We start from the raw sequence: 56896 nt of genomic DNA on the forward strand, positions 1-56896 counted from the left end.
GTAGACCGGTGGGGTGCGGGTAATATCGTCGGGCGGCGTGCCGTGGTCCTGCTCCGCTTTTGCCAGCCGCTGCTGCGCCAGCAGGTGGAAGACGTGCGGCGTCGGCTCTGCTTCGCCATCGGCTTGCTGCACAGACGGCGCTTCGCCGTTGGCCAGCAGGGTAAAATCGAGCAGGCGATGGGTGTAGTCGTAGGTGGGGCCCAGCAGCTGGCCGCCGGGAATGTCTTTGTACACTGCGGAGATGCGGCGTTCGAGGCGCATCTCCGCAGTGTTAATCGGTTCGCTGACCGCCAGCCGCGGCAGGGTGGTGCGGTAGGCGCGCAGCAGGAAGATCGCTTCGACGTTATCACCGCTGGCCTGCTTGAGCGCCAGTGCCGCCAGTTCGCGGTCGGCGATGCCGCCCTCGGTCATCACCCGGTCCACCGCCAGGTTGAGCTGGCCGCCTATCTGATCAACGCTCAGTTCGGGAAGCCGTCCATCGCCCCGCCGTTTCTGTTCCTGTAAGGCGTGAGCGGCGAGGATCGCCTTCTCGCCGCCCTTGACGGCTACATACATTTAGCAAACCTCCACGTGGGTGGTGCGCGGGATCGCCAGCAGGCGCTCGCCGCAGGTGAGGATCAGATCGATGCCCAGCGGGAACGGGTGCGGGCGTTCGGTTAATTCGTCGATGATGCAGTCCGGCAGCTGCGGCGCAATCATTCGCTCTTCGGCAATGCCTGCCCCGGTCAGGCGCAGCATGCGTCCGCCGCTGAGGCTGGCGAGCTGAACAATCAGCGTGACGCCGGTTTCCGGAGCAGTGACGGTGCCAGCGGAAAGGACGTTGAGCTGCTCGGCGCTGATGCCGTCATTGGCGACGGCAAAAACCGCCTGCTGCGGCTGGTCCACCAGCGGCGCGCCGGTATGAAAGCGCAGATTCTGTCCCACCAGATCGTTATGCAGAGCGCTGGCGAGCCAGACCGGCGTTTCATGATCGGCAAGGGTCAACAGCAGGCTGGTGGAGGCCACGTTCAATGGCTGCCAGCCGTGCTGAAGCTGCTGCAGGGAGACAATCACCCCCGGCTCGCTCATCGCTTTCAGCAGGCGACGAAAACTGTGTTGGGCATCCTGCACAGCCAGGGTAAAAGCGGGTTGTAAGGTCATGCGTTATCTCCGCGAACCAGGGTAAAGAAGTCGACCCGGCTGGCGTTGACTTCGGCGCGTCGGGCTTCAATACGCGCGCTGCGTAGCGCTTCCAGCGGGGTTATCAGGGTTTCCATTAAATTGTGAAAATGGCGAGGCGACTGCAGCAGGGCGTCGATGGCCGCGCAGCGTTCGGCGTGCGGGCGGTCACGGCCTAAGATCCAGCTGTAACCGAGCGTCCCGTCGGCCAGACGTACCGCCGCGCGGGTAAGCGTGGCGTCGCCGGCAAAGAAACGGTCGCCGATACCACCCATGCGGGCCTGGAGCTGTACCAGCCCGGTTTCCGGGGTGCGAATCAATTCATACGCCGGCGCCAGCTGCAGGGACTGCATGCGCGCCAGAAGATCTTGCGGTTCACTGTGGGCCAGGATGGACATCCAGCGCTGGCGGGTGGCGGTATCGAAGTGCATTCAGTGCTCCATGGTAAATTCAATCATGTCGGCGCGGGTCAGGCTGACGGAGTATTCGATGGGGGTCTGCTCGCCCTGGCGGCTGTTAAGGGTGCGCACGCAGAGCAGCGGCGCCATGTTGGGGATCTCCAGCAGCTTGCTCTCTTTTGCCTGCGCGCGGCGGGCGCTGATTTTGGTGCGCGCCCGGGTCAGTTCGACGGCGAGCCGATCGCGCAACAGGTCGTGCAGCGAGCCGTGGCTGAAGGTTTGCAATACCGGCCAGAAGCGCAGGTCGGCGAAGTAGTGGTCGATCAGGCACAGGGCGACGCCATTGACCCGGCGCAGGGTGCGCAGGTGGATGACGTTATCGCCCTCATTGATGCCAAAGGCCTCGGCAACATGCGCGCTGGCGGGTCGCAGCACCGACAGCAGCTTTTCGCTGGTGGGATCGCTGCCCTGTTCCAGCAGGTTCTGACTGAAACGCGCCTGGGCATTGAGCGGGTAATCGATGGGTCGCATCAGCACCAGCACGCCCACGCCCTGACGGCGCTGGACCCAGCCACGTTCAACCAACTGGTCAATGGCCCGGCGCAGAGTATGGCGATTGACATCAAAGCGCGTCGCCAGCTGCTGCTCGGCGGGCAGATAGTCGCCGCAGCGATAGTGGTGGCGCAGCTCCTGCTCAAGTCGGGCGGCAATTTCCTGATAGCGAGTGGGGTAACTGGTCGGATGTCTGGACAGGTGCATAGTCATCAAGCCTCACACAGCATAGGCGAGGAGGTCCCTCGCGTTGTGGGCCGATCCTGACCGGTTTATGTTGCATTTCGGTTAAGTGATGATGACCAAAGGATGAAGAGTTGGTGCCAGACGGATGACAGGGCGGCCGAGCCGCCCTGGCGGGGTCAGCCTTGTTTGACCACGTTGATCATCCAGGGGACGCCAAAGCGGTCGACGACTTTGCCGAAGCCGTGGGCCCAGAACGTTTCCTGCCAGGCCATCTCAATGCGCCCGCCGACGGCCAGCGCGTCGAACCAGCGCTGGCCTTCAGCGACATCGCTGGGATCGAGGACGAGGGTGAAGCCGGCGTAATGCACATCGGGCCCGAAGGCGCTGTCGCTCAGCATCAGCTCGCCGTTGTTGATGCGCAGGCTGGCGTGGGCGATGGCATCATCTGCCATCTTCTGGCCAGACGGGCAGCCGTCTGACGCTTCTTGCGCCGGGGGCGGCATTTCGCCAAAGGTCATTTTAAACGTTAACTCTGCACCCAGCGTCTGCTGATAGAAGGCGATTGCCTCGGCGCAGTTGCCCGCAAAGGCAAGGTAGGGACTTAAGGACATGGTGAATACCTCAGTGGCCGTAACCCGTAAAGCGTAGTCGCCGGGGACGCTGTTGAGCCAGACGGCAGCGCGAAAATGTGTAGCGGCATAGCGGCGAAATGGTCAGTGAAAATAGCGGGGACTGAGGCGGAAAATAACAGGTTGCACAGGGAGCGGGTGGGTCACGATGATATCGGGAGCGGCGACGGTGGTGCAGGAAAATAATGACGCCGCCCTCCCGGAAATAAATCAGTTCTTTTTGACGAATTCCGACTTGAGCTTCATCGGACCAAAACCGTCAATTTTGCAGTCAATATTGTGATCGCCTTCGACCAGACGGATATTCTTCACTTTGGTGCCGATTTTCAGCATCGAAGAGCTGCCTTTTACCTTCAGATCTTTCACTACGGTAACGCTATCGCCATCGGCCAGTAAATTGCCATTGGCATCTTTAACGATCAGAACGTCGCTCTCTTCTGTCGCCTCGGCAGGGTTCCACTCATGGGCACATTCCGGGCAGATGTACATGCCGTTATCTTCATAAGTGTAAGTCGAATCGCATTTTGGGCAGTGTGGCAGTTGCATGACGTTCCTCGTGATGTCGTCGGAAAACAGGACGTTGGTCCTCTAAACAGCGGCTGATAGCCGAAAGTGTGGCTGATTATAGCGCAATCACCCACTTTTGTCGGGTGTTTTTTTAGTAAAAATTACCCATCACACTATTCGGGTGAAAGCAGAATAACCGCCAAAATTATCCGCCAGAGGATAAGGGGGAGTGAGGAAATAATTTTTGCGAGCAGCCAGTAAAATGAACTTATTTATTTTCGGACACTCTGTAATAGGGCGGTAAATTTATGTGAAGTTGATCGCAGATATAAACGCTGTTAGGGTAAAAAAGGGGAGCAGGTCAATTTCATCAGGTATCACGATCGGCCGCTCTATTTATTCACCAGTAGCCAGAGCAGGCGTCAACAGGTTCGGTTGTACATTCTGTCAGCAGACAGTGCAGGCAAACCTGCTACGCTTGAAATGAGGAGCACAGCAATTCACCGCTCCTGACGCACGATGCGAATGGCATTGCCATTCGGCGATGATGCGTGTACTCAAGGCGGAGTAGCAGAGGAAAAATATGCTTAAAAGGAAAAAAATAAAGCCCATCACCCTTAAGGATGTGACCATCATCGATGATGGTAAACTGAAAAAGGCGATCACCGCGGCCTCCCTGGGTAACGCGATGGAGTGGTTCGATTTCGGCGTCTATGGCTTTGTGGCCTACGCCTTAGGTAAAGTCTTCTTCCCCGATGCCAACCCAAGCGTGCAGATGATTGCCGCACTCGGTACCTTCTCCGTTCCATTTTTAATTCGTCCGTTAGGCGGCCTGTTTTTCGGGATGCTGGGCGATAAATATGGTCGGCAGAAAATCCTCGCAATAACCATCGTGATCATGTCGATAAGTACTTTCTGTATCGGCCTGATTCCGTCGTATGCCACGATAGGCATCTGGGCGCCGATCCTGCTGCTGCTGTGTAAAATGGCGCAAGGCTTCTCGGTCGGCGGTGAATATACCGGGGCATCGATCTTCGTCGCGGAATATTCTCCTGACCGTAAACGCGGCTTTATGGGCAGCTGGCTGGACTTTGGCTCCATCGCCGGGTTTGTGATGGGGGCCGGCGTGGTGGTTCTCATCTCCAGCGTGGTGGGGGAACAGAACTTTCTCGACTGGGGTTGGCGTATCCCGTTCTTCCTGGCGCTGCCGTTAGGCATCATCGGTCTCTATCTGCGCCATGCGCTGGAAGAGACCCCGGCGTTCCAGCAGCATGTGGACACCATGGAGCAGGGCGACCGTGAAGGACTGCAGGACGGGCCGAAGGTCTCTTTTAAAGAGATTGCCACCAAGCACTGGCGTAGCCTGCTGACCTGTATTGGTCTGGTGATTTCCACCAACGTGACCTATTACATGCTGCTGACCTATATGCCGAGCTACCTGTCGCATAACCTGCACTACTCGGAAGATCATGGGGTGCTGATCATCATCGCCATCATGGTCGGGATGCTGTTTGTGCAGCCGGTTATCGGTATGCTCAGCGACCGCTTTGGCCGTCGTCCGTTCATCCTGATTGGTAGCGTGGCGCTGTTTGCCCTGGCGATCCCGGCCTTCATTATGATTAACAGCAACGTGATTGGCCTGATTTTCGCTGGTCTGCTGCTGCTGGCGGTCGTGCTGAACTGCTTTATCGGGGTGATGGCCTCCTCGTTGCCGGCGATGTTCCCGACGCACATCCGCTTCAGCGCCCTGGCCAGCGCCTTTAACATCTCGGTGCTGGTTGCTGGTCTGACGCCAACCCTGGCGGCGTGGCTGGTGGAAACCACTCAGAACCTGATGATGCCGGCGTACTACCTGATGGTCATCGCGGTGGTGGGGATGGCGACGGGTCTGTCGATGAAAGAGACGGCTAACCGCCCGCTGAAAGGGGCGACCCCGGCAGCGTCGGATATCCAGGAAGCGAAAGAAATCCTTGGCGAGCACTACGATAACATCGAACAAAAAATCGAAGATATCGATCAGGAGATCGCCGATCTGCAGGCAAAACGGTCGCGTCTGGTGCAGCAGCATCCGCGTATCAACGACTAACCGTTTTCACTGTTAATCATGCCGCCTGGGGAGACCCCGGCGGCATTTTTTATACCTCCGGCAAGGCCAGCCCGTGACGTCGCTGCTGGCTAAGTTTACGGTACTGCTGCGGCGGCATGCCCACGTAGCGGGTAAAGGTGCTGTAGAAGCGGCTGCTGGAACGGAAACCGGCGGTGAGGGCAATATCCAGGATGGTCTTGTCGGTATCGCTCAGCAGCGCCCGCACGTGATTGATACGCATAGCGGTAATGTACTGCTTCATGGTCTGCTGCATCACCCGCTGAAAGACCCCCATCGCGTAGTTCGGGTTGAGCTTAACGTGCTCGGCGACGGCGTCGACGGTCAGCGCCTGGTCGTAGTGGGCGGCGATAAACTCCAGCATCTGGCTGACATAAAACTGGGCGTGGCGCGAGACGCTGTTCTTGTGGGTGCGCGAGGTTTTGTTGACCAGAATCGGCTGCCAGCCGGAGAGGCTCAGCCGCTTGAGCATCAGGGCGATTTCATCGATCGCCAGCTGGCGAATCTGTTCATTGTCGTGGTTCAGCTCCTGCTGCCAGCGGCGCACTTCAAAGGCGCTTAACTGCTGCGCGGCGAGGGACTTAATCACCATCCCATGGGTGACGTGGTTGATCAGTTCGCGGTCCAGCGGCCATGAGAGAAACAGATGCATCGGCAGGTTGAATATCGCCATCTGCTGGCAATCGCCAGGGCGGGTCAGCTGATGCGGCGTACAGGCCCAAAACAGGGTGATATAGCCTTTTTCAATACGCACCACTTCGTTATTAATCAAATACTCTACATCGCCGTCGAATGGCACGTTGACCTCCACCTGGCCGTGCCAGTGGCTGGTGGGCATGGCGTGCGGCGGGCGCAGTTCGATATCCATACGCTGATACTCGGAGTAGAGCGCCAGCGGACTGCGGCTCTGCTTTTCGTCGCTGCTGCACATGAAGGGATCGGGGGGCAGGGAAGTAAAGCGGTGTTCCATCATTAACGTGTTCCTGGATTGTCAGAGTGGCTGCATTTTTCACCAAAACTGACGACAGCTTAGCCGAATAACTGGCCCGTTTTCTCTCCTTTTAAGTCGATCTATTCCCAAAAGCTCAGATTTTGTGGCGCTTAATGGCCGATCTGAGTTTCCGGGAATGCTCCGGCGCGAACAGGGCAGCGCAGCGGGGAGCGGCGTGCCACTCTGAAAGCGTTCAATGATCTGATGGAGAGAGTGCAATGTCTGCCCCAAAAATTACTTTTATCGGCGCCGGTTCGACGGTGTTCGTCAAAAATATTCTCGGTGATGTTTTCCAGCGCCCGGCGCTGAAGTCGGCGCATATCGCGCTGATGGATATCGATGAAACCCGGCTGGAAGAGTCGCATATCGTGGTGCGCAAGCTGATGGATTCGGTGGGCGCGAACGGCGAAATCAGCTGCCATCGCGATCGTAAAACCGCCCTGCAAGGCGCCGATTTTGTCGTCGTCGCTTTCCAGATTGGCGGCTATGAGCCCTGTACCGTCACCGATTTTGAAGTCTGCAAGCGCCACGGCCTGGAGCAAACCATCGCCGATACGCTGGGGCCGGGGGGCATTATGCGCGCGCTGCGGACCATTCCCCACCTGTGGGCTATCTGCGACGATATGACAGAGGTCTGCCCGGACGCCACCCTGCTTAACTACGTCAACCCGATGGCGATGAACACCTGGGCCATGTACGCCCGCTACCCGCATATCAAGCAGGTTGGCCTGTGCCATTCGGTACAGGGGACAGCGGAAGAGCTGGCGCGCGATCTCGATCTCGATCCGGCGGATTTACGCTACCGCTGCGCGGGAATTAACCATATGGCGTTCTATCTGTCGCTGGAGAAAAAGCTCGCTGACGGCAGCTACGTCAGTCTCTATCCCGACCTGCTGCAGGCCTACGCCGAGGGCCGGGCGCCGAAGCCGAACCTGCACGGCAACCCGCGCTGCGAAAACATCGTCCGCTATGAGATGTTCAAAAAGCTGGGCTACTTTGTCACCGAATCGTCGGAGCATTTCGCGGAATATACGCCATGGTTTATCAAGCCGGGCCGCGATGATCTTATCGCCCGCTATAAAGTGCCGCTGGATGAATACCCTAAACGTTGCGTCGAGCAACTGGCCAACTGGCATAAAGAGCTGGAGAGCTATAAGCGCGGTGAGCGCATCGACGTTAAACCATCGCGCGAGTATGCCAGCACCATCATGAACGCCATCTGGACCGGCGAGCCAAGCGTGGTGTACGGCAATGTGCGCAACGATAATCTCATCGACAACCTGCCGCAGGGCTGCTGTGTGGAAGTGGCTTGCCTGGTGGACGCCAACGGTATTCAACCGACGAAAGTGGGCGCGCTGCCGGCGCATCTGGCGGCGCTGATGCAGACCAACATCAACGTGCAGACGCTGCTAACGGAGGCCATTCTGACGGAAAATCGCGACTATGTTTATTACGCCACGATGATGGATCCGCACACCGCCGCGGTGCTGGGGATCGAAGAGATCTACGCGCTGGTGGACGATCTGATCGCCAGCCACGGCGACTGGCTGCCGGCCTGGCTGCACCGTTAATCCTCTCATGCCGCCGGGGGATCTGGCCCGGCGGCGCCTGCCATGCTCTATCAAACACTGAAGGAGGCGCTGGCGACAGCGACCTGTACCCTATGAGTATTTCAATGACAACAAAGCTCAGCTACGGATTTGGTGCCTTTGGTAAAGATTTCGCTATCGGTATCGTCTACATGTACCTGATGTATTACTACACCGATATTGTCGGGTTATCGGTTGGGGTGGTCGGCACCTTATTCCTGGTGGCGCGGATCCTCGATGCGATAGCCGATCCAGTCATGGGATGGATCGTCAACTGCACGCGATCGCGATGGGGGAAGTTCAAACCGTGGATCCTGATCGGCACGATAACCAACTCGGCGGTGCTGTATATGCTGTTCAGCGCCCATCACTTCAGCGGCGGGGCGCTACTGGCGTGGGTATGGCTGACCTATCTACTGTGGGGCTTCACCTACACCATCATGGATGTGCCGTTCTGGTCGCTGGTGCCGACCATTACCCTCGATAAACGCGAACGCGAACAACTGGTGCCTTACCCGCGCTTTTTCGCCAGTCTTGCCGGGTTTGTTACGGCCGGCGTCACGCTGCCGTTTGTCAGCGCTGTCGGCGGCGCCGACCGCGGTTTTGGTTTCCAGATGTTCACTCTGGTGCTGATCGCCTTCTTTGTGGTTTCCACCCTCGTCACCCTGCGCAACGTCCATGAGGTTTACTCCTCCGACAGCGGCGTGAGCGAGGATTCCAGCCATCTTTCACTGCGCCAGATGGTGGCGCTTATCTATAAAAACGATCAGCTGGCCTGTCTGTTAGGCATGGCGCTGGCCTATAACACGGCGGCGAATATTATCGCTGGCTTTGCGATTTACTACTTTACCTACGTCATTGGCAGCGCGGAGATGTTTCCGTATTACATGTCCTACGCGGGGGCGGCGAATTTGCTGACGCTGATCCTGTTCCCACGGCTGGTAAAAGGGCTGTCGCGGCGCATTCTGTGGGCGGGGGCATCGATCATGCCGGTGCTGGGCTGCGGCGTGCTGTTGCTGATGGCGCTGAGCGGCGTTTACAACATCGCGCTGATTTCGCTGGCCGGGGTGCTGTTGAATATCGGCACCGCGCTGTTCTGGGTGCTGCAGGTCATTATGGTGGCCGATACCGTCGACTACGGCGAATATACGATGAATATCCGCTGCGAAAGCATCGCCTACTCGGTACAGACGCTGGTGGTGAAAGCGGGCTCGGCGTTTGCGGCCTGGTTTATTGCTGTGGTGCTGAGTATCATCGGCTACGTGCCGAATGTTGTTCAATCTGCACAGACGAAACTGGGGATGCAGGCGATTATGATTGCGCTGCCGACGCTCTTTTTTGCTCTGACGCTGTTTCTCTATTTTCGTTATTACAAACTGAATGGCGATATGCTGCGTCGTATTCAGATTCACCTGCTGGATAAATATCGCCGGGTACCGGAAAATGTCGTCGAGCCGGAACGGCCGATTGTAGTACCCAACCAGGTGTAAAAAGCGTGCGAAAACCGCTGGCGAAAGAGGGGAGGGATGCTCTCTTTTTGTACAAAAAACAGCGTCTGAAACAGACAGAGAGAGGAAATTATAGTTCTCTATTTTGTCTCAATAATTTCTCTTTCTGGGTTCATGGAATTGTCTTTTTCTCCCGATGTTCTCAAATAAAACTCGGAATTGTCTCTTTTTCGTGCTCTTGCGCTGCTTTTTAACTCTTGCTACTCTTTTTGGGTCTTACATTTTTCTCTTATTTGTCTCAGTGATGGAGCAATGCGATGCGCATTTTTATCGATGATGGTTCAACCAATATCAAAATGCTGTGGGAGCAAGATGGCGAAACTTTCACCCATATCAGCCCCAACAGTTTCAAGCGAGGCTGGTCTGCCACCTTCGGTTCCGGGAAGCCATTTAACTACACCGTGGATGATGAAAAGTACTCTTTCGACCTGATCACCCCCGATGCGCTGCCGACCAATAACATTGACTGGCAATATAGCCCGTTGAATTCCATCGCCGTCCATCACGCGCTGCTGACCAGTGGTCTGGAGCCGCAGGATGTTGAAATTGTGGTCACCCTACCGCTGACCGAATTTTATGACGAAGATGCGCAATATCGCCTCGACAACATTGAGCGTAAGAAAAAGAGCCTGCTGCGCGACGTTAAACTGAATAAAGGCGTGGTGTTCAATATCACCAAAGTCACCGTGCGTCCGGAATCCATTCCGGCGGGGATCAGCCTGTGCGATGAACTGAAACCGTCGCATTCGGTGCTGATTATCGACCTCGGCGGCACCACGCTGGATATTTCAATGGTCGCCGGGCAGATGACCTCGGTTTCGCGCATTTACGGCGATCCGAAGCTGGGTGTATCGCTGGTGACCGATGCCGTTAAGCTGGCGCTGGCCCGGGCGAATACCGACACTTCTAGCTATAACGTCGACCAGATAATTATCAACCGCCACGACGAAGAATACCTGACCGACAACATCAACGATCCGGATGCGGTTTCTGAGGTGAAAAAGGTCATCGCGAACAGTATTGAGCGCCTGACCACCCGCGTCCTGACAGCCATCGATAGCTTTAAAGGCTATTCGCACGCCATCGTGATTGGCGGCGGCGCGCCGCTGGTGGCCGATGCGATTCGTGAACGTATGGGCCTGCGCGAAGATCGTTTCGTGGTGGCTGAAGAGCCGCAGTTCGCCCTGGTGCGTGGTCTGAAAATTATTGGCTAAGGAGCGTCTATGACTCTGGATCGCAGAAAGGTTCTGATATACCTGCGCCCGGATATCAGCGCCAGCGAGCGCTTTGCGGACGCGAAAATTGAGGCCCATCACCGCGGCGACCGCGGCGATATGTCGCGTACGGCGCTGCTGGCGGGGCTGGCGTTAGGGGAAGTCGATAGCCGCCTGCCGTCGATGCTGGCGGCGCTGCTGGCGGAAGATACTAAACCGGAAACGCTGCGTAAGATGCTGGCTTCGTTCCTTGAAATCCAGCCGGCCTCTTCCGCCCCGGCGTCCGCGCCAGCGGCCGCGCCGGTTAAAGCGCCGGAGCCGCCAGCCCCGGTGAGCGAGAGCGTCTCCGCGCGTAATCTCGCCGGTTCGTTACCGGATTAAGCGCTGTTCCCGGTTTGCGCTATCCGGGAAATTCCCCGGCTTGCGCTGCGCTTAGCCGGGCTACTGTTTGCACCGTCCGGTAGCCCGGGTAAGGCGTAGCCGCCACCCGGCATACAGGCGGCTCCCTGGCTGTGGCCATGCCCGGCGGCGCTACGCTTGCGCGAGCCTACGGATCCAGTGCAATGGTGGGCCCAGTGCAGTTTGTAGGCCGGGTAAGGCGTAGCCGCCACCCGGCATACAGGCGGCTCCTTGGCTGTGGCCATGCCCGGCGGCGCTACGCTTGCGCGAGCCTACGGATCCAGTGCAATGGTGGGCCCAGTGCCGTTTGTAGGCCGGATAAGGCGTAGCTGCCACCCGGCACGAAGACGGAACGCTGCCACCCGGGATGTCGCCCCTATCCGTGGGCGAGGAAGCGGGCCAGGCGCTGCTGCAGCAGGCGATTTTCGCGGGTCAGCCGCGCGTTCTCATCCAGCAGCGTCAGCGCCACTGCAATCCCCGGCCAGTCCAGCTCCAGCTCATTACGCAGGCGCACCGCGCGATGGACAATCGTCACCGCGCTGTCGTCGAACAGCCAGGTTTCCGCCTGCGGCTGGTGCGGTTCAATCATCCCTAAGCCGACGATCTCCGCCAGCTCCTCTTCCGATACCCCGGTACGCAGGCACAATTCGGTAATGGTAAACGTCACTGTTACTGTAGCCATCAGGCTTTCCCCCATGTCTTACGCGGATCGAAGCTGGCTTCGGCGGCGGCCAATTGTTGCCAGAGCTCACGCGCTTTTTCATCTGGTTTTGGCGGCATGACAATTTTGATGACGGCGAACAAATCGCCAGTGTGGGTTTTGCTCACCAGCCCTTTACCCTTGATGCGCAGGCGCTGTCCTGCCTGACTGCCCGGCGGCACCGTTAGCAGGATGCTCTCTTTCAGGGTGGGCACCGTCACTTTCGCGCCCAGCGCGGCCTCCCATGGCGACAGCGGCAGGACGATCTCCAGGTTATGGCCCACGATGTCGAACAGCGGATGCGGGGCGATGTGGATAACCAGCCACAGATCGCCGTTCGGGCCGCCGTTTTCGCCCGGCGTCCCCTGGCCTTTCAGGCGGATACGCTGACCATCGACTACCCCGGCGGGGATCTTCACATTCAGCGTTTTCGGCGTTTCACTTTCGATCATGCCAAACACGTTGTACACCGGCAGGTTATAGCTGATGGTGCGGGTCTGCTCGGCCAGCGTCTCTTCAAGGAACACCGCCACTTCGATCTCCAGATCGTGGCCGCGTGCGGCATGCTGACGGCGACGCTGATGCGCCTGCTGGCCAAACATGGAGGAGAAGATGTCGTCGAAATCTTGCTGGCTGTAGCTCTGCTCGTGTGTCTGCTGCTGGCGACCGAAGCCGGGATCGTTGCGATGCTGCCAGAGCTGATCGTATTCGGCGCGTCGCTGCTCATCTTTCAAGACTTCCCAGGCTTCGGCGAGATCCTTGAATTTGGCTTCGGCATCGCTTTCTTTACTGACGTCGGGGTGGTATTTGCGTGCCAGGCGGCGGTAGGCGGTCTTGATGGTTTTCAGATCGTCGGTTGGTTGCACCCCGAGAATGGCATAATAATCCTTCAATTCCATGATTTTATCTCATCTATGCTCAGTGCGGTGGTTACATATTCCCTGGAACAGGCGTCAGTATAAAGCGTAGGGCAAATGCGCCCTGAAGGGGAAGAAAAGTGGCGGAAACTTGACGCCGTCGGGGTCAACGGCGTCATGGGCGAGGCTAGTCTTTCGCCTGCGGGCGTGGGCGACGGCGCCATCCTTCAAACAGCACCAGCAGCGCGCCGACGGCGCCGGCCACGCGTGCGGTGCCGTCTCCGACGTCGGGAAACAGCTGCTGAATGGTGGGATCGCTGACCAGCATCGACCCGGCAATCCAGCCGATGAGCATTCCGCCCAACAGCACCACGGCGGGAAAGCGGGTGAGCAGGACCAGGACCAGTTTGCTGCCAGCGACGATAATCGGAATGCTGATCGCCACGCCGAGGGCGACCAGCGCAATGTGCCCTTTCCCCGCCGCAGCGACCGCCAGCACGTTATCCAGCGACATGATCACATCGGCGACGGTGATGGTGATCGCGGTGCGCCACAGGCTCGCGGAGCTGCCGACCTCGCTCTCTTCCTCCTCATTACTCACCAGCTTCATGCCAATCCACAGCAGGAGCAACGCGCCGACTATTTTCAGCCACGGTAGCGACAGAAGATACAGGGCGATCGCCAGCAATAGCACGCGCGCCAGGATCGCCCCCACGGTACCGATGATGATCGCTTTGGTACGTTTTTGTGGCGGCAGTTTGCGGCAGGCCATGGCTATCACCACGGCGTTATCGCCGCCCAGCAGTAAATCGATGGCGACAATCTGCAGCATAATCACCGCCATGTCCCATTGTTGGAGTAATGCATTCATTTCGAGAGAAACCACCTGAAAAAGAGCAAGAAAAACCGCTGCGCAGGGTACTCCGCCTGGGGCGCATTGACCACTGACGCAGACCCGCGCCGTCGCGCGGGAAAAGCGAGCCTGAAAAATAAAGTTACGAATCAACGCGCCGTTGGGCAAGGCTTCGGCGAAAAAGGGTGATATTTTGTCACCCAGACTCACCTGCCGTTCACTTATCGCAAGGATCCCCACTATGTCTGGCCACAAGAAATACCTCTCTGTCGCCCTGCTGAGCGCTGTCTTACTGCCGGCGATGGCCTCTGCCGCTGACGCGCCGGCGACCTTCACCCCGGAACAGGAGGCGAAAATCGGCAAAATCGCCGCCGACTACCTGGTCGCCCACCCGGAAGTCCTCCTGCAGGCGAGCCAGAAATTGCAGCAAATACAGGCTGAACAGCAGGCCAGCGCGGCCACCCAGGCGGTGCTGAAAAACGCGGCTGTATTGACCCAGGATAAAAATACCCCGACCTACGGCCCGGCCAATGGCAAAGTCACGGTGATCGAATTCTTCGACTACCAGTGCGTCTACTGCAGCCGTCTGGCGCCGGTGATGGAGCAGGTGATTAAAGCGCACCCGCAGACCCGCTTCGCCTTTAAAGAGTGGCCGATTTTCGGCGGCCGCTGGGAAAGCTCGCTGGAGGCGGCAAAAACCGGCCTGCAGATCTATCAGCAGAAAGGGGCGGATGCCTATCTGGCCTACCATAACGGGATTTACGCTACCGGCCATAACGAAGGTAAGCTGACGACGGCGGATATCCAGCAGCAGGCGAAGAAAGCCGGCTTTGATGCGAAGAAGGCCACCGACGTCGAACCGGTGCTGCAGAGCATTAACGACCTGGCGCAGGAGATTGGTCTGAGTGGCACGCCGGGCGTGATCGTGATGCCGACCACCGGCGCCACGGAAGCCAGCATCACCGTCTTCCCGGGGCTGGCGGATCAGGCCTCGCTGGAAGCCGCCATCAAAAAAGCCGGCGGCTGATCCCCGACGTCGTTACCTATCCAGGCCGCCGACGGCGGCCTTGCTCTCATGCGCGCTCGCTCTCTTCCTGCGGCGGCGGTAACGCGTGGCTTTTTAAATCAATAATCTGCCCGATTTGATCGTGGTAAACGGTGAGCAAATTATAGCGGCTCATCTCCGAGATAATTTGCGGCGCAACGTTAAAGCTGCTCGCCAGCTCATCATGTCGCAGGGTGAGCACCGCGGTATGATGCCGGGTGCGGGCGCGGCGCCGGTTGTAGTGGTACCAGAGGATCAACAGCCAGCCGTTCAGCGCGGCAATCAGCAGATACACCAGCGCCGTATTCAGTGAAGCCATCAGCGACTCCCAGCGCGGAGAGGGCGGCGCGATGAACTGCATCAGCAAATTGGCGTACAGAAAGAACAGAAAACCAAGCCAGGCCAGCAGCGTTAAACCGGCGTCGACCAGCCGGGGCAGCACACGGTGTTCGGTTAAGATGAGCGTATTTTCATTCATCACAGGCTTCCTTTTCCCCGGTCCGGACTCACCCAGCGCGCGCGGGAACGTTGACGTTTCACCATCACTTTTGGAAAAGCGACCAGCGTGGTCAGCAGGCCGATCATCCAGTAAACCATCGGGAACCAGATCACCCAGAACAGCGATTTGGCGACCTTTTTCTCGTAGCGTCGCTCGATATACAGACTGGCGACGAACTGCAGCAGGCACATCACGCCAAGCAGCATGCCGGTGAACTCCGGCGGAAACAGGCTGTGCACCGCCAGATTGTCAGGCAGCGGCATCAGGCGGCTGAGGATAAACAGCAGAATGGTAACCGCGTAGGCAAAGGCCCACAGCGTGGAGCAGGCATACTCCAGAAACAGCGGCCACATCCGATGATGCTCCCAGTGAAACAGACGACGGAGGTTAACCAGGAAAACCTCCGCGCCTCCCTGCGCCCAGCGCAGACGCTGCTTCCATAACCCTTTAAGGGTCTCCGGCATCAGGATCCAGCACAGCGCCCGCGGCTCGAAAAAGATGTCCCAGTGGCGGAGCTGAAGCTTCCAGCTGATATCAATATCTTCGGTGATCATATCCGGGCTCCAGTAGCCGACGTCCGCCAGCGCCTGGCGCCGGAAGGCGGCAATCACACCGGAGACGGTAAAGACCCGGCCATAGATCCGCTGCGTCCGCTTGATAAGCCCAATGATCGACGAGAATTCTCCCACCTGAATGCGACCGATCAGCGTGGATCGGGTGCGGATCCGCGGGTTGCCGGTGACCGCCCCGACGTGCGGATAGTGGATCAACGGCGCGACCAGCCAGGCCGCGGTATCCCGGTCCAGCAGGGCGTCGCCATCGATGCAGACCAGCAGATCGCCGCGGGCGGCGGCGGCGCCTGCTTTGAGCGCCACCGCTTTTCCCTGATTGGCGGCCAGGTGGATCACCCGCAGCTTCGGCTCCTCCTGCGCCAGCTGCTGGAGCACCTGGGCGGTGTTGTCCGAAGAGCCGTCGTTAATGGCGATCACTTCGAGATTGGCGTAACGCTGGGCCAGCGCCGCGCTGATGGTTTCCCGGGCGTTTTTCTCCTCGTTAAAACAAGGGATCAGGATCGAAATCAGCGGATTGCCCGGCAGCGTCGGCGGCGGGGTATCCTCCCCCCATGGCCAGTGGCGTTCCAGCTGAAACCAGAAGTAAAGGCCCCCGGTGATCCACAGCACTGACATAAACAGCGGCCAGAAAAAGACAAAGTCGAGGATGAGCTCGCCGGTAAATACCGCTGCGACACCTAACGGCAGCCCGAATACGAGGCATAAAATGCACAATGCGATGATGCGATCAGTCATGGTCAGGGTACCACCAGGAAGAAAATTGCGGCCTGATACGGGAGATATCAGGCTGGTTGTTAATAAAATCGTCAGGGTAGTAGCCGTAATTTTTGACGCCGTTCAGCCGCAGCAAACGCATCCAGTCCGCTAGCTGCTGGTCGGGAATGGCGTTTTGCTGGCGTCGGTTCCAGTCTCTGGCCTGCAGTTCAAAGATGGTTTTCTTCAGCGCGCCCGGGTGGCTGGCGACGGCCTGGACCAGCCGCGTCAGCCAGGCCTGGCTGGCGTCAATCGGTACGGACTCCATCAGCGGCATCGCCATGGGTACCGTCCAGTCATAGGCGGCAAGAAAGTCATCCAGATTCTGCGCGAACCAGGCTTCGCTCTGCGGCTCCAGGATCGGCAGGGCGAAGAGATTACGCGCCGTTTTCACCTGCGGGCCGCGGATGGCCTGCACCGCCTGGCGTAGATCCAGAGTGAAGCGGGTCAGGGTTTGGCTTTTGAAACGCATCCATGCCTGGCGCTCTTGCGGACTTTGGGGCACCGGGCCGGCATCGTGTCCCAGACCCGTCTGCCGCCAGGCGGCGACCGCCTCCGGGCTCACGTCTTCAAAATCGGTCAGCACGGCGTCATCGTGAAACAGAATCCCGCTGAAGCTGGCGTGCCGGGCCAGATCTTCATAGATGTCGGTGATCTGCTGGCGAACCCGGGGATCCCAGGGCGACAGGCGAACGTACGGCTGGCGGGCAAGTAATGCCTTGCCGGTTTGCGGATCCCAGCGCTGAACGCGCGGCAGATCGGACGAGAGATCGAAGGCCAGCACCGGCATCCAGGCATACACCTTCACACCGCCGCGGGTCTGCAACTGCCAGGAGACGAAGTTAAACAGGTCGGCGCGCATCGGCAGCCAGCGGTTAGGGAAATAGAGCGACTTGACCGTGCCGTCGCCCTGCGGGTCGGAAAAGGCCTGCAGAAAGACATGGCTGATTTTCATGTCATAGACGCGCTGCACCAGCTTATCGATATTCTTCGCCTGCTGGACGGGATTGGGATCATAGACATAGTCCAGATCCACATGCATCACCCGAACAGGATCGGCTTCCTGGATCTGGGTTACGGCGTTGGCAAACGCCTTGATCGACGGATTCCCGGCGATCAGCAGGCGCGGAATATTGTCCAGGTCCTTCACGTTGCCCAGGCCGTCGTTCAGCGTAAACGCCAGCTGATAGCCCTGCTGTTTGGCGATAGCCAGGGTACTGCCGCTGGCGGCGCCATAGGGCCACACCCAGGCGCGCGGTGCTTTCCCGGCGACCTCGTGGATTTTCGCCGTCACTTTCTGCACGTCATCGGCCATGCGCCGGGTAAACTGCGCGTCGCTTTCATAACGACCGGTGGTTTTATCCCAGCCGCGGTTGGCGGCGGCGGGCTCGCGGCTGCCCTGCGGATTGGCCGGTAGGCCGTAGTGAGAGGCCCAGGTGTGCGAGCCGATTTCCACCAGCGGCGAGCGGCTAAGCTCGCGCACCATCTCCCAGGTGGCGAAGCGATCGCGCGGTGTCATCAGGCCGCCAAAATTAACGGGCTGCCCGGCGGGAGTGTCCACCCAGCTGCCCACCGGCGCCCAGAGCGCCGGAACATTCCAGGCTTTAAGCAGCGGCCAGACGCGGGTGTAAAAGCTGCTATAGCCATCGTCGAAGCTGAGAAGAAAAGCCCTGGCCGGCAGCGGCTTAACGCCATGGTGCGCGTCAAGAATGTCCTGGACGCTCACCGCATGGTAGCCGTGATGCAGCAGCCAGGCGATCTGCTCGTTGAGCGCGCTGGTGCGCACTGAAAGATAACGCTGGTCGGCGGCGTCGTCTTCGACATCATGGTAGGCCAGCACCAGAAAGCGATCCGCCGGCCAGGGTTGATTGGCCTCCAGTTGGGGGCGCTGCTGCGGGGCGAGGAAGGGGACTTCCTCAGCACGCACGCTGAAGATAAGGCACAGCCAGACGAGAAGCATCAGGCCGTTGCGCAGGGTCGTGTTCAGCATGGTCATCCTTAAAACCGTATATTTGCATCAAGAGTGATGGCGAGGTTGTTTTCGCGTTTACCGTCGTAGGGGCGTTTGTCCCAGTTCAGCATCACCCCGGTGTCGACGACGTTGTTCCAGCGCAGGCGCTGCCCGTAGCCCAGCACCGTGATCGCGCCGGCGGCGTGATTTTTTTGCCAGTAGCTGCCGCCGCCGGCGAGTAGCTGCTGGCTCCAGACGGTGTCATAGCGCTGGTAAAGCGTGTGATCGACGGCCAGCGCCGCGGTGGCGGCGAGGTCCCGTGCCGGACTGTAGTAGGCGGTGTCGGTGCGGCTATTGGTGCTGGCCGACAGACCGGGCTGCAGATCCAGCGTTAACCACGGCGTCTGCCAGAGGCGTTCTTTACCGGAGAGGGTGTACTCCTGGCGGCGGTTGTGGTCGGTAAACCGGCTGGCGGCCACGCTGACGCGGTACTCCCGGCGTTCGTTTTGATACCAGCGCAGCCAGCCTTCGCCGCGGTTGGCGCTGACGCCGTTGCGTAACGCGCGCAGCGGGGTCTGCTGCGAAATCCGCTCCAGTTCGCCGCCCAGCTGCCAGCGATCGCTGACGTCATGCGCGGCGGAAAGGCGGACGCCGGGTTTGTTCTCGCCGTGAAAATTGACGCTGGAGAGTTCAAGCTCGCCCCAGTAGTCGCGCGGGCGCCATTCAACGCCGGCGAACAGCTGGCGACGGCTGCCTTTTCCCTCTTCAAAATTGCCTTCAGCGAAGCGGTGCCCGCCGAACAATCGCCAGCTGTCGGCTAGCGGCGGACTGTAGATCGCCGTCTCAAAACTGAGGTCGTGGGTACCGCTGACCGGGTTGTCGGAGTGCAATCCTTTGCCAACACTCAGGCGAAGTTCGGAAAGATGATGGACCTCGCGGGCTCTGGCTAAGCGTTGGGTATTCAGATCTCGTGGCGAGCGGGCGATGACATCGTCAGTCAGCAGTTCCATTTGCCGCCACTCCTGCAGATCGAGGGCGACCCAGGCCTGCTGGCGCTCCAGCTGCAGGCTGGTGGGATCCATAGATTCCGCTGCTTTTAGCTGGCTTTCGGCGGCTCGCGGTAGCCCTCTGTCCTGCAGAAGGGCGGCATAATCTATCTGCAGGCCCTGATTGCCGGGGGCCGTTGCCGCCAGGCGCTGCATCCGGGCTTCGGCCTGCGGCAGGGCGTTGGTGGCCGCTAAATAGTGCACGTTAAGCGACTGTGCGGTGAGCCAGTCGTCATTCGGCTGCGGCGTCGGCGAACCGTAGAGACGACGGATGTAGGGTGCATTCCGGGTGAGGCGGGCGACATACTGTTGCGCCGCCGGGTACTGACCGGTGTCCAGCAGGGCGTAGAAAAGCTCGTGTTCCTCATTCTGTTGGCTTGTCAGCCACGAGGGATGCTGGTGAATAAGCGTCAGCGCAGGCTCAATTTGCTTAAGGGCGATATAAGAGGAGATGACCCAGCCGATGGCCCAGTCGGGAACGGTCTGCTGCTGCGCGATGAGATTTTGGTATTCGCGGATGACCTGCGCGTAATCTGCATTGGCGTACAGGGCGCCAAGACGATCAATGCGCGCCCGGATGATGTCGGGCGCAGCCTGGGGATCGGGGTGCCAGGCGGCGATCATCGCGTCATACTGCGTGAGCGCCGTGCGGGCCAGCGCGTAACGCGCGTTTTCTTCGCGGGAAGGCGTATCAGCAAGGCGCACCAGTTCGGCAGCGGCGTTCAACTGCAGATTGCGCTTTTCCGCAGGCGTCAGTTCAACACTATCCGCCAGGCCGAGAGCAGGGGAATCGATCCGGTTGCGGGTCAGGGTCGCCATCAGGCTGGTCAGCGCAGCTTTGTTTTGCGGCTCACGATCGAGGATCTGCGTGTCCACCAGCAGCTGGTCCCAGCTTTTGCCAAGCCGCAGGTAGACATATGAGAGCGTTTGCAGGTGCGCGGTGCTCGCCTGCTCCGCCACCAGGCGACGCGCTTCACTGAGTGCCTCGCCGTCCTTGCGGGCATCGGCCAGCGTTTTGATATAGCCGATACGATAATCGTCGTCGGGTGCCTGGCTTAGGGCTTGCTGCCAGAGGGTGAGCGAGGCTTGCCACTGTTTCTGGTTGCGCAGGGCCTGCGCCGCCGCCGCGGTGCCGCGTGCGGGAAGCGGCATATAGACCTGGTAGCGTCGCCAGACTTTCACCACTTCATCGTCCTGACCAGCCCAGAGGGCTACCTGCAGCCAGTCCGCCACCTGAGAAGGGGTTAAGGCATGCCGCAGCTGGTACTGCTGAAGATAAGAGAGAAAGGGGGCATACTGGCCTTGACGCGCTTGCAGGATCTGCTGGTCATAGAGCGAATCTGCTCCCTGAACCAGCGCCGGGAAGAGCAAAAGTAAGCCGATTGACAGCGAGAGTTTCGTGTTGCGATTAAACAATAACGTATTTGAATAAGGTGATCTTTCCATTTCTATTTGCCATATGTTCATCAAGAATCCATTGCACAACACGACCGTCCTTTGACGGTGAGTTAAAGGATGAGGATGGTCCCATTTAGCTGACTGGCACTGCGGGTGAATGACTTATTGCAAAGTAATAAACATATCTCCTGTCGATAATTGGATGGATAATTTATACCCGATATGGCAGCGGATAAATATGGGTAAATGATGAACTGCGTTTTAAGATAAATCTGTAAAATCGGCTTTGATTGAACACTGGCGTTGAGAGGCTGTTCTTTAACTAACTGAAATAAATAAAAAAGAGCGGCAGATGAAATTTTGTTTCAAAAATGAACAATAAGATATATTGGCGAGTATGTGATGATTTTTTGTGGATATTTAAGATGATTTCTGACAAAAATTCTCAATAGCAGAAAAAGCATCTTTTCTGTGGGATTTTTTTATTTATAATTAATCTGTTTATTTCCCGTCAGAACGCAAGGAGGTTTTTCACAGCCAGATTTAGATGCCGCGCTAATGATAAATCACAGGTCTCGTTATTTTTACCGCCATGCGAAGCGTTTCACAGGGGAGGGAAAACGTCTGGTTGACGAGAATTTGTTGATTAAATGTTAAAGGGACGATTTGTGGCAACTTCAATGATATTGGTTACCCAGGATTACTATCTCTTTCAAGGTGTTAAGAATTTCTTTCCTGATATCATTCAGTTAGATTCTAGCGGAAAAGCGATTTTAGATAATGAGGTTGATGAGGTCTCTCTGCTGGTTGATAGCCGTTCGCCGCTTTGTCATTACGATTACCTGGTGATGGAGGCGGCACAATCCAGAAAGCGAATATGTTGTATTGTCCTCGACATGCGCCATCGGGAAGAGCATTTACTGAGTCTGAAATCGTTTTTAAACATGTCATTATCACCCGCCGATATGGCGACATTATTTGGGCTTTTTCTGGAGATGAAGAGCAAGCGGCTGACCAAAGAGTGGTTTGACGATCTGCGCTTAAGTTTGACTGAACAGTTAATGCTTCGTTTGCTTGGGGCGGGTATGACCATGGAGGAGGTGGCGGTGAATCTGAATACCTCGGTAAAAGGCCTTTACCGGAAGCGCACTGCGCTTTATGAGCGACTGGGGTTAGATAATTTCAATGAGGCTTGCTTATTTATCTTTAGAAATAAACTGCTGGAGCACGCCGGTAGCTCGCCATGAGGCTTCGCTGTACAGAGAGTGGATAACATCGCAAGGTATTGGATAACGGAAATATAATAAATTAAATAGCTATTGATAGGTACAACCGTCGATACCATCCGGTATCTATGGCGGCATTCGACATATAATTCCGGAGCTCTTTGGAAGTAATTACCGCGAATGCGGTTTGCTATGCACAGCGATTATTATAATGAATATATTCCTTGCGCTGCACTGGAATAGTTTTGTCATAAATTAACTCTACCATGGTATTCCGGCTCAGGTGTCGGAATACCATGGGATATCGTGAAAGCATCAGAGGAGCGAGGTGGATGAGAATAAGGGACAGTATTGCTGAACGGTTAGAGGCGTGTGGGCTCTACCGTCGGGCGGCATCCAGGTGGATTGAGGTGATGCAGCGCTGCCTGAACGATGATGACAGAGAGTGGATCCGTCACCATCGTAATCAGTGTCTGAAAAAGGCGCAACGTCCGCCAGCGCCGAAAGAGGAGTTTGCCGACCTCCACCAGGCGGCCAAAGAGACGCAGTATCGCATGGGTATCGCGAAGCCCTATGGCGAAGCGTTCAGGCTACCCGGCAAAGGGAAAACGGCCGCCGAGTAATCCCTTTCTTCATGGCGTTTGCCTGACGGCCTACGGGGCTCTCGCAGGTTCAAACAGCGTAGGCCCGCGCAAGCGCAGCGCCGCCGGGCGATACACATCAGACACCGTACCCGTGGTTGTGCCGGATGGCGGCATAAATGCCTTATCTGGCCTACGGGTCCCCCTGCAGGCTCAAACAGCGCAGATCCGCGCAAGCGCAGCGCCGCCGGGCGATACACATCAGACACCGTACCCGCGGTTGTGCCGGATGGCGGCATAAATGCCTTATCCGGCCTACGGGTCCCCCTGCAGGCTCAAACAGCGTAGGCCCACGCAAGCGCAGCGCCGCCGGGCAGGGGATCATAGAGTGGAGTTCGATGGAGAGTCCGGATACAGAAAAGCAAAAACCCGCCTTTTGGGCGGGTTCTTTAAATAGTGGTGCCCGGACTCGGACTAACGCCGCAGGCGTTGAACAGCGCGCTTGTCGCGCTGGCCCCGAAGGGGTGAGCCGCTGTGCGGCGAATAATCGAACAGAGTTCGATGAAGAGTCCGGATGCAGAAAAGCAAAAACCCAGCCATAGGCTGGGTTCTCTGAATAAGTGGTGCCCGGACTCGGAATCGAACCAAGGACACGGGGATTTTCAATCCCCTGCTCTACCGACTGAGCTATCCGGGCAACGGGGCGCATTAAACCGTAATCCGCCCAGCCCGTCAACCAAATTTCTTAAATTACGTATCGATTGCTTATCTTTGCGGCAATTCTGCGTTCAAAGGCGCGTTTTGGCTTAACTTCACTGCATGCCGTTATCGCCCTCGCGGGTTTTCCAGCCGCTGGTAATAGCGATAACGTGGCGCAACCCGGAGATAATATAATCGCCAATGACCTCTTCATCCTCACGCGGCGAGCTCAGCGTAATTTCCGCATCCACGCCGTGACGATAGGCGCCATGGTGGCTGAAAATAGTGCCGATATAACACTTCCCGTTCAGCCAGACCGGAATATAGGCCACTGTCTCATAGATATAGTTGACGGCGACGCCGCTGTAGTAGTTATCCGCCTCGTCGGCGGAGGTGCCCGGTGGGATGGGGCAGATCGGCGCGTCGTTGTCGCTGGCGGGTTTGTCTTTCAGCAGGCTGCCCTGCATGACCTCCAGCGAACGCAGCAGGTCCGCTTTATCGCCGTCGCTGAGGGGTGGGGTTAACGGCTGGTCTTTCTCCGGGGAGCGTATGCTGTTCAGCGTATAGCGATAGCGAACCGTCACCACGGGCGTCTGGCTCGCGGTGCTGAACGGGCGCAGCAGGTAGAGATTATCTTCGCCAAACTGGCCGTTGTACCACAGGGCATACACCTGGCCGTTGATTTTGACCCAGTGGTTCCACTGGTTAGCCCCGCGGCCATTGATGGAAAAGAGGGCGCCGGGCACCCCGGCATCGAAATCATCGCCGTTATCACTGTCGCTGCCATCGACGGCGGCAAAGTCATTATCGCCGCGCCGGAGCACCCCGGTGTAGCTGAAGAGCCCGGTGCCGCCCACGTAGCTGTCGATGATCAGATCGCGTTTGCCGTCGCCATCGAGATCGATCAGGGTAAAGCTGACTTTACCGTTTTCTGAATCTGCGCTGATCGAGGAGCGCAGAAACGCCTGCCATTCGTCATCGCTGATATCCGGGGAAGGTTTGCTGGTCGAAACCAGGGTGTCATCGGCGTAAGTGAGCGTGAAGTCGGTAATATGGCCGGTTAACGGAAACTGCTCGGCGACCTTATTCAACGCCAGTTCTGGATCGCTTTTTTGCGCTTTCAGCACTGCGTTATACAGCGTTCGCAGGGCGAGGTTATCCGCCTCTTTCTGCTGCCTGGGGATCACCTGGCTGACAAAGGTCGGCAGCATCCAGGTGCCGCCGGGGGTGATTTCCCGACACATACCGGTGCTGTACTTTAGGCTGGGGGTAAAGGTTTTACCCTCCCAGACGCGCGTTTCGCCGGTTAGGCAGTCGGCAATGCCCCGTTCTTTGCGCAAAAAGATGATAGTACCGTTGGCGTAGCTGGAGGCCTCGGTGGTCAGCAACCGTGGCTTGTTCAGCTGGGCGTTATCGACCAGCCACAGCGCATAGCCATCGTTATAGGGCGCTCGCCAGCAGAGCGCCTGCACCAGAGAATGGGTTTTATCCAGCGCGGTGAGCGTGATCTGGCGCTCTGCCGCCGGGATGGCTGGGTTCTGCCAGTCGTCACAGCGCTGGTTCAGCAGCGGCGTCAGGGAGGGCAGCAGCTTCTGGCGCTGGAGTATGCTCAGCGCCACCGGCTGCGCGTTATGGATCACCGGGGCGGCGATAATCTCCGGGGCGGGAGTGGCTGGCAAAATGGCATCGTCGCCGGCATCGCCTTTATCCAGCAGCGCGTCGGCGGTGCCGGTGCGTCGCTGAAACGCATCCATTTTACCCAGCACCTCGCGGCTGCCGGCGCTGGAAAGCGGCAGGTGCTGGCCGTTAAGGGTGAATTCGATTTTGCGCTGATTCGTCAATGCCTGTAGCAGGGCGGTAGTCTGATCGCTGTCCAGACGGAAATGGCTGTCGTCCTGGGCGTCCAGCGCGCCGAGATCCCGATCGTCGATCAGCAGGCTGGCGGTGGAGTCGGCGGGGATATCGTGCTCGATTTGCGCAAAGGTGGCCGTGGCGGCGAGGCGCTGTTCACTGCCCGCATTGCGGGTTAACAGCACGCTGACCTCGCCCATGCGGACGCCATAGCCCGCCGCCCGGCAGGTGCCGGTGTTATCGCAGGCGAGCTCCCAGTCCTTTTGCGCAAAGGAAAAACCTTGCAGGGGAGCCGCCAGCAATGACGTAGAGCAGAGGCCCAGCCAGGCAACCCAGAAGAACGCGCGCATATCAATCCCTGTCAGCAATCAGTGAGGGGGAAATTATAGGCGCGCCGTGGCGGTTAGGATATCAGAATCAGGTTAAGGCGCCGCCCATACGGCACTGAGCGAAGCGCAGAATATCTTCAGCCAGTCGCCGGGCGGTATCCACATCCGTCTGGCTACGCTTGATCAGCAGGCGGCTCAGGCAGCCCTCGACAATCAGCTCCATCTGTTTGGCGACCATTTCCGGATCATCCACCTCTAACTGCGTCAGCAGCTCGTGAGTGTAGGCCAGCGAAGCCTGCTTCTGCTGTTCCGCCAGCTGGTGAATCGGGTGCTGGGGATCGGGGTAGAAGGTGCAGGCGGCGATAAACAGACAGCCGGGGTAGCGGTGGTTGCTGACGCAGGTGGTGAGCGCCGCATAGCGTGCCAGCAGCTTTTGCTCTGCGCCTAAGGTGTCGTCGAGCAGGAGCTGACGACGCCAGGCATCCACCTGCTGGCTCAGATAGCGAAGCGCATCGTACAGCAGCGCTTCGCGATCGGGCCAGAAGCGTTTCAGGTCGCTCGTGGGACAGGACACGCGCTCAGCGACCATCTCCAGCGACGTGTTGGCGATACCTTCAATTTCAAGAATTTTAATGGCTTCTGCCAGGACGTCTTCACGTAGCACGGTGTTCTCCTCCATCTTTCCTCCTAAAGTGTCGCTCACGCTTGCCAATCGCGCAAATGGGCGCTGAATGCCGCGGCATCCATAAAGCCGGTGACTCGCCGGTCAGGCTGTTCCTGACCCTCAGCGTTGAAGAACAGGATCGTCGGCAGACCGAGCACCTGCAGGTGTTTCAGCAGCGCGACGTCTTGCGGGCTGTTCTTCGTGACATCAATCTGCAATAACACGGCACCTTTCAGCGCCTGCTGCACGTCAGGTGAACTAAAGGTGTATTTTTCAAACTCTTTGCACGCCACGCACCAGTCGGCGTAAAGATCGAGCATCACCGGTTGGCCTTTTGCCTGCGCCAGCGCCTGGTCAAGCTCGGCCACCGAGCTGACGCGGGTGAAGGTCAGATGCGCCTGCTGCTCGACTGCCGGGGCGCCAAATGCCCAGTCCTGCAGGGGTCGCGCGCTGACCAGTGCGGCAGCAAGCAGGATGATTTGCACCAACCGCATCCACGGCCGGGTAGCGCCCAGCGAGGTGATAAACGCCCAGCTGAAGAAGGCGACACCGAGCATTGACCACAGACGCAATCCCCACGGGTCGCCGACTATGCGCTCCAGCAGGAAGACGGGCAGGGCAAGGATCACAAACCCGAAGGCGGTCTTCACATGGCTCATCCACGGGCCGCTCTTCGGCAGCAGACGGTTGCCAAACACGGTGACGAGGATCAATGGCAGACCCATGCCCAGCGCGTAAAGGTACAGCGTGCCGCCGCCCAGCCACAGATTACCGCTCTGGGCGATATACAACAGGATGGCGCTCAGCGGCGCGGTGGTGCAGGGGGAGCAGATCAGCCCGGCAATGGCGCCCATCGCAAAGACCCCGCCGGGCGAGCCGCCCTGACGCTTATTGCTGAGCAGCGCCAGCCGCGTCTGCAGCGACGAGGGCAGCTGGAGCGTGAACAGGCCGAACATGGAAAGCGCCAGCAGAATAAACACCGCTGACAGTCCTGCCAGGACATACGGGTGCTGCAGGGCTGCCTGGAACTGCAGACCGGCGGCGGCCACCACCAGCCCCAGCGCGGTGTAGGTTAAGGCCATCCCCTGGACGTAAATAAAGGCCAGCAACAGGGCGCGCGCGGTGGAAAGCCGCTGTTTGCCGCCCAGCACGATGCCGGAAATCAGCGGGTACATCGGCAGCACGCAGGGGGTGAAGGCGATACCAATACCAATCAGCAGCGCCCACAGCGCCGTAAAGGGCAGGCGGGCTGGGGCGTCCGCTGGTGGCGCGGTGGCTGGCGCAGACGATGTGGCGATCTCCGGGGCCGGTCGTGGCTCAACCGGCAGCGGCGGGTTGAACGCTGGACGGCTGCTCGCCGATGGTGTGGGCTCGATGGCGGTTGCTTGACCGTCGGATGAAGCCGCCAGCACGGCGCTCAGCGGGACCACCTTCGTTTCCGGTGGATAACAGAATCCAGCATCGGCGCAGCCCTGCCAGGTGACGGTGAGGGTGGCGCCTTTCTCCGCCTGCTTCACTGAGATCGGCACGGTCAGGCGCTGGCGGAAAATCTCGCTTTTGCCGTAAAACTCATCTTGATGCCACTCTCCCGCCGGGAGCGCCGGTTCGTCGATCGTCGCCCCGGCGGCGCGGAAGGTAAACTGTTGACGATAAAGATAGTAACCATCCTTGATTTGCCAGCTCAGGTTGACATCGTGCTGTTGCTGCTGAAAGTCAAAGGCGAAGGCCTGGTCAGCAGGCACGAAGTTCGAGCGCCCCGGCGCGTCGAATAACCCGGCGGTGGCTGACGTGCTGCACAGCAGCAGGATCAGCGTAATGATGCGGTAAGCCATGAGAGGTAATCGTTGTCTCCATGAATGACGGGTAGAACCAGCAGTTCAGGGGTTTGATACGGGTGGTGAGTCTTCAGGCAATCCAGCAGCTCCTGCTGATGGGCAAGGTCGGTTTTGAGCAGCATCTGAACTTCATACTCCTGCTCGAGTTTCCCTTCCCAGTAATAGAGCGAGGTGGCGCCCGGCAGCAGCGTGGCACAGGCGGCCAGCTTGTCCGCAAGGGCTTTTGCCGCCAGATCCTGGGCGGTCGCTTCATCCGGCGCGGTACAGAGCACAACAACAGCATCAGGCGTAGTCATCATGAACCTCGTATCAGCGAAAAGAGGCACTATAGCACGCAAGATGCGGGGATATTAGCGTCACGATCGGGGTAGGGGAGGGAAACGGGCAGCGGGCCCGCGCTGGGCCCGCCGCCAGCGGTATTTACAGCATAATCCCGCCAAAGATAAAGCCCAGGATTACGCACAGCGTGATAGCGATAACGCCAGGGATCAGGAAGGCGTGGTTAAAGACGTATTTGCCGATGCGCGTCGAGCCGGTGTCGTCCATCTCCACCGCCGCCAGCAGGGTCGGATAGGTTGGCAGGACGAACAGCGCCGAGACGGCGGCAAACGAGGCGATCGCCGTCAGCGGGCTGACGCCGAGCAGCAGCGCAGCGGGCATCAGCGCCTTGGTGGTGGCGGCCTGCGAGTAGAGCAGCGTGGCGGCGAAGAACAGCACCACCGCCAGCAGCCACGGGTAATTGTGCAGCAGGTCGCCGGCCACGGCCTGAATGTCGCTGATGTGCGCTTTAACGAAGGTATCGCCCAGCCAGGCGACACCGAGCACGCAGACGCAGGCGCTCATCCCGGACTTAAAGGTGCTGGCGTTGAGCACTTCGCCGGTGTCGATTTTACAGGTGATGCTAATCAGGGTGGCGATGGTCAGCATAAACACCACGATCGCTTCGTTACGCGGTAGCACCGGGTTCTTGATCAGGCCGACGGTATCGCTGATGGCCGTGGCGTAGAACATCACCGCCACGATGCCGATCAGAAACAGCAGAACGGAACGTTTGGCGTGCGGCTTCAGCTCAAACACCTGGCTGCCGCGCAGTCTGACTTCACCCTTGGCCAGCCGCTCCTGATAAATGGGGTCGTCTTTTAGTTCACAGCCGAGGAAGTTGCAAACGATAGCAGTAAGCATCACCGCCAGCAGGGTAACCGGAATACAGATGGCCAGCAGCGTCAGGTAGCTAACGCCCAGCGGCTCAAGGATCCCGGCAAAGAACACCACCGCGGCGGAGATAGGTGAGGCGGTGATCGCTATCTGAGAGGCGACGACCGCAATCGACAGCGGACGAGATGGGCGAATGCCTTGCTCTTTGGCCACTTCGGTGATCACCGGCAGCGTGGAGAAAGCGGTATGGCCGGTGCCGGCGAGTACGGTCATAAACCAGGTCACCAGCGGGGCAAGGAAGGTAATGTACTTCGGGTGGCGGCGCAGCATCCGTTCGGCGAGGCTGACCAGGTAATCCATCCCGCCTGCGACCTGCATGGCGGCGATAGCGGCGATGACCGCCATGATGATTTCAATAACGTCGAAGGGTATCGCACCCGGTTTGATTTGAAAAATAAGCGTCAGGACAAGGACGCCAAGGCCACCGGCAAAGCCGATACCAATGCCGCCGAGCCTGGCGCCGAGATAAATCGCCAGCAGGACAATAACCAGTTCTGCACCAAACATATATGCCTTCCTTGTTTTTTAACAAGTTGATATTGGATTGTTGTATTTTAGTAAAACTAAAAAGCAAAAAGGCATGTCATCGCTGACATGCCTTTCAATGACTAACCGGAAAGATTACTGTTCGCTTTCATCGGTATAACGCTTCGCTTTATAAGCAGGATGCATCAGGTTTTGTGCGGAGAAAATGTCATCCAGCTCTGCCGCCGTTAGCAGCCCGCGCTCCAGCACCACTTCCCGCACGCTCTTGCCGGTTTCGGCGCAGATCTTGCCGACGATATCGCCATTGTGGTGGCCGATAAACGGGTTGAGGTAGGTGACGATGCCGATGGAGTTGTAGACGTAGCCTTCACATACCGCTTTATTGGCGGTGATGCCGTTAACGCATTTCTCCAGCAGGTTGTAGCAGGCGTTGGTCAGGATATGTATGGATTCGAACATCGCCTGGCCGATCACCGGCTCCATCACGTTCAGCTGCAGCTGCCCGGCTTCGGAGGCCATGGTCACCGTGGTGTCGTTGCCGATCACTTTAAAGCAGACCTGGTTGACCACCTCCGGCACTACCGGGTTAACCTTCGCCGGCATAATAGAGGAACCCGCCTGCAGCTCCGGCAGGTTGATTTCGTTGAGGCCCGCGCGTGGACCGGAAGAGAGCAGGCGCAGATCGTTACAGATCTTGGACAGTTTCACCGCCAGACGCTTGAGCGAGCTGTGGACCATAACGTACGCCCCGCAGTCCGAGGTGGCTTCAATCAGATCTTCCGCCGGGACGACCGGTAAGTTGCTCACTTCCGCCAGCTTCTGCACCGCCAGCTGTTGATAGCCGTCCGGGGTGTTGAGGCGTGTACCGATGGCGGTGGCGCCGAGGTTCACCTCCAGCAGCAGCTCCGCGGTGCGCAGAATGCTTTTGGTCTCTTCATTAAGCAGCACATTGAAGGCATGGAACTCCTGGCCGAGGGTCATCGGTACCGCGTCCTGCAGCTGGGTGCGGCCCATTTTGAGAATGTCCTGGAACTCCACGGCTTTCGCCTGGAAGCCTTCGCCCAGCTGTTTAATCGCATCGATTAACTTCAGGATGGAGGCATACACCGCGATGCGGAATCCGGTCGGGTAGGCATCGTTGGTGGACTGGCATTTGTTGACGTGATCGTTTGGGTTCAGGTACTGGTATTCGCCTTTCTGATGGCCCATCAGCTCAAGGCCGATGTTCGCCAGGACTTCGTTGGTGTTCATGTTTACGGAAGTGCCGGCCCCGCCCTGGAAGACATCGACCGGGAACTGGTCCATGCATTTGCCGTTATTCAGGACTTCGTCACAGGCGGCGATAATCGCATTTGCCGCGCTTTTGGGAATGGTCTGCAGCTCCTTGTTCGCTAGCGCGGCGGCTTTCTTCACCATCACCATGCCGCGCACGAATTCTGGTATGTCGCTGATTTTGCTGTTGCTAATGTAGAAGTTTTCAATCGCTCGCAGAGTATGAACGCCGTAGTAAGCGTCCGCGGGAACTTCCCTGGTGCCCAACAGATCTTCTTCGATACGAATGTTGTTTAACATGTGAACCTTCTTTTCAAGCTGCCAATGAATTCACCAAATACACAGAATATCCAGGATTCAGTATATTTTCTGGCCGACGATTATTTCCTTAACCGGCCTGGTGCCCAAGATCATATGCTGATGATAGCGAATATCAGTAAGCTTGATCACTTATTACGTCGTGGGCGGGATAAGATTTATTAATCTGTGAAATGGGTCACCGCTTTCCTATTCCTGGAAAAAATAAGCATTTCCGCTGATTGAAAAGCCGCGCAGCATCCCCATCTTAGTGGGATGCGATCAGCAAATTGATGACTACGGGCGCTGAACGCAGCGCCCGTTGATGAAGGAGACGCCGGTGCGTTGGATTCCGTTTATTGCCTTTTTTCTTTACGTTTACATTGAGATATCGATCTTTATCCAGGTAGCGCACGTGCTGGGCGTCTTTATGACGCTGATCCTGGTGATCTTTAGCTCGGTGGTGGGGATGTCGCTGGTGCGTAACCAGGGCTTCAAAAACTTCCTGCTGATGCAGCAGAAGATGGCCGCGGGCGAGAGCCCGGCGGCGGAGATGATCAAGAGCGTTTCACTGATTATCGCCGGTCTGCTGCTGTTGCTCCCGGGATTCTTTACCGACTTCCTCGGCCTGCTGCTGTTGCTGCCTCCAGTGCAGAAGCACCTGACGATGAAGCTGATGCCGCATCTGCGCTTCAGTCGGATGCCGGGCGGCGGCTTTAGCGCCGGAACTGGCGCTGGAGAGACCTTCGAAGGGGAATTCCAGCGCAAGGATGAACAGCGCGACCGTCTGGACCATAAGGACGATCGCCGCGATTAATACACGCCCGGCCCGGTCAGCAGATGCGACCGGGCCGCTTTCTTTCCAGGCTTACACGCTGCCTGTCGCCAGCTTGCGCCTGGGTAAAAACAGCCACAGCCCCGCCAGCATCACCAGCGCGTACAGACTCTTCCAGCCGACCATCGCCAGCAGCAGCAGACAAAGAATGCTGCCCACCACCGCCAATAGCCGATAGCGCCCGCGCAGCAAACGACATCCCGCCAGCATGCACAGCAGATAGATCATGATGAAAATGCCGTTGGCATAGACGATCAGCGCGTCCAGATTGATATCGAGCAAATAGATACACAAGGTGCTGACTACGCAGGAGCCCAGCACGGCGTTGAGGGCGTTGCGCGGGATCTGCCGCGGCGACAGCCGTGCGAGGTAGCTCTGTGGCTTATGCTGCGCCTGCGACCAGACCAGGCGGGCGAAGCTTTGAATATAGATGTTGAGGCTGGCGAAACAGGCGAGATAGCCGATGACGCAGGCCACCCACAGTGCTTCGACGCCGAACAGACGGACAACGATGTTCGGTAGTGACGCGGCCGCCGCCATCTCCTCGCCAAAGGCGTGGAAGTGCAACACCAGCACGGTACAGGCCCAGTAGACCGAGCCGGCAAGCAGCAGGCCTATCATCAGCGCGCGGGGAAAATCGCGCTCGGGATGCTTGAATTCCGAGGCCAGGTGGGCAAAAGCTTCCAGACCGACGAAGCACCAGAACATGACCGACAGCGCGGAGAAGAGCTGGCCGCGGTCGATCTCCGTCAGGGCGGGGAAGGGGATCTGCGCCGGACTTATTCCACCGCGCCACCAGACGGCGGCGATCAGCGCCACTATCAGTATGGCAACCAGCGTCTGCAGGTTGGCGCTGGAGCTGGCGCCACGCGAACCAACCCACCAGACAATGGCCAGGGTGCCCAGCTCCGCCAGCAGTAGTTGGGCGTCATGCCAGCCGAACAGCGCCTGGCCAAAGCCGGTGGCGATGTGTAGCGCGGCGGGGAGCCCGACCGGGATAACCGATAAAAACAACCAACCGGTCACGCTGGCCAGACGTGGGCCAAACGCCATATCGACAAAATGGGCCACGCCGCCCGCGCTGGGAAAATGACGGCCCAGCAGGGCAAAGACGATGGCAATCGGGAAAACAAGGAGAATGAGGAGCGGCCATGCCCACAGACTGTTATCGCCAGCGACCAGCGCCGCCAGCGCCGGAACGGCGAAGACGCCGGTGCCCAGCAATGAGGTAGAAAGCAACCCGACTCCCTGTCCCAGCCCCAACTCCTGTTTTAAACCACTCATGATTCCATCCTGCGCCAGTGAAAAAAAAGAGAGTATCACAATCGCTTTTCCTTATGACGCGTTGGCCGATAGCGCCGCTTTTTGCGCGCTAGCGCAAAGGAAAAAATTTTTTTTGATTTTGCCCTTGAAGCGGGAAATGGCCACCCCCATCTCTCTCAGCACTAGCCGGTAAACCGCGTTCGGCCCGGCGTCACCCATAACTGATAATGACTTTCTCGAAGGAGAGCTATCAATGAGTATTCGTCCGTTACATGATCGTGTGATCGTCAAACGTAAAGAAGTTGAAACCAAATCTGCAGGCGGCATCGTTCTGACCGGTTCTGCGGCAGCTAAATCAACTCGTGGCGAAATCATCGCTGTCGGTAAAGGCCGCATCCTGGAAAACGGAACTGTGCAGCCGCTGGACGTTAAAGTTGGTGACATCGTGATTTTCAACGATGGCTACGGCGTGAAGTCTGAGAAGATCGACAACGAAGAAGTGCTGATCATGTCCGAAAGCGACATCCTGGCAATTGTTGAAGCGTAATTCGCACGACCCTGAACGAATTTGAGGAATAAAAGAAATGGCAGCAAAAGACGTAAAATTCGGTAACGACGCTCGTGTAAAAATGCTGCGCGGCGTAAACGTACTGGCAGATGCAGTTAAAGTGACCCTGGGCCCGAAAGGCCGTAACGTGGTTCTGGACAAATCCTTCGGCGCGCCGACCATCACTAAAGATGGCGTTTCCGTTGCTCGTGAAATCGAACTGGAAGACAAGTTCGAAAACATGGGCGCACAGATGGTGAAAGAAGTTGCCTCTAAAGCGAACGACGCGGCAGGCGACGGTACCACCACCGCGACCGTACTGGCTCAGGCTATCATCGCAGAAGGCCTGAAAGCCGTTGCGGCGGGCATGAACCCGATGGATCTGAAACGTGGTATCGACAAAGCTGTCGTTGCCGCCGTTGAAGAACTGAAAGCGCTGTCCGTACCGTGCTCTGACTCTAAAGCCATTGCTCAGGTTGGTACCATCTCCGCTAACTCCGACGAAACCGTAGGTAAACTGATCGCTGAAGCGATGGATAAAGTTGGTAAAGAAGGCGTTATCACCGTTGAAGACGGTACCGGTCTGGAAGACGAACTGGACGTGGTTGAAGGTATGCAGTTCGACCGCGGCTACCTGTCTCCGTACTTCATCAACAAACCGGACACCGGTGCTGTTGAGCTGGAAAGCCCGTTCATCCTGCTGGCTGACAAAAAAATCTCCAACATCCGCGAAATGCTGCCGGTTCTGGAAGCCGTAGCGAAAGCTGGCAAACCGCTGGTTATCATCGCTGAAGACGTTGAAGGTGAAGCGCTGGCGACTCTGGTGGTTAACACCATGCGCGGTATCGTTAAAGTGGCTGCGGTGAAAGCACCGGGCTTCGGCGACCGTCGTAAAGCTATGCTGCAAGACATCGCGACGCTGACTGGCGGTACCGTTATCTCTGAAGAGATCGGTATGGAGCTGGAAAAAGCGACTCTGGAAGACCTGGGTCAGGCAAAACGCGTGGTTATCAACAAAGACACCACCACCATCATCGATGGCGTTGGCGAAGAATCCGCAATTCAGGGCCGCGTAGCTCAGATCCGTAAGCAGATCGAAGAAGCAACCTCCGATTACGACCGTGAAAAACTGCAGGAGCGCGTAGCTAAACTGGCTGGCGGCGTGGCAGTAATCAAAGTCGGTGCGGCTACCGAAGTTGAAATGAAAGAGAAAAAAGCACGCGTTGACGACGCCCTGCACGCGACCCGTGCTGCGGTTGAAGAAGGCGTGGTGGCTGGTGGTGGCGTAGCGCTGGTTCGCGTTGCGGCTAAACTGGCTGGCCTGACTGCTCAGAACGAAGATCAGAACGTCGGTATCAAAGTTGCGCTGCGCGCAATGGAAGCACCGCTGCGTCAGATCGTGTCCAACGCCGGTGAAGAGCCGTCTGTTGTAGCTAACAAAGTGAAAGCAGGCGACGGTAACTATGGTTACAACGCGGCAACTGAAGAATACGGCAACATGATCGACTTCGGTATCCTGGACCCAACCAAAGTGACCCGTTCTGCTCTGCAGTACGCAGCTTCCGTGGCTGGTCTGATGATCACCACCGAGTGCATGGTGACCGACCTGCCGAAAGGCGACGCGCCTGACTTAGGTGCTGCTGGCGGCATGGGCGGCATGGGCGGTATGGGCGGCATGATGTAATCGTGCGCTCTACGGCTTAAAAAAGCAGAAACCCCTGGCCAGCAATGGCTGGGGGTTTTTCTTTTGGCGCGCTTTTTAGTATAAGGCTTATACATAAAAATCATTTAAGCTGCATCAGAGCGGCAAGCACCTCCGTTTCGGGCGTGAACTGACAAGCGCGACCGGGGAGGGAATGAACGCGGCTCATGCCGACGCAGTTTGAAGGATGACAGGTTTACATCCGGGCCAGTGCGTCCAGCTCATCGATCATGGGGAATAACATGCAGGTAAAATATTTAGCAGGGATTGTCGGCGCAGCCTTACTGTTGGCAGGTTGCAGTTCCAGCAATGAATTAACCTCTGCCGGCCAGAATGTGCGTTTCGTGCAGGAGAAACCGGGCGCAGAGTGTCAGCTGTTAGGGACCGCGACGGGTAAACAGAGCAACTGGCTCTCCGGCCAGAATGGCGATGAGGGTGGTTCCATGCGCGGTGCGGCGAACGCTCTGCGTAACCAGGCAGCAGCAATGGGTGGCAACGTGATTTACGGCGTCAGCAGCCCGACGCAAAACCTGCTGTCGAGCTTTGTGCCTACCGACAGCGAAATGAACGGCCAGGTTTATAAGTGCCCGAACTGATGCGTGACGCCTCTCTCTGCGAGCGCAGAGAGAGGCGTAGTATTATTCAATCCCTAAAGATGCTTTAGTTTCCAGATAGTAATTTTGCAGGAACTTTAAGCCCTGTTCAGCCGATAACGTCTGGTAGTCTTCGGCGGAGATGTCATGCATAAAAGTCCGCTTTATCTTGTGTTTGTCGTTATATCCTCGAAATTTAGGGATAAGATGCATTATACGTAATGCAACATTTTGAATTTGCTGATCTTTGGCAGTGAGATACGTTTTTACGATACATCCACACAGCAGCTTCTCGCCATCGTCGGTATGGTAACTGAACAGAATGGCGACATGATTGGGAAATAAAGCCTTACGCCATTCATCATGAGTATAGTGTTGATAATTCATGGTTGCGCTTTCATCAAGTTCGCAGTCGTATAGCATAATAAAATCCAGAGTTCCACTGAAATGAAGTATCGCTTCTTTATCACCGGAGTTCTGTAGCGCCTGGAGTATTGCCCGCATGATAAACTCAGACTGACCATTGCTAAAGCGTAGAGTAATAATTTGCTCACTTTGTAATGCACAGATGATAGTGAATGTTTCGCTATCTTTTTTTAAAGCGATTGACATGATGCGTTTTGCAGGGTCAGGGCATTCGACATCTTCTAGTTGCATAGTTGGAATATTGCTAATAAGCTCTTGGTTTTCAGCGATCAGCACAGCTTTATATTTATCACCGTCTATTTGTAACTTCTCCATCACCGCCATTAATCTATTCTGTATGATTAATAAAAAATCACGAATGACAGTATGCTGCATAGTATAAGCTTCATCAATACCCTCTCTATTGCGAACCTTGATGACAATTGCAAGCAAGTTTTCTTCATGCATGATAGTTCCGGTATTAATACCTCTAATTATATTACTCATTTTTCTCCTTCCTTGAGATTAACAATTATTTATTAATGTTCTTGCTAGAGAGATCGATGATTCTATCTGCAGAAGCAATAGTTGATGGCCTGTGTGCTACAATAATACGCGTAATGCTTAATGATGATATTGACTGGTTAATATATGATTCGTTAGCTAAATCTAAGTGACTTGTGGCCTCATCCATAAATAAAATATTAGGCTTACGATAAAGTGCGCGGGCGATAAGCAGACGTTGTTTCTGTCCACCAGATATCCCCAAACCTAATTCCCCAACAAGTGTTTCGTACCCCATTGGCATCTTCATAATCTCATCATGAATGTTGCTGAGTTTGGCACAGTGCATAACAAAATCCATATCAGGGTTATCTTCAAAACTACAAATGTTATCCGCAATAGAGCCAGAAAACAGGCGATCTTCCTGCAATACACAAGCTGTACTCATACGATAGTTATTTAAACCAATTTTTGATATATCTAAACCTTCAACAACGACTTCCCCATGAGTTGGGGTCAGAAGACCACACATCACTTTCAAAAGCGTCGTTTTACCAATACCTGAGGGACCGACCAGCGCAATTGATTCGCCCGGGAGAACATTTATATTAAGATCGCTGAAGATTGGTTTCGTAAACGGATCATATTGATAGCTCAAGTTTTGAACGTTGAGGGCGACACCTCGATTCTCCTCAAATATACGGCGGGCCGGGAGTTCTTTTTCAGGCTCGGTAAAAACGATTTCAGAAAGACGTTCATTATGTAAAGAGAGCATGCGTAACTGCATACTTAAGTCCACCAGGCTTGAAGCCCGTTGTGAAAACTGGCCACGGAAGGCATTAAATGCCATGAACATCCCAAGCGTCATTTCGTTATCGATAACCATAACTGCTCCTAACCACAGGATAACAACCTGGTCTATTGATGTGATTAGGGTGTTTATCCCGCCGAATAGCATATCGAAGCGTGTTTGTTTAATACCCGCATTACAGGCTTCAATATTTATATTGAGCCAATGTTCCGAACGTCGACCTTTTAGATCGAGAGCCTTGATCGTTGATATGCCATATAATGATTCCATAAAATGCGAGCTGGAACGCGCGCCTTTTACAACCTGCTCTTCCGCCACTCGGCGATAGAACTGATAAGTCGCCAGACGCATGATGGCGTAACACAGAGTAAACCCGATCACTACCCAGACCAACCATCCGCCATACAGCGTCAGCATGATGATTAAGCCGATTGTCATAATCAGGTCTATCAAGCCAGAGATGATGCTATTAGTAAACGTTGAGCGAATCGTATCCAGTGATGAAAAACGTGATTGAATATCACCCAGGTGCCGCTTTTCAAAGAAAGAGAGTGGCAGACTCATTAAATGATCAAACAGCGTCGTTTTCCATTGGATACTGGTTAAGGTATTTAGTGTTAAAGATGTCCATGCACGCAGCATACTGATGAATGTACGAAATAGCGTGAACATGACTAAACCGATACAGATGACAGCCAAAAGGCTCTCATCGTGAGCAATAATCACATGGTCAGTCACCAGCTGGGTACCAATAGGTAATAGCAGGTTGATAGCCTCAACGACTATTGAATAAGCAAAAATTTTCAGTAAAGCATTTTTTAGCCCGCTGATATTTTTCATCAAGTCAATAAGCCGTAAACGACTTTTGGCTTTTTCCTGCTGAAAGTTATTATCGGGCCATAATTCAAGTGCAACACCGGTAAAATGATTTGACATTTCTTTCATGCCAATAACACGTTTACCCATCGCCGGATCGTGAATAATAAAACTGTTTTTTTTGCGTTTTATTAGTACTACGTAATGATTTAAATCCCAATGCAAAATACAGGGTAGTTTTAGTTGTTGAATCTCATCAAGATCGAGTGACAATGCTCGACTTTTGAGTTGCGCTTGCTCAGCTGTTTTGCTAAGGGATAGCAGTGTAGCACCTTGTGAGGCGCTACCGAAGCGATGACGGAAGTTAAATAAATCAATTTCCAGGCCATGATAGCCACATATCATCGCCAGACAGGCTATGCCACATTCTGAACCTTCAGATTGCAATATAATCGGGACCTTACGACGTAACGAAAAATTTACGCGAGAAGTTATTTTATTAAATATTTCGTTAATCATTGAGCGGCCCATTAACACTGTGAGAGATTTTATAGAAAGGAGTAAACATCCACATATAAAGCGGTCGTTCCTCAAGAAAAACTGTTGCCTCAGCTTTAAGCCCATTAGAAAGAGTTAATACTTTATCATTGTAAACAAATGAGCTGTCTTCTATAGAAACCAGCGCTTTATATAAAGTAATATCTTGCTGATTAGCTGAATTAACAACATTCGTATATTCTTGCAACTCTTGACGCGAGGCAGGAACCGTTGAAATAGTCGCCACTTTACCCGGAAACTGTCCAAATTTGTCTGAAGGGAATGCTTCATAACGTATATTTATGGTATCCCCAACCTTGATATAGGGAATGCTATTGTTAGGTAACCAAAGCATTAGATAATACTCAACATTCCCAATGGGCTTAATTTGTGCCAGGCTGCTGCCACGATCAACCATTTGACCGCGAGTCACTGCTAATGATTCTATTTTTCCGTCGGCAGTTGCTTTAATGATAGCATTGTCGTTTGCGCTAGACTCGACACGTTGGTTTTTATAATCATTGATTTGGTTTTTTTGACTGGAAATCTGATTATCAAAATCAGCGGATTTAGTTACCATATCACTTTTAAGCTGTGTTAACTGCGTCTCAAGTTGCATCTTTTGGCTGGTAAGAGATTGATACGAACTCTGCTGCTGGAAATAAAGGTTATGCTGATAGTTATATTGATCTTTGGTAATTAATCCCTTACTTAGATAATCATCATAACTGGAAAGGTTGGTGCGCATTTTTTTCAGACCAGACTGAGTATTTGCCAGCATGCGTACAGTTTCATGTAGTGAGGACTCGACGCTAGCAAGTTGTTCAGTAAGCGCATCTACTGTTTCTTTTTTATTCTCAGTAATTTTTTGGATGATCTCTTTAGCATTACTAATTTTTTCGTCTATCACTTCCACCATAGCCAGGCTAACATTTCCACTCGTGGTATGCCTGGAGACGTCAAGTTCATACAATGGCGTCCCTTTCTTGACAACATCACCAATGTTCACAAATTGTTTAACAACAAAACCCTGCTGGGGAGCAAATACGTTGATGGAGTGTGGTAATGTGACAACTTCACCATAAACATTAATTCTCTGGGTATAATTAAAAAAAACCAGCATGAAAACCAGAACGATTAAAAATGTGCAACCTAGCAGGGTAATAAGCCAGGCAGGCATCCCTGCCAACAGGAGTGCTTTGCCTTTCCAATGATATTTTTTATATTCGATCGCTTCCTTGCGATAAATATTTTGGGCCATGTGCGTCTACTTTTTCAGTGAGGAGAGAAAAGGCCCGCAAACGGGCCTTAATAGTGTTTATTAGTTCAGACTTACCAGAACACAAGTGTGCCGTTGAAGCCCGCATACAGCACGTCTTCAGCAATCTGAGCAACGGTATCAAAACCGCCAAAGAAGCCCGCGGTCAGGCCGCCAATCAGGCCTGCAATGCCGCCGACGATGGCACCACCCAGGGCACCAAGCAGGCCGAAGCCGAGATTGCCGCCGGTATTACCACCGATAGCAGCCCCGGCCGCTATGCCGCCGAGCGTTCCACCCACGCCGCCAACGATCAGACCGGCAATAGCCTGCCATCCATTGTTGGCGATAGTGGCAAGGGTGCTTTCAACAGAGCTGAAATCCCAGTGATAGCCGGTGCCCCATCCCGGGGTGTCCGCAGCCCCGGAGACGTAATCCATTTCGATAATTGATAATTCTTTCATTGCGATTTCCTTTGCACTAAGAGTGTTGCGAAGCTTTAAGTGATGCTTTACTTACCAGAATACAAGTGTGCCGTTGAAGGCCGCATACAGTACGTCTTCGGCAATCTGAGCAACGGTATCAAAACCGCCAAAGAAGCCCGCGGTCAGGCCGCCAATCAGGCCTGCAATGCCGCCGACGATGGCACCACCCAGGGCACCAAGCAGGCCGAAGCCGAGATTGCCGCCGGTATTACCACCGATAGCAGCCCCGGCCGCTATGCCGCCGAGCGTTCCACCCACGCCGCCAGCGATCAGACCGGCAATAGCCTGCCATCCATTGTTGGCGATAGTGGCAAGGGTGCTTTCAACAGAGCTGAAATCCCAGTGATAGCCGGTGCCCCATCCCGGGGTGTCCGCAGCCCCGGAGACGTAATCCATTTCGATAATTGATAATTCTTTCATTTTTATTTCCTTTAAAATTTAAAATTGATATCTCCATTTTAGAGAGCTGGAGAAATGCTCCTTACAGCTATAGCTAATATAAATATTATTTGAACAATAATACGAATATTCGCGACTGGTAAGATCATAGCGACAACTTGTATCATGGTTCGGAAAAACCCGCATAAAACTAAAGGATGTTGTATTATCATGCAATGTGAATTAATACTTCACACTCAAAATTCATCGAAAATAAAACCCTCAGCAATAGATGAGGGTTTTATTATTAGGGTTGTATATCAATCCTGATCGATGGTAACCGTCATTCCGGTATTTGCCGTGCCTGGGCCAATGTTACCGACGGTGGTTGCAGCCTTATACCTGGCAGTCATTGGAAGCGTGAGTTCTTTGTTACTAACACTGGAACTCGTGTAGGTGTAATCCGAAGAAAATTTCAGCAAGGTGTTATTGTTATCACGCACCTCAACGCCTACGTTCTGGGCTGCATTGGCGACTGTTGAATCAACATCCATAAAACCATCAGTTGCACCAGATGTCATTCGCTCGAAGGAAATTTTCACCGGCGCATCGGTAGGGATGCCATCGGGGCAGTTAATCACCAGCTTGAAATTTTTTACAGGACCGTAGCCACCACTGTTAAAATCACTTTTGCTGATAGTCCCCATCTGTACTGTCTGGTTACGGTTTGAGTTACTTAAAGTACAACTTTTCGCCGTCCAGCCGCCGGAGGGCCCATTGGAGATATAGATTTCATAAAATTGCTTGGCACCAACCGGAGTTGCACGTGAGTTAACTTTGGCAGTAACCAGCGTACCTGTTTTAAATTTTCCTTTATTGGTAGCAGGGATTTCACCTGTTTTAATAATCTCTATCTTTACCGTACCAGTGGCATCGTTGCCGTCCCATTTTCCCAAAGCCGGACTCTGTGTATAGGGGGCATACTGTGAGCGATAAACAATATCCGTAACGCGGATACCGATACCAGTTAGTCCTGTTTCATAGACTCCCGAAACAGCAGATTCTGTACTAAAAGTAGAACCCATCGTTGACCCATACCACAGCGCCTGCGTTCCACAGTTAAAGGAGGCGGGATTATTTCGAGTATTTACAATCTGTACTTTTAATACGCTACCAACCGGTGCATTGGGGTCGATTTTGAGTGAATTAATGGTGACATTTGCTCGACCAGCACTGACAGAGCAATCTGCCGCCTGCGCCTTGCCGATAGTCAGAGACGTAGCCGCGAGCAACAGGCTTATATGCAATATATTGGTTCTAGTAACTCTCATGCTCAATATCCTTTTATCGCATCCGATTAGCGGCAAACCGCTTGAGACTGTGTTATCCCTGCGTTCTGCGAAGCAGTTTGTAATGAGAATGCAGCAGTACACATTTGAGTCGATTTTTTACCCCATTGCACTTTCAACGAGCCAGTCTCTTGAAGGCCAGTAAGGTATACCATGCCATTATCGTTAACAATGCTGCTATAATTTTCCTGGGCAGGGTCAGATACAGTGGCACCGAAAGGCAAAGGATTATTTAAAGTATCAACCAATCTAATGATTGCTCTAAATCCAACATTACCACTAAAGTTTGCTCTGGATATAGCACCACGGGTTGGAACAACTTTTTGAGCTGTAATGTCCATATCGACGTCATCAGCAAAAGTTTCGCTATCCAACATAATTTCATTATAACGATAAGGCGTCAGATACGGGACAATGGCATATCCGCGGAAGTCTGTTTTTACGCCGGTTTCATTTAATATCCGGGTATCAGCTACTCCTGGTGCTTTTACCAGAGCTGCAGTGTCGCCCAATTGTTGCCCAAGAGTTAAACCATTTTCATGAAGCACAAGACTGCCTGACGCGCCATAGTTGATACGTTGCGCATTGTGATCGTAGTCATAGCTACCAAAAACTTCACCATAAGTGCCACTATAATCCATGCCAGCACTGCCGCTAGCATATTGGTCGTTATCATAAGACTGTTGAACGTTCCAGCTTAAATTATTATCAGCCAAGGCCGTTCCATTCAACCCAACGCTGTTAGACGTTGAGCCCGGGTTCGCCGTGTTCATTGAATACGTTGCCCACGTGTTTGGTGACAAACTGCTAAATGGTAGACTTAATGTGAGTGAGAATAGCTTATCGCTATCATAGTGTCGATTCGAGTCGCCATTGATTTGTGAAGACCTGTTATATGAGTAATTCAGTGAATAATTAATCCATTTCCAGGTGTTATTATAGCCAACACTGAGAGAAGTGTTACGGCGATCTTCATTCCAGTAATCTTCAACCACACCATTGAGTGTTAAGGAGCCCAATGAACGACCCATATTCTGACTAATTGTCGCTTCTGTTCTATTACGAACACGGTCGTATGAATAACTTCCGCTATTGCGATAACTATTTAACACATCACCTAAAGTATTATAACCAGACGTTGAGTAACGATAACCAGCAATAGATAAGTTTGTTCCGATATCGGTTAAATTTTTACTATATCGTATACGCCAGGATTGACCTGATGTTTTATCCTGATTCTTTAATGTTGACCATGCTTGTGTGACATCGACGGATACTGCACCAAAGTCACCCATATTTTGTCCAATGCCGAGTGCAACAGACTGGTATTTTGAGGATGACTGAAAACCTCCAAACGTGGTAGCACCATATGGTAAACCATAGCTGGCTGTGGCTTGTGTAAATGGTGTTTCGTCAACGGCACCATCGTAGGGGCGATATTGCCCAGAGGTGATACTGTACTTCAGGCTACCTTCGCGACGCAGAACCGGCAGAGAGGCATAGGGTACAACGAATTCTTGTCTACTACCATCTGACTCTTCTACCGTGACATAGAGGTCACCGCTACCGCCAGTGGAATACATATCTGAAATTTCAAATGCACCGGGACGAACATAAGATTGATAGATCAAATATCCGTTTTGCTTAATTAAGACTTTAGCATTCGTTCTTGCGATCCCGCGAACAACAGGAGCATATCCCTGAATGCTATCGGCATCCATTTGGTCGTCGGTGGCTAACTGAGCACCTGTATAAGGAACGCTATCAAAAATATCTGCAGTTGATGAACTTTCGCCCATCGTTAAAACGCTTTTAATTGTTGGAATATTTCGTTCTACATAGGTATAGACTGTATCCCAGTCCCCTGAGCTTGAACCGCTGTCAGACTTGTTCCATGTGGTGTAGTTCCTCAAGCGCCATGGGCCCAGATTGAGACCTGGTTGCATATTGAGATTATAGTTCTCGGTGTCGCTGATATTGGACTGGCGTGCATAGCTGTTAGAAGCGTTGAACTGATAATTCATCAGCAAAGCTGTGATGCCATCATCAAATTGATCCGGGGACACATAACCACGAATGGCCGGGCTGAGAGCCGCCTGCGGTAAACTAAACCTTAACGTTTGCGTGCTAAAAGTAAATTCATAAGACGCTTCAGGAATAACTGAAATATCTGCGCACCCTTGTGTATTATCAATTAAGTTTGCAAATGAATCAGTTCTAATACCGAATCCACGAAAATCTTTCACACCTAAACATGGCTGAAGGGCATTGCTGTTCTTACCACTAGCTGAGTTTTTAGCAATAAACTCAACATCTCTAGTATCTATAAATACATCGTTAACAATTATATCAACACGATACTTACCCGGAGACTGTGAGTTTTCATGCTCAAATGCTGAAAGATCCGGTACTTGGTCCGAACCATTCATACCGTTCAAAAATGCCGGGTTGAAAAAGTCTCGAGCAATGGCATTTGAACTCAAGCAAGTAAGACAGGCACTCATCAACGCAAGAGAATAGGTGGTGTATCTAAATTTAAAAACCATTGCATAATCCTTTATATTAGCAAATATCGCCTTATTGTTTTTTTCCGTCTATGCACTTTTATAATGTGGTTTTATGTTCCGGACCAATACCACCTTGGTCGTTTATGATCTTCCAGATTACGGTCCCACTTGATACTCCATTGGGAAGTACATATTCAGTGCTGGAGAATGGCGCAAGTAATAGCGCATCCTTTATTAATCCATTATTAACTTTCACAGTAGAGAAGTTCATGTAATAACCCGTAGGGTTTGTGACTTTGAGTTTTCCTCCGGATACTGCCCAAGTTAATTTGTTAGTGACATTTTCTGGTGTGTCATCAGCAAGCGCCTTTGGCCGATAAAATAATTTCATCCGATTGCGCACTGCGATTTGCAGTGTATTTTGTTTCGCATCTTCATCTGTCGCCGCTGGGATGGATGTTACGTTAAAGTAAAAAAGTGACTCTCGATCTGCTGGCATTGCATTGCTTGCGTTGAAGACGCGTAAAACGCTCTTTTGCTGAGCATCAAGACGAAAGAGTGGAGGCGTGATCATAAAATAGCCAGAAGATGCTTCAATGCTTCCTTTCTCGAGGAATGTTTTTATCAAATAAGGGAAGTTTTCTTTATTCTCGACAGTAATATTTATCTCTTTTTTTCCTTCCGGGTACACAAGGCGAGTACCGCCAATCACAACTCCCGCTTGGGCATTCGTAATATGAAAAAGAACCATCATTATTGACAGGAAAAATGATAAAATAGTACGCATAATTTTCTCTGCTTATTTAAAGATGATGTGCCCCCATGTATGGGAGCACAAATTACATCTTAACTATTATTAGTAGTTAATGGTAAAGGTAGCGCTAGAGTTCGCAGTACCAGCAGAGATTGTGGCTTCGCGCTGGATATAAGCTGCTTTGAAGTTCAGCTCGGTAGAGCTACCGGTGCCTACGTTCAAGGTGAACTGCTCAGAAGCTTCACCCAGTTTCAGCGCATTGCCGCTTGGGTTAGACAGCAGGATCGCAACGCCGGATGCGGTAGAACCGCTGTCCAGTGCCAGGTAGCTGTTGTCGCCATTGTAATATGCACCATCAAACTTCAGGCTGGCTTGGGTAGGAGTGCCCGCCGGGCATTCGGTCAGGAAGATCTTCACATTAGTGGAGCCAGCGCCTTGTGCTGCAGTTGAGCCAACACCAGTGAAGCTGCTCACAGGTACAATGCCCAGATCAACGGTTTCGTTGCTGCCGCCAGTCAGGCTGCCGATATGCGTTTCGCAGGATGCATCAGTGATAGTACCAGTGAACTGAACGGTACCGTCAGCCGCCAGTGCGTTGCAGGAGATGATTGACGCAGCTACGAATGCAGCGAGAAGCTTAGCATTTTTTTTCATTTTACAAGTCCATATAAATATAAAGTTACTTAGTCCTGCATAGATACCGATAATTAGTCATTATCATGTGAATGACATATCATTCATTGATAATTTTGATAAAATGAGATGGGCTCGATATTTACCAATATAATTGTCGGCTCTATGATATCGCTTGCCATAGCGAGCCATGGGAAAGCGGGAGTAATTTAAAAGTCTGGTGCAAAAAATGCTTGTGAATTCTTTATGAAGCGCTCGTGAATTTAACATTCACTGTTTTTGATGCGAGGGCGCTTCCAACTGTGATGAATTTAATCTGAAAATGTGGTGACTAAACAAGATAATTGTCGCTTGTCTTTTTATCTGCAGTATTCTGTCCAGAGACGGTCAATGTGAACCGAGCTCGCTTCTGTTTGAAGTGATAATGTTCATTGAATGAGTTGACTGAATTAATTGAATTTTATTATAGATAATGGTTTTTCGTGGGGCAGGGATATGGATGAAACTGTGTTATTTAATGGATGTATGATTAATCATGAAGTTATCTTTAATGCCAGTATGAATGAATTACGGCCGCTTTCCGGCGATGGTGAGAGTGTTAGCCTTAACGCCCCCACCGCCAGATGCTTGCTATTGCTCCTGCAGAATAGCGGCAAAGTGATTTCGCGGGATGAGTTTTTGGCTGCCGTTTGGGAAAACCGGGGCGTAGTAGTTTCGCAAAATACGTTCTATCAAAATATCTCTTTGCTGCGAAAATCATTACTCAAAGCGGGGCTGTCGGCGGATATCATTATCACCGTAAGGCAAAAAGGGTTCAGCGTCTCACCTGATACCCTGATCATCCCTCTCTCTGATGAAGAGTGTGAAAACATGAACCGGGTAACATTAACGCATTATCAAAATAATAAGGCTGTCGAGGTTCTTCCTGATGGGAATGTTAATTATGATGATCGTTTAGTTATCCCATTAACGAGAAACGTCGCGAGTCAGCATGATAATTTGATAGAAAATAAAGTGGAAATAGCAGGAAAAGAATCGGAACGATTACAGGTGACTTTTAAAATGCCCACCTGGTTAACCACGCTGATTGTAGTGATGATTGTGATTAATATTGTGGTGCTGCTGGTGCTACACCGGTAGCTCGTCGCAAAGGGATTTATCATGTAATGTGATAGCGGATAGCCGGTTACCTAACCCCCTGGCGAGAAATGGCTCCATATGGCTTGTCTGCCAGACCGTCCTGGCAGACAAATGAATCTGACGTTTATCGCTGCTTCAGCCCTAAATCCAGCGGTGTCTTGCTGGGTTCGCCGCCGATCTCTCGCGCCAGCTTCGGCACCATATAGCCGGAGATAAGGGTCAATAGTTCACGCATGATTTCACGTGCTTCATCATCGCTAACCATGAAGTGTGCCGCCCCTTGCACCCGATCCAGCACGTGCAGGTAGTAGGGCATTACCCCGGCGTCGAACAGCGCATTGCTGAGGTCGGCCAGCGCTTGCGCGTTGTCGTTCACCCCGCGCAGCAGCACGCTCTGGTTGAGCAACGTGACCCCCGCCTGACGCAGCATGGCCATCGACGCGCGAAACTCATCGTCAATTTCATTCGCGTGATTGACGTGGTTAACCAGAATTACCTGCAGCGACGAACGCTGGAAGCGGCTGGCCAGCGTCTCAGTAATGCGCGCCGGGATCACAATCGGCAAGCGGCTGTGAATACGCAGGCGCTTAACGTGCGGAATGGCTTCCAGCTGGGTCATTAGCCAGTCGAGTTCATGATCCTTCGCCATCAGCGGGTCGCCGCCGGAGAAGATGATTTCATCGAGCTGCGGATGCTCAGCTATGTAGTTCATCGCCGTCTGCCAGTTGCGCCTGGTGCCCTGATTTTCGGCATAAGGGAAGTGGCGGCGGAAACAATAACGGCAATTGACTGCACAACCGCCTTTCACCAGCAACAGGGCCCGGTTGCGATATTTGTGCAGCAGACCGGGCACTACACTGTGCTGTTCTTCCAGCGGATCGGTGGAGTAACCGGGGGCAACGATAAATTCTTCCTCGGCGGTAAGTACCTGACGAAGCAGCGGATCGTTAGGGTTGCCTTTCTCCATGCGGGCGATAAACGCGCGCGGGACGCGCAGCGGGAACAGGCGTCTGGCCTCGCGTCCGGCCAGCAGTTTTTCATCAGCGTCTACATTTAAAAGACGCAGCAGTTCATCAGGACTGGTCACAACATTGGCAAGTTGCGTTATCCAATCTTCTCTGGATGGGGTATTTAGGGTTACAATATGCGCCATTTTGTGGCTTAGCTACCAGTTAAACAATTTCAGAGGGCCTTATGGCGACTTACTATAGCAACGATTTTCGTGCTGGTCTTAAAATCATGTTAGATGGCGAACCTTATGCGGTAGAAGCCAGCGAATTCGTTAAACCAGGTAAAGGCCAGGCGTTTGCACGCGTTAAGCTGCGCCGCCTGCTGACCGGTACCCGTGTTGAGAAAACCTTCAAATCTACCGATTCCGCAGAAGGCGCGGACGTTGTCGATATGAACCTGACTTATCTGTACAACGACGGTGAGTTCTGGCACTTCATGAACAACGAAACTTTCGAGCAGCTGTCTGCTGACGCGAAAGCAATCGGTGACAACGCTAAGTGGCTGCTGGATCAGGCTGAGTGCATCGTGACCCTGTGGAACGGCCAGCCGATCGCGGTCACCCCGCCGAACTTCGTTGAGCTGGAAATCGTGGAAACCGATCCAGGTCTGAAAGGCGACACCGCGGGTACCGGCGGTAAACCAGCGACCCTGTCCACCGGCGCGGTGGTTAAGGTTCCGCTGTTCGTTCAGATTGGCGAAGTGATCAAAGTGGATACTCGCTCTGGCGAATACGTATCCCGCGTGAAGTAATTTCGCGTCATGATGACCGGCGCAGCCTCCGTGCTGCGCCGCTCTCTCCTTACAGGTACGACGAGCACGACACATGAAGCGCAGCGTTAAACTCCTGGTGTTACTCTTTCTGAGCAGCGTCCTGCTGGCTGGCTGCAATACCGCCCGCGGTGTGGGTGAAGATATTCAGGGCCTGGGCCACGCTATCTCTCACGCTGTGAGCTAAATTTCCCTGCCGTTTCGTTAATGGCGCTTGCCTACCGATATGTCAGGCTCCTCCATTAATACTCCTTTTCTCTTAAAAAACGCAAAGATCCCTTCATCTTTGGACGGTTTGTCTATGCTTATAGGGCATGAAAACAAAACTGACACTAAGGATGACATTATGGTGAAAAAAACGATTGCAGCGTTCTTTACGGTTTTGGTCCTCTCTTCAGCACTGACTGCTTGTAACACTACGCGCGGAGTGGGTCAGGATATTTCAGAAGGCGGTAGCGCAATCTCTGGCGCGGCAACCAAAGCTCAGCAATAAACGCCGTCGACGGTACGGTTTTACGCCGTACCGTTCTTCACTTCCCCTATCCTGTTAGCTATACTCACTGCGACTTTTCATCCACCTTACGGGACGACCCGTAGGCGTTTCTCATCAGGGGACGGCCCCAGCAAAGGAGCCTTATGTCCTGGATTGTCTTGTTTATCGCTGGTCTGCTGGAAGTGGTATGGGCCGTTGGCCTGAAATATACCCATGGCTTTAGCCGGCTGGTTCCCAGCGTCATCACCATCGTGGCGATGGTCGTCAGCATGGCGCTGCTTTCGTGGGCGATGAAAACCCTGCCTGTCGGTACCGCCTACGCGGTCTGGACTGGGATCGGCGCCGTGGGCGCCGCCGTGACCGGTATTGTGCTGTTGGGTGAATCCGCCAGCGTTATGCGTATCGCCAGTCTCGCCTGCATCGTGGTCGGCATCATTGGACTGAAGATTAGCGCGCACTAGTTGTAGCGCTGATTGACCCAGATCAGTTTGCTGACATCAAAGCCCTGCCGGGTGGCAATATCCAGCATCTGCTGCCTGACCTCCGGAGCGATGGTGGGCGCCCGCGCCAGCAGCCAGAGATAATCGCGATCGGGGCCGCAGACCAGCGCGTAACGATACTCCTTATCCAGCGCAATGACGTTATAGCTGCCGTAGAAAGGGCCGAAGAAGGAAATCTTCAGCGCGGCGCGGCTGGGCTCCCCGGTAAAGTAGGCCACCCCGTCCGTTTTCTGCCACATGCCGCGGTCGGGGTTATAGCCTTTATTGGTCACGTCCAGACCGCCGTCATCACGTGGGTGCCAGGCGATCGTGACCTTTTCCAGCCCACTCTCAAAAGGGTGGTCAAAGCGGGCGATTTCATACCAGGTACCCAGATAGCGCTGAACATCGAAGGGGCTGACTACGGTGACGCCCGGCGGCGGGGTGGGCGTGCTGCAGGCGACAGACAGGAACGAGACGGCAATCGCGGTCATTATCGGCAGGATACGCATGGCATGTTCCTTGCTGGCTTTTAAGCTAAGTGTAGAGTCCAGCAGGGAAAAGGCGGCAAGATTTTTCTATGAAGCGAGCCCGGTAGCAGAAATGCAGCCGGGCTCTTGCAGGATCAGATAAACAGTACGCCAACGAGGGTGATGACGCTGAGGATTGCCGCCAGGCCGTAGAAGACCCACTTACCGTTGGGCACATGGATTTTCAGGTCGTGCATGGCGTGGTGAATACGGTGTAGACCGCACCACAGCGGCAGGACAATCATCAGAAACAGGAACGCGCGGCCGATAAAGCTTTGGGCAAAGGCCAGCACGCGTTCATAGCTGAAGGCGTCGGCCGGGGCGAGCCCCAGCGGCAGCAAGATGCCGACCAGCAGCACCATCACCGGCGCGACAATCGCGCCCCACATACCGCCAGCGCCAAACAGCCCCCAGAATACGGGTTCGTCGGAACGTTTCGGATTGGGATTAATCATCTCAGCCTCCTTACCAGAACAGAGCGACAAACAGGACTACCACGGTGACCACTGCCGTCACCACCCAGAGCCCTTTAATGACCGGCTCTGGCCCCATTTTTTCGCCTTTGATGATGACGTTGGCGGCTTTCGGCGCCAGCTCAAACCAGGTTTTGGTGTGCAGCAGCGCCGCCGCCAGAGTGATCAGATTGAGGATCACCACCACCGGGTTTTGCAGGAATCCGATATATCCCGCCCAGCTTTCGGCGCCGTGCTTGAGGGCAAACAGCCCGTAAATCAGCACAATGCTAAACCATACCGTCGGTACCGCCGTGCCTTCCCGCACCATGTAGAAGCGATAAAACGGCAGTTTTTTCCACCAGGTGGAGGTCATCGGCCGCACGTAGGGTTTGCGTTTCGTCGTCATAATGCACTCCTTAGCGTGGTTTCAGGGTCGCGATAAGAAAGTCTTTCGAGCTTTCCACCTTGCCCTGCTGGATCGCGGCCGCCGGGTCGACGTGCTTCGGACACACTTCCGAGCAGTAGCCCACGAAAGTGCAGGTCCAGACGCCGTTCTGGCCGTTAAGCTGCGCCATACGTTCCTTTTTGCCGTGGTCGCGGCTGTCTTCGTTGTAGCGGTGGGCGAGCGTGATCGCCGCCGGGCCGATGAACTCCGGGTTCAGGCCGAACTGCGGGCAGGCGGCATAGCACAGCCCGCAGTTGATGCAGCCGGAGAATTGATGGTATTTGGCCATCTGGGCTGGGGTCTGCTTGTTTGGCCCCTGGTCCGGCGTGCGGTTATTGCCGATGATATACGGCTTAATGGCCTCCAGGCTTTCGATAAAGTGGGTCATATCCACCACCAGATCGCGCTCGATTGGGAAGTTGGCCAGCGCCTCAACCTTTAAACCTTTGGTGTAATCACGCAGGAATGTTTTGCAGGCCAGCTTCGGCACCTTGTTGACCATCATGCCGCAGGAGCCGCAGATCGCCATCCGACAGGACCAGCGGTAGCTCAGGTCCGGCGCCAGGTTGTCTTTAATGTAACCCAGCGCGTCCAGCAGCGAGGTTTGCTCATCATAGGGCACGTCATAGAACGCGCTATGCGGTGCGGTGTCGACCTCCGGGTTGTAGCGCACCACTTCGACTTTCAGGGTTTTCAGCTCAGCCATGGGTGGTCTCCTTCTTCTCGGCCGCTTCCGCTTCGGCGCCATAAACACGTTTTGCCGGTGGCAGCGTGGTGATCTTCACGTCGCCATATTCCAGACGGGTGGTGCCATCGGCCTCGCGGAAGGCGAGGGTGTGCTTGAGGAAGTTGACGTCGTCGCGCTCGGTACAGCCTTCATCCAGACGCTGATGCGCACCGCGCGATTCTTTACGCGCGATGGCCGAGTGCGCCATACATTCGGCAACGTTCAGGCCGTGGCCCAGCTCAATGGTGTAAAGCAGGTCGGTGTTGAATACGCTGGAGTTGTCGGTAATGCGCACGCGCTTAAAGCGTTCCTGCAGCTCAGCCAGCTTATCGATAGTTTTCTGCATCAGCTCCGGCGTACGGTAGATGCCGCAGCCTTCCTCCATCGACAGGCCCATTTCGTCACGGATTTTCGCCCAGTTTTCGTTACCTTCCTGGTTCACGAGCGCTTTTAGACGTTGCTCCACATCCGCAGCCTGCGCATCCAGTGCGGCGCTATTCGCCTCGGTCGTCTGAGCGGCGCGCTGCATGGCCTGTTCCCCGGCCAGACGGCCGAAGACCACCAGCTCGGCCAGCGAGTTGGAACCTAGACGGTTGGCGCCGTGCAGACCGACGGACGAGCATTCGCCCACGGCAAATAGCCCTTTAATCCGGGTTTCGCATTGCTGATCGGTTTCGATACCACCCATGGTGTAGTGCGCGGTCGGTCGTACCGGAATCGGCTCTTTCACCGGGTCGACGCCGACGTAGGCTTTCGCCAGCTCACAGATAAACGGCAGACGCTCCAGCAGTTTTTTCTCGCCGAGGTGGCGGAGATCGAGGTAGACCACGTCACCGCGTGGCGTCGGGATGGTGTTTCCTTTCCGCCATTCGTGCCAGAAGGCCTGGGAAACTTTGTCGCGTGGACCCAGCTCCATATATTTGTTCTTCGGTTCGCCGAGCGGGGTTTCCGGGCCCATGCCGTAATCCTGCAGGTAGCGATAGCCGTTTTTGTTGACCAGAATCCCGCCTTCCCCGCGGCAGCCTTCGGTCATCAGGATCCCGGAGCCCGGCAGACCAGTCGGGTGATACTGAACAAATTCCATATCGCGCAGCGGCACACCATGGCCCAGCGCCATACCCATACCATCACCAGTAACGATGCCGCCGTTGGTGTTGTAGCGATAGACGCGCCCGGCACCACCGGTGGCCAGCACGACCGCGTTGGCGCGGATCTGCACCAGGGTGCCTTCCATCATATTCATCGCCACCAGGCCGCGGGCCTGCCCGTCATCGACCAGCAGGTCAAGGACGAAATGCTCATCAAAGCGTTGAATTTGGGGAAACTGAAGGGAGGTCTGGAAGAGGGTATGCAGCATGTGGAAGCCGGTTTTATCGGCGGCAAACCAGGTGCGTTCGATTTTCATACCACCGAAGCGCCGGACGTTGACGCTGCCGTCAGGGCGGCGGCTCCACGGGCATCCCCACTGTTCCAGTTGGGTCATTTCCGTCGGGCAGTGATGAACGAAATAGTCGACGACATCCTGCTCGCACAGCCAGTCGCCTCCGGCGACGGTGTCGTGAAAATGGTACTCAAAGCTATCGTGATCCTGGGCAACGGCTGCGGATCCCCCTTCTGCAGCGACCGTATGGCTGCGCATCGGATAGACTTTAGAAATCAGGGCGATTTTGGCATTGGGGTTGGCCTGTGCGGCAGCGATAGCGGCACGAAGGCCTGCTCCGCCGGCACCAATTACGGCGAGATCGGCTTGAAAAGTTTGCACGACATTCCTCCAGTTTTAGTGTATTTCGCCGCCGGGCTGGCGAAAAAGTATCACTGCTCCTTTATAGGTACAGGAGTATAGCCGTAGGGTCAGTATGGAAAATTGACGTGTTCGATTTTTTTATCGATATGTGCGGTTATTTATCAGTGATATTTATGCATTCAGGTTAACGATAGATTAATGGCATGTAATCTGCCGGGGATTGCACAAAATTTGTTTCACTCGCCGGTTGCGAGTAGACTTCGTGCCCTTGTTTGTAACCGGAGAAAGTACCATGAGCGAGACGGCAACCTGGCAGCCGAGCGCACCCATTCCCAATCTGTTGAAACGCGCGGCGGTGATGGCGGAAATCCGCCGTTTCTTTACCGATCGCGGCGTGCTGGAGGTGGAGACGCCTTGCATGAGTCAGGCGACGGTAACGGATATTCATTTGTTCCCGTTCGAAACCCGTTTCGTCGGCCCGGGCCATTCACAGGGACTCAATCTGTACTTGATGACCAGTCCGGAATACCACATGAAGCGCCTGCTGGCGGCGGGCTGCGGTCCGGTTTTCCAGTTGTGTCGCAGCTTTCGTAATGAAGAGATGGGCCGGCATCACAATCCGGAGTTCACCATGCTGGAGTGGTATCGTCCGTGCTATGACATGTATCGCCTGATCAACGAGGTGGACGACCTGCTGCAGCAGGTTCTGGAGTGTCAGCCAGCGGAAAGCCTCTCCTATCAGCAGGCGTTCCAGCGTCATCTGGATATTGATCCGCTCTCTGCTGATAAAACGCAGCTGCGTGAAGTCGCGGCGAAGCTGGATTTAAGCAATATCGCCGATACTGAAGAAGATCGCGACACGCTGCTGCAACTGTTGTTCACCATGGGCGTGGAGCCGCACATCGGCAAAGATCGGCCGACGTTTATCTATCATTTCCCGGCCACCCAGGCCTCTTTAGCGCAGATCAGCCCGGAAGATCATCGGGTCGCTGAGCGCTTCGAGGTTTACTACAAAGGTATTGAGCTGGCGAATGGTTTCCACGAGCTGACCGATGCCCGCGAACAGCGCCTGCGATTTGAGCAGGACAACCGCAAACGCGCCGCGCGCGGCCTTCCGCAGCAGCCTATCGATAACAACCTGCTGGCGGCACTGGAGGCGGGCCTGCCGGACTGCTCCGGCGTCGCGCTGGGCGTTGACCGTGTAGTGATGCTGGCGCTGGGTGCCGAAAGCATCGGTGAGGTGATCGCCTTTACGGTCGACCGCGCCTGATGGCGCTGTCACCTCCTGCCGCCTGAGAGCGGGGGAGGTGACAGACCCGCCCTGAAAACAACGCACTCACGCTGTCCCGGTTTTAGCCCGAATACCCACAATCTCCTTCCGTGCTTTTGCTACTATCCGCGCTCATTTTTTGAGGCCAGGCGTTGCCTGTTGGGCGATGCCCACGTTTGGATAGATTTATGCATCAACAATTCAAGAAGATGAGCCTGATTGGGCTGATTCTGATGATCTTCACTTCGGTGTTTGGCTTTGCCAACAGCCCGTCGGCGTTTTATCTGATGGGCTACAGTGCGATGCCGTTTTATCTTTTTTCCGCCCTCTTTTTCTTTATTCCGTTCGCGCTGATGATGGCGGAGATGGGCTCGGCTTATCGTCGCGAAGAGGGCGGGATCTATTCCTGGATGAACCACAGCGTCGGGCCGCGCTTTGCTTTCATCGGCACCTTTATGTGGTTTGCGTCGTACGTGGTGTGGATGGTGAGTACGGCGGCTAAAATTTGGGTGCCGTTATCCACCTTTTTGTTTGGCGCGGACAAAACCCAGACCTGGGCGCTGGCTAGCCTGACCCCGACGCAGACGGTGGGCATTCTGGCAGCCTGCTGGATGGGCATCGTGACCTTTATTGCCGTCAAAGGGATCAATAAAATCGCCAAAATCACCGCCGTCGGCGGTATCGCGGTGATGGGGCTTAACCTGGTGCTACTGCTGGTGAGTGGGGCGATCCTCCTGCTCAACGGCGGCCATTTCGCCCAGCCGTTAAACTTCACCCTTTCACCTAATCCCGGGTATCAGTCGGGCATGGCGATGCTGTCGTTTGTAGTATTTGCCATCTTTGCCTACGGCGGAATTGAGGCGGTCGGCGGCTTAGTGGATAAGACCGACAAGCCGGAAAAGAACTTTGCCAAAGGCATTATCATCGCGGCGATCGTTATCTCGGTCGGTTACTCGCTGGCGATTGTGTTGTGGGGCGTGAGCGCCAACTGGCAGCAGGTGCTTGGCGCGCGTTCGACCAACCTCGGCAACATCACCTATGTGCTGATGACCAGCCTCGGGACGACGCTCGGCCAGGCTCTGCACCTGACGCC

At 54.7% G+C, this 56896-nt stretch carries 55 protein-coding genes, 1 tRNA gene and 2 pseudogenes (2 of these 58 only partly in view); 20 read left to right on the plus strand and 38 right to left on the minus strand.

Going from position 1 to position 56896, the window contains the following annotated elements:
- From CWM61_RS10625 to CWM61_RS10650, 6 genes are all read right to left on the minus strand, one after another.
- Window positions 1–555, minus strand: the 5' portion of a protein-coding gene (locus CWM61_RS10625) for a carbon-phosphorus lyase complex subunit PhnI (protein WP_100631220.1). It extends 510 nt beyond the left edge of the window; the window shows 555 of its 1065 coding nt (coding positions 1–555); the start codon lies at window positions 553–555; its stop codon lies off the left edge, out of view.
- Window positions 556–1140 carry a phosphonate C-P lyase system protein PhnH gene (phnH, locus tag CWM61_RS10630; RefSeq protein ID WP_008807244.1) on the minus strand — a complete coding sequence of 195 codons (585 nt, stop codon included), beginning with the start codon at window positions 1138–1140 and terminating at the stop codon, window positions 556–558.
- Window positions 1137–1589: a phosphonate C-P lyase system protein PhnG gene (gene phnG / locus CWM61_RS10635; RefSeq protein ID WP_074387318.1), complete on the minus strand. Its 453-nt coding sequence runs from the start codon at window positions 1587–1589 to the stop codon at window positions 1137–1139. Before phnG ends, phnH begins: the two co-directional genes overlap by 4 nt.
- Window positions 1590–2315 (minus strand): phosphonate metabolism transcriptional regulator PhnF, encoded by a 726-nt coding sequence (gene phnF / locus CWM61_RS10640; protein WP_074387317.1) that lies wholly within the window; start codon window positions 2313–2315, stop codon window positions 1590–1592.
- 155 nt (window positions 2316–2470) lie between these two features.
- Window positions 2471–2905, minus strand: a complete 435-nt coding sequence (gene yjdN, locus CWM61_RS10645) for a VOC family metalloprotein YjdN (RefSeq protein ID WP_074387316.1) — start codon at window positions 2903–2905, stop codon at window positions 2471–2473.
- 228 nt (window positions 2906–3133) lie between these two features.
- Window positions 3134–3469 carry a zinc ribbon domain-containing protein YjdM gene (locus CWM61_RS10650; RefSeq protein WP_008807241.1) on the minus strand — a complete coding sequence of 112 codons (336 nt, stop codon included), beginning with the start codon at window positions 3467–3469 and terminating at the stop codon, window positions 3134–3136.
- Window positions 3470–4013: 544 nt separating this feature from the next.
- On the opposite strand from CWM61_RS10650, the gene proP reads away from it, so the two are divergent.
- Window positions 4014–5516, plus strand: coding sequence for a glycine betaine/L-proline transporter ProP (gene proP, locus CWM61_RS10660; RefSeq protein ID WP_008807240.1), 1503 nt, complete (start codon window positions 4014–4016; stop codon window positions 5514–5516).
- Window positions 5517–5565: 49 nt separating this feature from the next.
- On the opposite strand, the gene melR is transcribed toward proP, so the two are convergent.
- Window positions 5566–6504, minus strand: coding sequence for a transcriptional regulator MelR (gene melR, locus CWM61_RS10665; RefSeq protein WP_165785266.1), 939 nt, complete (start codon window positions 6502–6504; stop codon window positions 5566–5568).
- A 239-nt stretch (window positions 6505–6743) separates the two neighbouring features.
- Between melR and CWM61_RS10675 the strand changes: the two genes are divergently transcribed.
- From CWM61_RS10675 to CWM61_RS10695, 5 genes and pseudogenes are all read left to right on the plus strand, one after another.
- Complete coding sequence (locus CWM61_RS10675; protein WP_074387314.1) at window positions 6744–8096, plus strand: alpha-glucosidase/alpha-galactosidase; 1353 nt, start codon at window positions 6744–6746, stop codon at window positions 8094–8096.
- Window positions 8097–8188: 92 nt separating this feature from the next.
- A complete protein-coding gene (gene melB / locus CWM61_RS10680) occupies window positions 8189–9604 on the plus strand; it encodes a melibiose:sodium transporter MelB (RefSeq protein WP_100631221.1) in 1416 nt (471 codons plus the stop codon).
- Between the two features lie 5 nt (window positions 9605–9609).
- Window positions 9610–9729 (plus strand): annotated as a pseudogene (locus CWM61_RS29155) (hypothetical protein); the annotation flags it as partial.
- Window positions 9730–9879: 150 nt separating this feature from the next.
- Window positions 9880–10836 (plus strand): plasmid segregation protein ParM domain-containing protein, encoded by a 957-nt coding sequence (parM, locus tag CWM61_RS10690; protein WP_074387312.1) that lies wholly within the window; start codon window positions 9880–9882, stop codon window positions 10834–10836.
- Between the two features lie 9 nt (window positions 10837–10845).
- Window positions 10846–11217 (plus strand): plasmid partitioning/stability family protein, encoded by a 372-nt coding sequence (locus tag CWM61_RS10695; RefSeq protein WP_048331451.1) that lies wholly within the window; start codon window positions 10846–10848, stop codon window positions 11215–11217.
- 394 nt (window positions 11218–11611) lie between these two features.
- Here CWM61_RS10695 and cbpM read toward each other — a convergent pair whose 3' ends face one another.
- The 3 genes from cbpM to CWM61_RS10710 all read right to left on the minus strand — a co-directional run bounded on the left by cbpM (window position 11612) and on the right by CWM61_RS10710 (window position 13663).
- Complete coding sequence (gene cbpM / locus CWM61_RS10700; protein WP_074387311.1) at window positions 11612–11917, minus strand: chaperone modulator CbpM; 306 nt, start codon at window positions 11915–11917, stop codon at window positions 11612–11614.
- Entirely contained in the window at window positions 11917–12834 is a 918-nt protein-coding gene (gene cbpA / locus CWM61_RS10705; protein WP_074387310.1) for a curved DNA-binding protein, read from the minus strand. Before cbpA ends, cbpM begins: the two co-directional genes overlap by 1 nt.
- A gap of 145 nt (window positions 12835–12979) precedes the next feature.
- Window positions 12980–13663, minus strand: a complete 684-nt coding sequence (locus CWM61_RS10710; RefSeq protein ID WP_074387309.1) for a TerC family protein — start codon at window positions 13661–13663, stop codon at window positions 12980–12982.
- Window positions 13664–13886: 223 nt separating this feature from the next.
- Here CWM61_RS10710 and CWM61_RS10720 point away from each other — a divergent pair, with 223 nt between their 5' ends.
- On the plus strand, window positions 13887–14672 hold the full coding sequence (locus CWM61_RS10720; RefSeq protein ID WP_008807232.1) for a DsbA family protein: 786 nt from the start codon (window positions 13887–13889) through the stop codon (window positions 14670–14672).
- A gap of 46 nt (window positions 14673–14718) precedes the next feature.
- On the opposite strand, the gene pgaD is transcribed toward CWM61_RS10720, so the two are convergent.
- Genes pgaD through pgaA form a run of 4 tightly spaced genes read right to left on the minus strand, consistent with a single transcriptional unit; the run spans window position 14719 to window position 20957 of the window.
- The gene (gene pgaD, locus CWM61_RS10725) at window positions 14719–15168 is read right to left on the minus strand and encodes a poly-beta-1,6-N-acetyl-D-glucosamine biosynthesis protein PgaD (protein ID WP_008807231.1); all 450 of its coding nucleotides are present in this window, start codon (window positions 15166–15168) and stop codon (window positions 14719–14721) included.
- The gene (pgaC, locus tag CWM61_RS10730; RefSeq protein ID WP_032736701.1) at window positions 15168–16496 is read right to left on the minus strand and encodes a poly-beta-1,6-N-acetyl-D-glucosamine synthase; all 1329 of its coding nucleotides are present in this window, start codon (window positions 16494–16496) and stop codon (window positions 15168–15170) included. Before pgaC ends, pgaD begins: the two co-directional genes overlap by 1 nt.
- Window positions 16489–18504, minus strand: coding sequence for a poly-beta-1,6-N-acetyl-D-glucosamine N-deacetylase PgaB (pgaB, locus tag CWM61_RS10735; RefSeq protein WP_074387377.1), 2016 nt, complete (start codon window positions 18502–18504; stop codon window positions 16489–16491). The genes pgaC and pgaB overlap by 8 nt, the downstream gene beginning before the upstream one ends.
- 8 nt (window positions 18505–18512) lie before the next feature.
- The gene (pgaA, locus tag CWM61_RS10740) at window positions 18513–20957 is read right to left on the minus strand and encodes a poly-beta-1,6 N-acetyl-D-glucosamine export porin PgaA (protein WP_165785144.1); all 2445 of its coding nucleotides are present in this window, start codon (window positions 20955–20957) and stop codon (window positions 18513–18515) included.
- A 632-nt stretch (window positions 20958–21589) separates the two neighbouring features.
- On the opposite strand from pgaA, the gene CWM61_RS10745 reads away from it, so the two are divergent.
- The gene (locus CWM61_RS10745) at window positions 21590–22156 is read left to right on the plus strand and encodes a helix-turn-helix transcriptional regulator (protein WP_074387307.1); all 567 of its coding nucleotides are present in this window, start codon (window positions 21590–21592) and stop codon (window positions 22154–22156) included.
- Here the strand turns inward: CWM61_RS10745 and CWM61_RS29845 are convergent.
- Window positions 22154–22261 (minus strand): annotated as a pseudogene (locus CWM61_RS29845) (hypothetical protein); the annotation flags it as partial. The gene CWM61_RS10745 and the pseudogene CWM61_RS29845 sit on opposite strands and share 3 nt — an antisense overlap.
- A 206-nt stretch (window positions 22262–22467) precedes the next feature.
- Here CWM61_RS29845 and CWM61_RS10750 point away from each other — a divergent pair.
- Window positions 22468–22758, plus strand: coding sequence for a PerC family transcriptional regulator (locus CWM61_RS10750; protein ID WP_061156062.1), 291 nt, complete (start codon window positions 22468–22470; stop codon window positions 22756–22758).
- 579 nt (window positions 22759–23337) lie between these two features.
- Here the strand turns inward: CWM61_RS10750 and CWM61_RS10760 are convergent.
- The 7 genes from CWM61_RS10760 to aspA form a co-directional block, all read right to left on the minus strand.
- A tRNA-Phe gene (locus CWM61_RS10760) sits at window positions 23338–23413 on the minus strand.
- A 115-nt stretch (window positions 23414–23528) separates the two neighbouring features.
- Window positions 23529–25616, minus strand: a complete 2088-nt coding sequence (locus tag CWM61_RS10765; RefSeq protein ID WP_074387306.1) for a DUF1176 domain-containing protein — start codon at window positions 25614–25616, stop codon at window positions 23529–23531.
- 67 nt (window positions 25617–25683) lie between these two features.
- Window positions 25684–26259, minus strand: coding sequence for a transcriptional regulator (locus tag CWM61_RS10770; protein ID WP_074387375.1), 576 nt, complete (start codon window positions 26257–26259; stop codon window positions 25684–25686).
- Window positions 26260–26294: 35 nt separating this feature from the next.
- Complete coding sequence (locus tag CWM61_RS10775; protein ID WP_100631223.1) at window positions 26295–28091, minus strand: protein-disulfide reductase DsbD; 1797 nt, start codon at window positions 28089–28091, stop codon at window positions 26295–26297.
- Window positions 28067–28390: a divalent cation tolerance protein CutA gene (gene cutA / locus CWM61_RS10780; protein ID WP_074387304.1), complete on the minus strand. Its 324-nt coding sequence runs from the start codon at window positions 28388–28390 to the stop codon at window positions 28067–28069. Before cutA ends, CWM61_RS10775 begins: the two co-directional genes overlap by 25 nt.
- A gap of 124 nt (window positions 28391–28514) precedes the next feature.
- Window positions 28515–29816 carry an anaerobic C4-dicarboxylate transporter gene (locus CWM61_RS10785; protein WP_008807221.1) on the minus strand — a complete coding sequence of 434 codons (1302 nt, stop codon included), beginning with the start codon at window positions 29814–29816 and terminating at the stop codon, window positions 28515–28517.
- Between the two features lie 114 nt (window positions 29817–29930).
- On the minus strand, window positions 29931–31367 hold the full coding sequence (aspA, locus tag CWM61_RS10790) for an aspartate ammonia-lyase (protein WP_002885424.1): 1437 nt from the start codon (window positions 31365–31367) through the stop codon (window positions 29931–29933).
- 337 nt (window positions 31368–31704) lie between these two features.
- On the opposite strand from aspA, the gene CWM61_RS10800 reads away from it, so the two are divergent.
- On the plus strand, window positions 31705–32181 hold the full coding sequence (locus CWM61_RS10800; protein ID WP_061156057.1) for an FxsA family protein: 477 nt from the start codon (window positions 31705–31707) through the stop codon (window positions 32179–32181).
- A gap of 51 nt (window positions 32182–32232) precedes the next feature.
- On the opposite strand, the gene yjeH is transcribed toward CWM61_RS10800, so the two are convergent.
- Window positions 32233–33483, minus strand: coding sequence for an L-methionine/branched-chain amino acid transporter (gene yjeH, locus CWM61_RS10805; RefSeq protein ID WP_061156056.1), 1251 nt, complete (start codon window positions 33481–33483; stop codon window positions 32233–32235).
- A gap of 232 nt (window positions 33484–33715) precedes the next feature.
- Here yjeH and CWM61_RS10810 point away from each other — a divergent pair, with 232 nt between their 5' ends.
- The 3 genes from CWM61_RS10810 (at window position 33716) to CWM61_RS10820 (ending at window position 36307) form a co-directional block, all read left to right on the plus strand.
- Window positions 33716–34009 carry a co-chaperone GroES gene (locus CWM61_RS10810; protein WP_003855929.1) on the plus strand — a complete coding sequence of 98 codons (294 nt, stop codon included), beginning with the start codon at window positions 33716–33718 and terminating at the stop codon, window positions 34007–34009.
- A 37-nt stretch (window positions 34010–34046) separates the two neighbouring features.
- On the plus strand, window positions 34047–35693 hold the full coding sequence (groL, locus tag CWM61_RS10815) for a chaperonin GroEL (protein ID WP_074387303.1): 1647 nt from the start codon (window positions 34047–34049) through the stop codon (window positions 35691–35693).
- A 260-nt stretch (window positions 35694–35953) separates the two neighbouring features.
- Window positions 35954–36307 (plus strand): DUF4156 domain-containing protein, encoded by a 354-nt coding sequence (locus tag CWM61_RS10820; protein WP_004152419.1) that lies wholly within the window; start codon window positions 35954–35956, stop codon window positions 36305–36307.
- Window positions 36308–36349: 42 nt separating this feature from the next.
- Here the strand turns inward: CWM61_RS10820 and yjeJ are convergent, their stop codons facing one another.
- The 9 genes from yjeJ to CWM61_RS10865 all read right to left on the minus strand — a co-directional run bounded on the left by yjeJ (window position 36350) and on the right by CWM61_RS10865 (window position 46762).
- Window positions 36350–37216: a YjeJ family protein gene (gene yjeJ, locus CWM61_RS10825; RefSeq protein WP_100631225.1), complete on the minus strand. Its 867-nt coding sequence runs from the start codon at window positions 37214–37216 to the stop codon at window positions 36350–36352.
- Between the two features lie 25 nt (window positions 37217–37241).
- Window positions 37242–39359 carry a peptidase domain-containing ABC transporter gene (locus CWM61_RS10830; RefSeq protein ID WP_074387301.1) on the minus strand — a complete coding sequence of 706 codons (2118 nt, stop codon included), beginning with the start codon at window positions 39357–39359 and terminating at the stop codon, window positions 37242–37244.
- Window positions 39352–40638: an HlyD family secretion protein gene (locus CWM61_RS10835; RefSeq protein WP_077268437.1), complete on the minus strand. Its 1287-nt coding sequence runs from the start codon at window positions 40636–40638 to the stop codon at window positions 39352–39354. Before CWM61_RS10835 ends, CWM61_RS10830 begins: the two co-directional genes overlap by 8 nt.
- A gap of 71 nt (window positions 40639–40709) precedes the next feature.
- Entirely contained in the window at window positions 40710–41099 is a 390-nt protein-coding gene (locus tag CWM61_RS10840; RefSeq protein WP_100631226.1) for a hypothetical protein, read from the minus strand.
- A gap of 51 nt (window positions 41100–41150) precedes the next feature.
- Window positions 41151–41540 carry a hypothetical protein gene (locus CWM61_RS10845; RefSeq protein WP_100631227.1) on the minus strand — a complete coding sequence of 130 codons (390 nt, stop codon included), beginning with the start codon at window positions 41538–41540 and terminating at the stop codon, window positions 41151–41153.
- Between the two features lie 278 nt (window positions 41541–41818).
- Window positions 41819–42829, minus strand: coding sequence for a fimbrial protein (locus CWM61_RS10850; RefSeq protein ID WP_074387297.1), 1011 nt, complete (start codon window positions 42827–42829; stop codon window positions 41819–41821).
- A 26-nt stretch (window positions 42830–42855) separates the two neighbouring features.
- On the minus strand, window positions 42856–45393 hold the full coding sequence (locus CWM61_RS10855; protein ID WP_074387296.1) for a fimbria/pilus outer membrane usher protein: 2538 nt from the start codon (window positions 45391–45393) through the stop codon (window positions 42856–42858).
- Window positions 45394–45451: 58 nt separating this feature from the next.
- Window positions 45452–46141 (minus strand): molecular chaperone, encoded by a 690-nt coding sequence (locus CWM61_RS10860; protein WP_074387295.1) that lies wholly within the window; start codon window positions 46139–46141, stop codon window positions 45452–45454.
- Between the two features lie 69 nt (window positions 46142–46210).
- Entirely contained in the window at window positions 46211–46762 is a 552-nt protein-coding gene (locus CWM61_RS10865; RefSeq protein WP_100631228.1) for a fimbrial protein, read from the minus strand.
- A gap of 474 nt (window positions 46763–47236) precedes the next feature.
- Between CWM61_RS10865 and CWM61_RS10870 the strand changes: the two genes are divergently transcribed.
- Complete coding sequence (locus tag CWM61_RS10870; protein WP_100631229.1) at window positions 47237–47881, plus strand: winged helix-turn-helix domain-containing protein; 645 nt, start codon at window positions 47237–47239, stop codon at window positions 47879–47881.
- Between the two features lie 124 nt (window positions 47882–48005).
- Here the strand turns inward: CWM61_RS10870 and epmB are convergent, their stop codons facing one another.
- Window positions 48006–49034, minus strand: a complete 1029-nt coding sequence (gene epmB, locus CWM61_RS10875; protein ID WP_074387293.1) for an EF-P beta-lysylation protein EpmB — start codon at window positions 49032–49034, stop codon at window positions 48006–48008.
- Between the two features lie 41 nt (window positions 49035–49075).
- On the opposite strand from epmB, the gene efp reads away from it, so the two are divergent.
- From efp to sugE, 4 genes are all read left to right on the plus strand, one after another.
- Window positions 49076–49642 (plus strand): elongation factor P, encoded by a 567-nt coding sequence (gene efp / locus CWM61_RS10880; RefSeq protein WP_004206421.1) that lies wholly within the window; start codon window positions 49076–49078, stop codon window positions 49640–49642.
- A 73-nt stretch (window positions 49643–49715) separates the two neighbouring features.
- On the plus strand, window positions 49716–49847 hold the full coding sequence (locus CWM61_RS10885; RefSeq protein WP_025712607.1) for an entericidin A/B family lipoprotein: 132 nt from the start codon (window positions 49716–49718) through the stop codon (window positions 49845–49847).
- 159 nt (window positions 49848–50006) lie between these two features.
- Window positions 50007–50153 carry a lipoprotein toxin entericidin B gene (ecnB, locus tag CWM61_RS10890; protein ID WP_004206423.1) on the plus strand — a complete coding sequence of 49 codons (147 nt, stop codon included), beginning with the start codon at window positions 50007–50009 and terminating at the stop codon, window positions 50151–50153.
- 143 nt (window positions 50154–50296) lie between these two features.
- Complete coding sequence (gene sugE / locus CWM61_RS10895) at window positions 50297–50614, plus strand: quaternary ammonium compound efflux SMR transporter SugE (protein WP_049157131.1); 318 nt, start codon at window positions 50297–50299, stop codon at window positions 50612–50614.
- Here sugE and CWM61_RS10900 read toward each other — a convergent pair.
- The 5 genes from CWM61_RS10900 to frdA form a co-directional block, all read right to left on the minus strand.
- Window positions 50611–51144 (minus strand): lipocalin family protein, encoded by a 534-nt coding sequence (locus CWM61_RS10900; protein WP_074387292.1) that lies wholly within the window; start codon window positions 51142–51144, stop codon window positions 50611–50613. The genes sugE and CWM61_RS10900 overlap by 4 nt on opposite strands.
- A gap of 113 nt (window positions 51145–51257) precedes the next feature.
- Window positions 51258–51617, minus strand: coding sequence for a fumarate reductase subunit FrdD (gene frdD, locus CWM61_RS10905; protein WP_061156043.1), 360 nt, complete (start codon window positions 51615–51617; stop codon window positions 51258–51260).
- A gap of 10 nt (window positions 51618–51627) precedes the next feature.
- Window positions 51628–52023, minus strand: coding sequence for a fumarate reductase subunit FrdC (gene frdC / locus CWM61_RS10910; protein WP_074387291.1), 396 nt, complete (start codon window positions 52021–52023; stop codon window positions 51628–51630).
- A 10-nt stretch (window positions 52024–52033) separates the two neighbouring features.
- Window positions 52034–52768 carry a succinate dehydrogenase/fumarate reductase iron-sulfur subunit gene (locus tag CWM61_RS10915; RefSeq protein WP_061156041.1) on the minus strand — a complete coding sequence of 245 codons (735 nt, stop codon included), beginning with the start codon at window positions 52766–52768 and terminating at the stop codon, window positions 52034–52036.
- On the minus strand, window positions 52761–54551 hold the full coding sequence (gene frdA / locus CWM61_RS10920) for a fumarate reductase (quinol) flavoprotein subunit (protein ID WP_061156040.1): 1791 nt from the start codon (window positions 54549–54551) through the stop codon (window positions 52761–52763). Before frdA ends, CWM61_RS10915 begins: the two co-directional genes overlap by 8 nt.
- A 274-nt stretch (window positions 54552–54825) precedes the next feature.
- Here frdA and epmA point away from each other — a divergent pair, with 274 nt between their 5' ends.
- Both epmA and yjeM read left to right on the plus strand, forming a co-directional pair.
- Window positions 54826–55803, plus strand: coding sequence for an elongation factor P--(R)-beta-lysine ligase (gene epmA, locus CWM61_RS10925; protein ID WP_008807206.1), 978 nt, complete (start codon window positions 54826–54828; stop codon window positions 55801–55803).
- A 188-nt stretch (window positions 55804–55991) separates the two neighbouring features.
- Window positions 55992–56896 carry the 5' portion of a glutamate/gamma-aminobutyrate family transporter YjeM gene (gene yjeM, locus CWM61_RS10930; protein WP_074387290.1) on the plus strand. The gene runs 598 nt beyond the window's last position, so only the first 905 of its 1503 coding nucleotides appear in the window; it begins with the start codon at window positions 55992–55994; its stop codon lies off the right edge, out of view.

This window comes from Klebsiella sp. K-Nf6 (genome assembly GCF_002806655.1).
In the GTDB taxonomy this organism is placed as follows: domain Bacteria; phylum Pseudomonadota; class Gammaproteobacteria; order Enterobacterales; family Enterobacteriaceae; genus Klebsiella; species Klebsiella variicola.

Bases quoted from the DNA above. Each gene is read 5' to 3' on its own strand.
- phnH (WP_008807244.1), bottom strand. From the start codon at position 1,140: ATGACCTTACAACCCGCTTTTACCCTGGCTGTGCAGGATGCCCAACAC.
- phnG (WP_074387318.1), bottom strand. From the start codon at position 1,589: ATGCACTTCGATACCGCCACCCGCCAGCGCTGGATGTCCATCCTGGCC.
- phnF (WP_074387317.1), bottom strand. From the start codon at position 2,315: ATGCACCTGTCCAGACATCCGACCAGTTACCCCACTCGCTATCAGGAA.
- yjdN (WP_074387316.1), bottom strand. From the start codon at position 2,905: ATGTCCTTAAGTCCCTACCTTGCCTTTGCGGGCAACTGCGCCGAGGCA.
- CWM61_RS10650 (WP_008807241.1), bottom strand. From the start codon at position 3,469: ATGCAACTGCCACACTGCCCAAAATGCGATTCGACTTACACTTATGAA.
- proP (WP_008807240.1), top strand. From the start codon at position 4,014: ATGCTTAAAAGGAAAAAAATAAAGCCCATCACCCTTAAGGATGTGACC.
- melR (WP_165785266.1), bottom strand. From the start codon at position 6,504: ATGGAACACCGCTTTACTTCCCTGCCCCCCGATCCCTTCATGTGCAGC.
- CWM61_RS10675 (WP_074387314.1), top strand. From the start codon at position 6,744: ATGTCTGCCCCAAAAATTACTTTTATCGGCGCCGGTTCGACGGTGTTC.
- melB (WP_100631221.1), top strand. From the start codon at position 8,189: ATGAGTATTTCAATGACAACAAAGCTCAGCTACGGATTTGGTGCCTTT.
- parM (WP_074387312.1), top strand. From the start codon at position 9,880: ATGCGCATTTTTATCGATGATGGTTCAACCAATATCAAAATGCTGTGG.
- CWM61_RS10695 (WP_048331451.1), top strand. From the start codon at position 10,846: ATGACTCTGGATCGCAGAAAGGTTCTGATATACCTGCGCCCGGATATC.
- cbpM (WP_074387311.1), bottom strand. From the start codon at position 11,917: ATGGCTACAGTAACAGTGACGTTTACCATTACCGAATTGTGCCTGCGT.
- cbpA (WP_074387310.1), bottom strand. From the start codon at position 12,834: ATGGAATTGAAGGATTATTATGCCATTCTCGGGGTGCAACCAACCGAC.
- CWM61_RS10710 (WP_074387309.1), bottom strand. From the start codon at position 13,663: ATGAATGCATTACTCCAACAATGGGACATGGCGGTGATTATGCTGCAG.
- CWM61_RS10720 (WP_008807232.1), top strand. From the start codon at position 13,887: ATGTCTGGCCACAAGAAATACCTCTCTGTCGCCCTGCTGAGCGCTGTC.
- pgaD (WP_008807231.1), bottom strand. From the start codon at position 15,168: ATGAATGAAAATACGCTCATCTTAACCGAACACCGTGTGCTGCCCCGG.
- pgaC (WP_032736701.1), bottom strand. From the start codon at position 16,496: ATGACTGATCGCATCATCGCATTGTGCATTTTATGCCTCGTATTCGGG.
- pgaB (WP_074387377.1), bottom strand. From the start codon at position 18,504: ATGCTGAACACGACCCTGCGCAACGGCCTGATGCTTCTCGTCTGGCTG.
- pgaA (WP_165785144.1), bottom strand. From the start codon at position 20,957: ATGGAAAGATCACCTTATTCAAATACGTTATTGTTTAATCGCAACACG.
- CWM61_RS10745 (WP_074387307.1), top strand. From the start codon at position 21,590: ATGATATTGGTTACCCAGGATTACTATCTCTTTCAAGGTGTTAAGAAT.
- CWM61_RS10750 (WP_061156062.1), top strand. From the start codon at position 22,468: ATGAGAATAAGGGACAGTATTGCTGAACGGTTAGAGGCGTGTGGGCTC.
- CWM61_RS10765 (WP_074387306.1), bottom strand. From the start codon at position 25,616: ATGCGCGCGTTCTTCTGGGTTGCCTGGCTGGGCCTCTGCTCTACGTCA.
- CWM61_RS10775 (WP_100631223.1), bottom strand. From the start codon at position 28,091: ATGGCTTACCGCATCATTACGCTGATCCTGCTGCTGTGCAGCACGTCA.
- cutA (WP_074387304.1), bottom strand. From the start codon at position 28,390: ATGACTACGCCTGATGCTGTTGTTGTGCTCTGTACCGCGCCGGATGAA.
- CWM61_RS10785 (WP_008807221.1), bottom strand. From the start codon at position 29,816: ATGTTTGGTGCAGAACTGGTTATTGTCCTGCTGGCGATTTATCTCGGC.
- aspA (WP_002885424.1), bottom strand. From the start codon at position 31,367: ATGTTAAACAACATTCGTATCGAAGAAGATCTGTTGGGCACCAGGGAA.
- yjeH (WP_061156056.1), bottom strand. From the start codon at position 33,483: ATGAGTGGTTTAAAACAGGAGTTGGGGCTGGGACAGGGAGTCGGGTTG.
- CWM61_RS10810 (WP_003855929.1), top strand. From the start codon at position 33,716: ATGAGTATTCGTCCGTTACATGATCGTGTGATCGTCAAACGTAAAGAA.
- groL (WP_074387303.1), top strand. From the start codon at position 34,047: ATGGCAGCAAAAGACGTAAAATTCGGTAACGACGCTCGTGTAAAAATG.
- CWM61_RS10820 (WP_004152419.1), top strand. From the start codon at position 35,954: ATGCAGGTAAAATATTTAGCAGGGATTGTCGGCGCAGCCTTACTGTTG.
- yjeJ (WP_100631225.1), bottom strand. From the start codon at position 37,216: ATGAGTAATATAATTAGAGGTATTAATACCGGAACTATCATGCATGAA.
- CWM61_RS10830 (WP_074387301.1), bottom strand. From the start codon at position 39,359: ATGATTAACGAAATATTTAATAAAATAACTTCTCGCGTAAATTTTTCG.
- CWM61_RS10835 (WP_077268437.1), bottom strand. From the start codon at position 40,638: ATGGCCCAAAATATTTATCGCAAGGAAGCGATCGAATATAAAAAATAT.
- CWM61_RS10840 (WP_100631226.1), bottom strand. From the start codon at position 41,099: ATGAAAGAATTATCAATTATCGAAATGGATTACGTCTCCGGGGCTGCG.
- CWM61_RS10845 (WP_100631227.1), bottom strand. From the start codon at position 41,540: ATGAAAGAATTATCAATTATCGAAATGGATTACGTCTCCGGGGCTGCG.
- CWM61_RS10850 (WP_074387297.1), bottom strand. From the start codon at position 42,829: ATGAGAGTTACTAGAACCAATATATTGCATATAAGCCTGTTGCTCGCG.
- CWM61_RS10855 (WP_074387296.1), bottom strand. From the start codon at position 45,393: ATGGTTTTTAAATTTAGATACACCACCTATTCTCTTGCGTTGATGAGT.
- CWM61_RS10860 (WP_074387295.1), bottom strand. From the start codon at position 46,141: ATGCGTACTATTTTATCATTTTTCCTGTCAATAATGATGGTTCTTTTT.
- CWM61_RS10865 (WP_100631228.1), bottom strand. From the start codon at position 46,762: ATGAAAAAAAATGCTAAGCTTCTCGCTGCATTCGTAGCTGCGTCAATC.
- CWM61_RS10870 (WP_100631229.1), top strand. From the start codon at position 47,237: ATGGATGAAACTGTGTTATTTAATGGATGTATGATTAATCATGAAGTT.
- epmB (WP_074387293.1), bottom strand. From the start codon at position 49,034: ATGGCGCATATTGTAACCCTAAATACCCCATCCAGAGAAGATTGGATA.
- efp (WP_004206421.1), top strand. From the start codon at position 49,076: ATGGCGACTTACTATAGCAACGATTTTCGTGCTGGTCTTAAAATCATG.
- CWM61_RS10885 (WP_025712607.1), top strand. From the start codon at position 49,716: ATGAAGCGCAGCGTTAAACTCCTGGTGTTACTCTTTCTGAGCAGCGTC.
- ecnB (WP_004206423.1), top strand. From the start codon at position 50,007: ATGGTGAAAAAAACGATTGCAGCGTTCTTTACGGTTTTGGTCCTCTCT.
- sugE (WP_049157131.1), top strand. From the start codon at position 50,297: ATGTCCTGGATTGTCTTGTTTATCGCTGGTCTGCTGGAAGTGGTATGG.
- CWM61_RS10900 (WP_074387292.1), bottom strand. From the start codon at position 51,144: ATGCGTATCCTGCCGATAATGACCGCGATTGCCGTCTCGTTCCTGTCT.
- frdD (WP_061156043.1), bottom strand. From the start codon at position 51,617: ATGATTAATCCCAATCCGAAACGTTCCGACGAACCCGTATTCTGGGGG.
- frdC (WP_074387291.1), bottom strand. From the start codon at position 52,023: ATGACGACGAAACGCAAACCCTACGTGCGGCCGATGACCTCCACCTGG.
- CWM61_RS10915 (WP_061156041.1), bottom strand. From the start codon at position 52,768: ATGGCTGAGCTGAAAACCCTGAAAGTCGAAGTGGTGCGCTACAACCCG.
- epmA (WP_008807206.1), top strand. From the start codon at position 54,826: ATGAGCGAGACGGCAACCTGGCAGCCGAGCGCACCCATTCCCAATCTG.